General features: G+C 62.8%; 60 protein-coding genes (2 of these 60 cut by a window edge). 27 read left to right on the top strand and 33 right to left on the bottom strand.

Going from position 1 to position 54,807, the window contains the following annotated elements; translation table 11 throughout:
• Nucleotides 1-690 carry the beginning of a long-chain-fatty-acid--CoA ligase FadD2 gene (fadD2, locus tag PM2_RS06980; protein WP_028700268.1) on the bottom strand. 999 nt of this gene lie to the left of the window's left edge, so only the first 690 of its 1,689 coding nucleotides appear in the window; it begins with the start codon at nt 688-690; its stop codon lies beyond the left edge, outside the window.
• Nucleotides 691-908: 218 nt separating this feature from the next.
• Between fadD2 and PM2_RS06975 the strand changes: the two genes are divergently transcribed.
• Both PM2_RS06975 and PM2_RS06970 read left to right on the top strand, forming a co-directional pair.
• Nucleotides 909-1,853, top strand: a complete 945-nt coding sequence (locus PM2_RS06975; RefSeq protein ID WP_016711908.1) for an alpha/beta hydrolase — start codon at nt 909-911, stop codon at nt 1,851-1,853.
• A 34-nt stretch (nt 1,854-1,887) separates the two neighbouring features.
• Complete coding sequence (locus PM2_RS06970; protein ID WP_016711909.1) at nt 1,888-2,358, top strand: MaoC family dehydratase; 471 nt, start codon at nt 1,888-1,890, stop codon at nt 2,356-2,358.
• Between the two features lie 65 nt (nt 2,359-2,423).
• Here PM2_RS06970 and PM2_RS06965 read toward each other — a convergent pair whose 3' ends face one another.
• The 5 genes from PM2_RS06965 to PM2_RS06945 all read right to left on the bottom strand — a co-directional run bounded on the left by PM2_RS06965 (nt 2,424) and on the right by PM2_RS06945 (nt 5,458).
• Entirely contained in the window at nt 2,424-3,662 is a 1,239-nt protein-coding gene (locus PM2_RS06965; RefSeq protein WP_016711910.1) for an RNA polymerase sigma factor, read from the bottom strand.
• Nucleotides 3,662-4,147 (bottom strand): SRPBCC family protein, encoded by a 486-nt coding sequence (locus PM2_RS06960; RefSeq protein ID WP_016711911.1) that lies wholly within the window; start codon nt 4,145-4,147, stop codon nt 3,662-3,664. The genes PM2_RS06965 and PM2_RS06960 overlap by 1 nt, the downstream gene beginning before the upstream one ends.
• A gap of 21 nt (nt 4,148-4,168) precedes the next feature.
• The gene (locus tag PM2_RS06955; protein WP_016711912.1) at nt 4,169-4,513 is read right to left on the bottom strand and encodes a YciI family protein; all 345 of its coding nucleotides are present in this window, start codon (nt 4,511-4,513) and stop codon (nt 4,169-4,171) included.
• Nucleotides 4,514-4,557: 44 nt separating this feature from the next.
• A complete protein-coding gene (locus tag PM2_RS06950) occupies nt 4,558-4,983 on the bottom strand; it encodes a YybH family protein (protein ID WP_028700267.1) in 426 nt (141 codons plus the stop codon).
• Between the two features lie 217 nt (nt 4,984-5,200).
• Complete coding sequence (locus tag PM2_RS06945; RefSeq protein WP_016711914.1) at nt 5,201-5,458, bottom strand: DUF2790 domain-containing protein; 258 nt, start codon at nt 5,456-5,458, stop codon at nt 5,201-5,203.
• Between the two features lie 357 nt (nt 5,459-5,815).
• Between PM2_RS06945 and PM2_RS06940 the strand changes: the two genes are divergently transcribed.
• Nucleotides 5,816-6,142, top strand: coding sequence for a GNAT family N-acetyltransferase (locus tag PM2_RS06940; protein ID WP_016711915.1), 327 nt, complete (start codon nt 5,816-5,818; stop codon nt 6,140-6,142).
• On the opposite strand, the gene def is transcribed toward PM2_RS06940, so the two are convergent.
• The 3 genes from def to PM2_RS06925 form a co-directional block, all read right to left on the bottom strand.
• Nucleotides 6,139-6,675 (bottom strand): peptide deformylase, encoded by a 537-nt coding sequence (gene def, locus PM2_RS06935; protein WP_016711916.1) that lies wholly within the window; start codon nt 6,673-6,675, stop codon nt 6,139-6,141. The genes PM2_RS06940 and def overlap by 4 nt on opposite strands.
• Nucleotides 6,672-7,631 (bottom strand): YihY/virulence factor BrkB family protein, encoded by a 960-nt coding sequence (locus PM2_RS06930; RefSeq protein ID WP_016711917.1) that lies wholly within the window; start codon nt 7,629-7,631, stop codon nt 6,672-6,674. Before PM2_RS06930 ends, def begins: the two co-directional genes overlap by 4 nt.
• A gap of 159 nt (nt 7,632-7,790) precedes the next feature.
• Entirely contained in the window at nt 7,791-7,970 is a 180-nt protein-coding gene (locus PM2_RS06925; RefSeq protein WP_019099157.1) for a CsbD family protein, read from the bottom strand.
• 244 nt (nt 7,971-8,214) lie between these two features.
• On the opposite strand from PM2_RS06925, the gene PM2_RS06920 reads away from it, so the two are divergent.
• Both PM2_RS06920 and PM2_RS06915 read left to right on the top strand, forming a co-directional pair.
• Nucleotides 8,215-9,687, top strand: coding sequence for a right-handed parallel beta-helix repeat-containing protein (locus PM2_RS06920; RefSeq protein ID WP_028700266.1), 1,473 nt, complete (start codon nt 8,215-8,217; stop codon nt 9,685-9,687).
• Nucleotides 9,688-9,816: 129 nt separating this feature from the next.
• Nucleotides 9,817-10,197 carry a hypothetical protein gene (locus PM2_RS06915; RefSeq protein ID WP_003254641.1) on the top strand — a complete coding sequence of 127 codons (381 nt, stop codon included), beginning with the start codon at nt 9,817-9,819 and terminating at the stop codon, nt 10,195-10,197.
• 6 nt (nt 10,198-10,203) lie between these two features.
• Here the strand turns inward: PM2_RS06915 and PM2_RS06910 are convergent, their stop codons facing one another.
• Nucleotides 10,204-11,040: a CvfB family protein gene (locus tag PM2_RS06910; RefSeq protein ID WP_016711920.1), complete on the bottom strand. Its 837-nt coding sequence runs from the start codon at nt 11,038-11,040 to the stop codon at nt 10,204-10,206.
• 129 nt (nt 11,041-11,169) lie between these two features.
• Here PM2_RS06910 and PM2_RS06905 point away from each other — a divergent pair, with 129 nt between their 5' ends.
• Nucleotides 11,170-12,030: a DUF6279 family lipoprotein gene (locus PM2_RS06905; protein ID WP_028700265.1), complete on the top strand. Its 861-nt coding sequence runs from the start codon at nt 11,170-11,172 to the stop codon at nt 12,028-12,030.
• A gap of 46 nt (nt 12,031-12,076) precedes the next feature.
• Here the strand turns inward: PM2_RS06905 and aceK are convergent, their stop codons facing one another.
• Nucleotides 12,077-13,786 carry a bifunctional isocitrate dehydrogenase kinase/phosphatase gene (gene aceK, locus PM2_RS06900; RefSeq protein WP_016711922.1) on the bottom strand — a complete coding sequence of 570 codons (1,710 nt, stop codon included), beginning with the start codon at nt 13,784-13,786 and terminating at the stop codon, nt 12,077-12,079.
• Between the two features lie 126 nt (nt 13,787-13,912).
• Between aceK and PM2_RS06895 the strand changes: the two genes are divergently transcribed.
• A complete protein-coding gene (locus PM2_RS06895; RefSeq protein WP_019098513.1) occupies nt 13,913-14,788 on the top strand; it encodes a DMT family transporter in 876 nt (291 codons plus the stop codon).
• A gap of 13 nt (nt 14,789-14,801) precedes the next feature.
• Nucleotides 14,802-15,260 (top strand): DUF4265 domain-containing protein, encoded by a 459-nt coding sequence (locus PM2_RS06890; RefSeq protein WP_016711924.1) that lies wholly within the window; start codon nt 14,802-14,804, stop codon nt 15,258-15,260.
• 3 nt (nt 15,261-15,263) lie between these two features.
• On the opposite strand, the gene PM2_RS06885 is transcribed toward PM2_RS06890, so the two are convergent.
• The 4 genes from PM2_RS06885 to cysK form a co-directional block, all read right to left on the bottom strand.
• Nucleotides 15,264-16,145 (bottom strand): DMT family transporter, encoded by an 882-nt coding sequence (locus PM2_RS06885; protein WP_028700264.1) that lies wholly within the window; start codon nt 16,143-16,145, stop codon nt 15,264-15,266.
• 114 nt (nt 16,146-16,259) lie between these two features.
• Nucleotides 16,260-16,421, bottom strand: a complete 162-nt coding sequence (locus PM2_RS31140; RefSeq protein WP_169739415.1) for a hypothetical protein — start codon at nt 16,419-16,421, stop codon at nt 16,260-16,262.
• 115 nt (nt 16,422-16,536) lie between these two features.
• The gene (locus tag PM2_RS06880) at nt 16,537-17,472 is read right to left on the bottom strand and encodes an aspartyl/asparaginyl beta-hydroxylase domain-containing protein (protein ID WP_016711927.1); all 936 of its coding nucleotides are present in this window, start codon (nt 17,470-17,472) and stop codon (nt 16,537-16,539) included.
• A 173-nt stretch (nt 17,473-17,645) separates the two neighbouring features.
• Complete coding sequence (cysK, locus tag PM2_RS06875) at nt 17,646-18,620, bottom strand: cysteine synthase A (RefSeq protein ID WP_028700263.1); 975 nt, start codon at nt 18,618-18,620, stop codon at nt 17,646-17,648.
• A gap of 222 nt (nt 18,621-18,842) precedes the next feature.
• On the opposite strand from cysK, the gene PM2_RS06870 reads away from it, so the two are divergent.
• Both PM2_RS06870 and PM2_RS06865 read left to right on the top strand, forming a co-directional pair.
• On the top strand, nt 18,843-19,688 hold the full coding sequence (locus tag PM2_RS06870; RefSeq protein ID WP_012273667.1) for an AAA family ATPase: 846 nt from the start codon (nt 18,843-18,845) through the stop codon (nt 19,686-19,688).
• A 13-nt stretch (nt 19,689-19,701) separates the two neighbouring features.
• The gene (locus PM2_RS06865) at nt 19,702-20,880 is read left to right on the top strand and encodes a vWA domain-containing protein (protein WP_016711929.1); all 1,179 of its coding nucleotides are present in this window, start codon (nt 19,702-19,704) and stop codon (nt 20,878-20,880) included.
• 30 nt (nt 20,881-20,910) lie between these two features.
• On the opposite strand, the gene PM2_RS06860 is transcribed toward PM2_RS06865, so the two are convergent.
• From PM2_RS06860 to PM2_RS06845, 4 genes are read right to left on the bottom strand one after another with little or no spacing between them, the layout of a single operon-like run.
• Nucleotides 20,911-21,828 carry a 5-oxoprolinase subunit C family protein gene (locus PM2_RS06860; protein WP_028700262.1) on the bottom strand — a complete coding sequence of 306 codons (918 nt, stop codon included), beginning with the start codon at nt 21,826-21,828 and terminating at the stop codon, nt 20,911-20,913.
• A complete protein-coding gene (pxpB, locus tag PM2_RS06855; RefSeq protein ID WP_028700261.1) occupies nt 21,825-22,511 on the bottom strand; it encodes a 5-oxoprolinase subunit PxpB in 687 nt (228 codons plus the stop codon). Before pxpB ends, PM2_RS06860 begins: the two co-directional genes overlap by 4 nt.
• On the bottom strand, nt 22,508-23,287 hold the full coding sequence (locus PM2_RS06850; protein ID WP_028700260.1) for a 5-oxoprolinase subunit PxpA: 780 nt from the start codon (nt 23,285-23,287) through the stop codon (nt 22,508-22,510). Before PM2_RS06850 ends, pxpB begins: the two co-directional genes overlap by 4 nt.
• A 9-nt stretch (nt 23,288-23,296) precedes the next feature.
• Entirely contained in the window at nt 23,297-24,583 is a 1,287-nt protein-coding gene (locus PM2_RS06845; RefSeq protein WP_028700259.1) for an MFS transporter, read from the bottom strand.
• Nucleotides 24,584-24,713: 130 nt separating this feature from the next.
• Between PM2_RS06845 and PM2_RS06840 the strand changes: the two genes are divergently transcribed.
• The gene (locus PM2_RS06840) at nt 24,714-25,628 is read left to right on the top strand and encodes a LysR family transcriptional regulator (protein WP_016711934.1); all 915 of its coding nucleotides are present in this window, start codon (nt 24,714-24,716) and stop codon (nt 25,626-25,628) included.
• Between the two features lie 45 nt (nt 25,629-25,673).
• Here PM2_RS06840 and PM2_RS06835 read toward each other — a convergent pair whose 3' ends face one another.
• From PM2_RS06835 to PM2_RS06825, 3 genes are read right to left on the bottom strand one after another with little or no spacing between them, the layout of a single operon-like run.
• A complete protein-coding gene (locus PM2_RS06835; RefSeq protein ID WP_025753894.1) occupies nt 25,674-26,195 on the bottom strand; it encodes a DUF2937 family protein in 522 nt (173 codons plus the stop codon).
• Between the two features lie 9 nt (nt 26,196-26,204).
• A complete protein-coding gene (locus PM2_RS06830) occupies nt 26,205-26,978 on the bottom strand; it encodes a class II glutamine amidotransferase (protein ID WP_016711936.1) in 774 nt (257 codons plus the stop codon).
• 17 nt (nt 26,979-26,995) lie between these two features.
• A complete protein-coding gene (locus tag PM2_RS06825) occupies nt 26,996-27,493 on the bottom strand; it encodes a hypothetical protein (protein ID WP_028700258.1) in 498 nt (165 codons plus the stop codon).
• 92 nt (nt 27,494-27,585) lie between these two features.
• Here PM2_RS06825 and PM2_RS06820 point away from each other — a divergent pair, with 92 nt between their 5' ends.
• Nucleotides 27,586-29,628 carry a S9 family peptidase gene (locus PM2_RS06820; protein ID WP_016711938.1) on the top strand — a complete coding sequence of 681 codons (2,043 nt, stop codon included), beginning with the start codon at nt 27,586-27,588 and terminating at the stop codon, nt 29,626-29,628.
• A 102-nt stretch (nt 29,629-29,730) separates the two neighbouring features.
• Here the strand turns inward: PM2_RS06820 and PM2_RS06815 are convergent, their stop codons facing one another.
• Nucleotides 29,731-30,009 (bottom strand): hypothetical protein, encoded by a 279-nt coding sequence (locus PM2_RS06815; RefSeq protein WP_016711939.1) that lies wholly within the window; start codon nt 30,007-30,009, stop codon nt 29,731-29,733.
• A 132-nt stretch (nt 30,010-30,141) separates the two neighbouring features.
• Here PM2_RS06815 and PM2_RS06810 point away from each other — a divergent pair, with 132 nt between their 5' ends.
• From PM2_RS06810 to PM2_RS06800, 3 genes are all read left to right on the top strand, one after another.
• Nucleotides 30,142-30,513 carry a YajD family HNH nuclease gene (locus PM2_RS06810; protein ID WP_016711940.1) on the top strand — a complete coding sequence of 124 codons (372 nt, stop codon included), beginning with the start codon at nt 30,142-30,144 and terminating at the stop codon, nt 30,511-30,513.
• A gap of 71 nt (nt 30,514-30,584) precedes the next feature.
• Nucleotides 30,585-31,055: an RNA methyltransferase gene (locus tag PM2_RS06805; RefSeq protein WP_016711941.1), complete on the top strand. Its 471-nt coding sequence runs from the start codon at nt 30,585-30,587 to the stop codon at nt 31,053-31,055.
• Between the two features lie 194 nt (nt 31,056-31,249).
• Nucleotides 31,250-31,579, top strand: coding sequence for a YgaP family membrane protein (locus PM2_RS06800; protein WP_016711942.1), 330 nt, complete (start codon nt 31,250-31,252; stop codon nt 31,577-31,579).
• Nucleotides 31,580-31,630: 51 nt separating this feature from the next.
• Here PM2_RS06800 and PM2_RS06795 read toward each other — a convergent pair whose 3' ends face one another.
• Complete coding sequence (locus PM2_RS06795; protein ID WP_016711943.1) at nt 31,631-32,839, bottom strand: hypothetical protein; 1,209 nt, start codon at nt 32,837-32,839, stop codon at nt 31,631-31,633.
• Between the two features lie 41 nt (nt 32,840-32,880).
• Nucleotides 32,881-33,330, bottom strand: a complete 450-nt coding sequence (locus PM2_RS06790) for a YcgN family cysteine cluster protein (RefSeq protein ID WP_028700257.1) — start codon at nt 33,328-33,330, stop codon at nt 32,881-32,883.
• A 143-nt stretch (nt 33,331-33,473) separates the two neighbouring features.
• On the opposite strand from PM2_RS06790, the gene PM2_RS06785 reads away from it, so the two are divergent.
• Nucleotides 33,474-34,067: a nitroreductase family protein gene (locus tag PM2_RS06785; RefSeq protein ID WP_016711945.1), complete on the top strand. Its 594-nt coding sequence runs from the start codon at nt 33,474-33,476 to the stop codon at nt 34,065-34,067.
• A 68-nt stretch (nt 34,068-34,135) separates the two neighbouring features.
• Here the strand turns inward: PM2_RS06785 and PM2_RS06780 are convergent, their stop codons facing one another.
• From PM2_RS06780 to PM2_RS06765, 4 genes are all read right to left on the bottom strand, one after another.
• Nucleotides 34,136-35,068, bottom strand: a complete 933-nt coding sequence (locus PM2_RS06780) for a D-2-hydroxyacid dehydrogenase (RefSeq protein WP_028700256.1) — start codon at nt 35,066-35,068, stop codon at nt 34,136-34,138.
• Between the two features lie 2 nt (nt 35,069-35,070).
• Nucleotides 35,071-35,364 carry a YcgL domain-containing protein gene (locus PM2_RS06775; protein ID WP_016711947.1) on the bottom strand — a complete coding sequence of 98 codons (294 nt, stop codon included), beginning with the start codon at nt 35,362-35,364 and terminating at the stop codon, nt 35,071-35,073.
• Complete coding sequence (gene rnd, locus PM2_RS06770; RefSeq protein ID WP_016711948.1) at nt 35,361-36,494, bottom strand: ribonuclease D; 1,134 nt, start codon at nt 36,492-36,494, stop codon at nt 35,361-35,363. Before rnd ends, PM2_RS06775 begins: the two co-directional genes overlap by 4 nt.
• A 101-nt stretch (nt 36,495-36,595) precedes the next feature.
• Nucleotides 36,596-38,233 carry a phosphoethanolamine transferase gene (locus tag PM2_RS06765; protein WP_016711949.1) on the bottom strand — a complete coding sequence of 546 codons (1,638 nt, stop codon included), beginning with the start codon at nt 38,231-38,233 and terminating at the stop codon, nt 36,596-36,598.
• A gap of 252 nt (nt 38,234-38,485) precedes the next feature.
• On the opposite strand from PM2_RS06765, the gene PM2_RS06760 reads away from it, so the two are divergent.
• Nucleotides 38,486-38,722 (top strand): HP1242/YdcH family protein, encoded by a 237-nt coding sequence (locus tag PM2_RS06760; protein WP_016711950.1) that lies wholly within the window; start codon nt 38,486-38,488, stop codon nt 38,720-38,722.
• A 61-nt stretch (nt 38,723-38,783) separates the two neighbouring features.
• Here PM2_RS06760 and PM2_RS06755 read toward each other — a convergent pair whose 3' ends face one another.
• The gene (locus tag PM2_RS06755) at nt 38,784-39,965 is read right to left on the bottom strand and encodes a trans-sulfuration enzyme family protein (RefSeq protein WP_028700255.1); all 1,182 of its coding nucleotides are present in this window, start codon (nt 39,963-39,965) and stop codon (nt 38,784-38,786) included.
• A 91-nt stretch (nt 39,966-40,056) separates the two neighbouring features.
• On the opposite strand from PM2_RS06755, the gene PM2_RS06750 reads away from it, so the two are divergent.
• Nucleotides 40,057-40,518 carry an Lrp/AsnC family transcriptional regulator gene (locus tag PM2_RS06750; protein ID WP_016498365.1) on the top strand — a complete coding sequence of 154 codons (462 nt, stop codon included), beginning with the start codon at nt 40,057-40,059 and terminating at the stop codon, nt 40,516-40,518.
• A gap of 56 nt (nt 40,519-40,574) precedes the next feature.
• On the opposite strand, the gene PM2_RS06745 is transcribed toward PM2_RS06750, so the two are convergent.
• Nucleotides 40,575-42,905: an FdhF/YdeP family oxidoreductase gene (locus PM2_RS06745; protein ID WP_016711952.1), complete on the bottom strand. Its 2,331-nt coding sequence runs from the start codon at nt 42,903-42,905 to the stop codon at nt 40,575-40,577.
• Nucleotides 42,906-43,139: 234 nt separating this feature from the next.
• Between PM2_RS06745 and moaA the strand changes: the two genes are divergently transcribed.
• Together moaA and PM2_RS06735 are read left to right on the top strand one after the other, a co-directional pair.
• Nucleotides 43,140-44,144: a GTP 3',8-cyclase MoaA gene (moaA, locus tag PM2_RS06740; protein WP_016711953.1), complete on the top strand. Its 1,005-nt coding sequence runs from the start codon at nt 43,140-43,142 to the stop codon at nt 44,142-44,144.
• A gap of 20 nt (nt 44,145-44,164) precedes the next feature.
• A complete protein-coding gene (locus tag PM2_RS06735; RefSeq protein WP_016711954.1) occupies nt 44,165-45,064 on the top strand; it encodes a bestrophin family protein in 900 nt (299 codons plus the stop codon).
• A 20-nt stretch (nt 45,065-45,084) separates the two neighbouring features.
• Here the strand turns inward: PM2_RS06735 and moaB are convergent, their stop codons facing one another.
• The gene (gene moaB / locus PM2_RS06730; RefSeq protein WP_012273701.1) at nt 45,085-45,624 is read right to left on the bottom strand and encodes a molybdenum cofactor biosynthesis protein B; all 540 of its coding nucleotides are present in this window, start codon (nt 45,622-45,624) and stop codon (nt 45,085-45,087) included.
• Nucleotides 45,625-45,765: 141 nt separating this feature from the next.
• Between moaB and PM2_RS06725 the strand changes: the two genes are divergently transcribed.
• On the top strand, nt 45,766-46,653 hold the full coding sequence (locus PM2_RS06725; RefSeq protein WP_016711955.1) for a LysR family transcriptional regulator: 888 nt from the start codon (nt 45,766-45,768) through the stop codon (nt 46,651-46,653).
• Nucleotides 46,654-46,811: 158 nt separating this feature from the next.
• The gene (locus tag PM2_RS06720) at nt 46,812-47,708 is read left to right on the top strand and encodes a DUF6216 family protein (RefSeq protein WP_016711956.1); all 897 of its coding nucleotides are present in this window, start codon (nt 46,812-46,814) and stop codon (nt 47,706-47,708) included.
• Here the strand turns inward: PM2_RS06720 and PM2_RS06715 are convergent.
• The gene (locus tag PM2_RS06715) at nt 47,671-48,444 is read right to left on the bottom strand and encodes an AraC family transcriptional regulator (RefSeq protein ID WP_016711957.1); all 774 of its coding nucleotides are present in this window, start codon (nt 48,442-48,444) and stop codon (nt 47,671-47,673) included. The two genes, PM2_RS06720 and PM2_RS06715, sit on opposite strands and share 38 nt — an antisense overlap.
• Nucleotides 48,445-48,738: 294 nt before the next feature.
• Between PM2_RS06715 and PM2_RS06710 the strand changes: the two genes are divergently transcribed.
• From PM2_RS06710 to PM2_RS06690, 5 genes are all read left to right on the top strand, one after another.
• Nucleotides 48,739-50,352, top strand: coding sequence for an APC family permease (locus PM2_RS06710; RefSeq protein ID WP_028700254.1), 1,614 nt, complete (start codon nt 48,739-48,741; stop codon nt 50,350-50,352).
• 23 nt (nt 50,353-50,375) lie between these two features.
• Nucleotides 50,376-51,302 carry a 4-hydroxyproline epimerase gene (locus PM2_RS06705; RefSeq protein ID WP_016711959.1) on the top strand — a complete coding sequence of 309 codons (927 nt, stop codon included), beginning with the start codon at nt 50,376-50,378 and terminating at the stop codon, nt 51,300-51,302.
• Between the two features lie 41 nt (nt 51,303-51,343).
• Entirely contained in the window at nt 51,344-52,291 is a 948-nt protein-coding gene (locus tag PM2_RS06700) for a dihydrodipicolinate synthase family protein (protein WP_016711960.1), read from the top strand.
• Nucleotides 52,292-52,399: 108 nt separating this feature from the next.
• A complete protein-coding gene (locus PM2_RS06695) occupies nt 52,400-53,977 on the top strand; it encodes an aldehyde dehydrogenase (NADP(+)) (RefSeq protein WP_016711961.1) in 1,578 nt (525 codons plus the stop codon).
• A gap of 2 nt (nt 53,978-53,979) precedes the next feature.
• Nucleotides 53,980-54,807, top strand: partial view of an NAD(P)/FAD-dependent oxidoreductase gene (locus PM2_RS06690; protein ID WP_016711962.1) — the 5' portion only. It continues 420 nt past the right edge of the window; the window shows 828 of its 1,248 coding nt (coding positions 1-828); it begins with the start codon at nt 53,980-53,982; the stop codon falls past the right edge of the window.

Below are 54,807 nucleotides of genomic sequence, written 5' to 3'. Positions count from 1 at the left end.
GCCGTGGGTGAGCATCGCGCCTTTGGCAAGGCCAGTGGTACCGCCGGTGTATTGCAGCACGGCGATGTCGTCCAGGCTCAGCGGCACCGGTTTGTGCGACAGCTCGCGCCCTTGGCGCAGCGCCTGTTTGAACGATACCGCCTGGGGCAAGTGATAGGCCGGCACCATCTTCTTCACTTTGTCGACCACCGTGTTGATCAGCCAGCCTTTGGCGGTGGGCAGCAGGTCGCCCATCTTCGCCTCGATCAGGTATTCGATGCCGGTATCGGGCAACACCTCCTGCACACGCTTGCCGAACATGTTCAGGTACACCAGTGCGCGCGCGCCGCTGTCCTTGAACTGGTGGCGCATTTCGCGCTCGGTGTACAGCGGGTTGGTGTTGACCACGATCAGGCCGGCGCGCATGGCGCCGAAGACGGCGATGGGGTATTGCAGCACGTTGGGCATCTGCACCGCGATGCGGTCGCCCGGTTTGAGGTCGGTGTGCTGCTGCAACCAGCCGGCGAAGGCGGCTGAATGGCGCTCCAGCTCGGCGTAGGTCAGGGTCACGCCCAGGTTGCTGAACGCCGGGCGGTCGGCAAAGCGCTTGCAGGAGCGCTCGAACACCTCGACGACCGAGGCGTAGGCATTGATGTCGATGGTGGAAGGCACGCCCGCCGGGCGCTTGTCATTCCAGAAGTCGGCTTGCATTTATTATTGTTCCTCTGCCTGGACCTGCACTGCGTCCTTTAGTCCATTACCTGATCGCCAGCCGGCGAAAAGGCGTTGATCCGACGTTAACAGGTAAGTCCAAGGTGGCATATACGCCAAGTGCCGCCATTAACATTGTGAATCTTATTTGTGCCCTTCCTGCAATCCGGCCGGTTGTGCATACACTGTTCGGGTACCTGTGCGCACAAGGACCCGCCATGCCTAACGACGCCTTCTGGCTACCCGCCAGCGAGCACTGCAGCCTGTACGTGCACCAATGGCTGCCGGCCAAACCGGTGAAAGCCGTGGTGCTGCTGGCCCATGGCATGGCCGAGCATGCCGGGCGCTACCAACGCCTTGGGCAGGCCCTGAGCGAGGCGGGCTTTGCCCTGTTCGCGGCCGACCAGCGCGGCCACGGGCGCACTGCCGAGCAGGGCAGCCTCGGCCTGTTCGCCCGCCATCATGGCTGGAATGCCGTGGTCAACGACCTCGGCCGGGTGGCCCAGCACATCGGTCAGCAATACCCGTGCACGCCGCTGTTCCTGTTCGGCCACAGCATGGGCAGCTACATCGCCCAGGCCTACCTGCTGCACCACAGTGCCAGCCTGCACGGGGCTATCCTGAGTGGCTCCAACTACCAGCCGGCAACGCTTTACCGGGTGGCCCGGCAGATTGCCCGGCTGGAAGCCTGGCGTCAGGGGCCGTTGGGCAAAAGTGCATTGATCGAGTGGTTGTCGTTCGGCTCGTTCAACAAGGCTTTCAAGCCCAACCGCACCGCATTCGACTGGCTCAGCCGCGACCCGGCCGAAGTCGACCTGTACGTCAACGACCCGTTGTGCGGCTTTCGTTGCAGCAACCAGCTGTGGCTCGACCTGTTACAAGGCTTGGCGCAGATCAGCCAGCCGAGTAACCTCGCGCAGATCGATCCGAACCTACCCATGCTGGTGATCGGTGGTGAATGTGATCCGGTCAGTGCCGGCAAGCGTCTCACCCATCTGGCCGACGCCCTGCGCGCGACCGGCAATCGACATGTACAGCTGCGCGTCTATCCTCAAGCGCGGCATGAAGTACTCAACGAAACCAACCGTGACGAGGTCACCGCCGATATCCTCGGCTGGCTTGAACAGGCGCTGGCCCTTGGCCGCCCCGTGCGCAGTGAATGATAGCCACCCTCGCCTAACGCTTAAGGAAGCACCGATGTCCCAGGTCACCAACACGCCTTACGAAGCCCTCGAAGTCGGCCAGAAGGCCGAGTACAAGAAGTCCGTTGAAGAACGCGACATCCAGCTGTTCGCCGCGATGTCCGGTGACCACAACCCGGTTCACCTGGATGCCGAGTTCGCCGCCAAGAGCATGTTCCGCGAACGTATTGCACACGGCATGTTCAGCGGCGCGCTGATCAGTGCAGCAGTGGCCTGCACCCTGCCAGGCCCTGGCACCATCTACCTGGGCCAGCAAATGAGCTTCCAGAAGCCGGTGAAAATTGGCGATACCCTGACCGTGCGCCTGGAAATCCTCGAGAAGCTGCCGAAGTTCAAGGTGCGTATCGCCACCAATGTGTACAACCAAAACGATGAGCTGGTGGTCGAGGGTGAGGCCGAGATCCTGGCACCGCGCAAGCAGCAGACCGTCGAGCTGGTGTCGCCGCCGAATTTTGTGGCTAGCTGAAGATCGATATAGCCAGTACCGGCCTCTTCGCGGGCGTGCCCACGAAGAGGCCGGCACAGAAAACATCATTCAATGGCCTGAAGCCGCCGCTCAATGTGCCTGCGCTCCGGCTCCTGCCGGGTCAGCGCCAGCGCCTGCCGCCAAGCCGCACGGGCCTCCTCGACCTGCCCCAGTTGATAGTGCAACTCCGCCCGAGCCACATGCGCCAGGTGATAGTCCAGCAGCTCCCCTCGCGCCATAATCCCCTCGACCACCTGCAAGCCAACCTCCGGTCCATCCCTCTTGGCCACTGCCACCGCCCGGTTCAGCTCCACCACGGCTGAAGGCCAATGCCGCTGCAACACGTCATAAAGCCCGACAATCTCCGCCCAGTCCGTCTCCGCTGCCGTCGATGCTTCGGCATGCACCGCGGCAATCGCCGCCTGCACCGTATAGGCGCCGAACGCCCGGCTTTGCAGCGCCTGGCGCACCAGCTCGCAGCCTTCCTCAATGCGTTGCCGGTCCCACAGGCTGCGGTCTTGCTGCTCCAACACCACCAGGTTGCCCTGGGCATCGGTTCGCGCCTGCTGCCGGGACGCCTGCAGCAGCATCAAGGCCAGCAGGCCAACCGCCTCCGGGTCGGGCAGTAACTGCACCAGCAACCGCGCCAGGCGGATCGCTTCATCGCTTAGGTCCTGCTGCAGCAGCGCCTCGCCCGATGACGCCGAATAGCCTTCGTTGAACACCAGGTAGATAACCCGCAAAACGCTCTCCAGCCGTTCGGGCAGTTCGTTCAGTTCCGGTACCTGGTACGGGATGCCTGCATCGCGAATCTTGGCCTTGGCGCGGACAATGCGCTGGGCGATGGTGGCCGGGCTTTGCAGGAAGGCGTGGGCAATCTGTTCAGTGGTCAGGTCGCAGACTTCGCGCAGGGTCAGCGGTACCTGGGCATCGGCGGACAATGCCGGGTGGCAGCAGGTGAAGATCAGGCGCAGGCGGTCATCGGCCAGCAACTCTTCTTCGCTGGGGTCCTGTGCCTGGGCGTCGAGCAGCATGCTCAGGTCGGCCTGGGAGCGGTCGAAACGGGCGCGTCGGCGCAGCGCATCAATGGCCTTGAAGCGCCCGGTGGAAACCAGCCACGCCCTTGGGTTTTCGGGTATGCCGTCGCGCTGCCAACGCTCGACAGCGATGAAGAAGGCATCATGCATGGCCTCCTCGGCCAGGTCGAAATCACCCAGCAAGCGGATCAACGTTGCCAAAATGCGCCGCGACTCCCGCCGGTACACCGCCTCGACTTCGGTGCGCACTTGCGCCAGTGCCGCCATCAGTCGGGCATCCGCTGGGTCACCACCTCCACCAGGCGGTCCAGGCTTTCTCCCCAGCCCTGGTGAAAGCCCATTTCCTCATGGGCCCGGCAGTCGGCGGCATTCCAGTGCCAGGCGCGGGCGGTGTAGCGGGTTTTGCCTTGCTCCTCGTCAAAGCTGATCACGGCGGTCATGAAGGCCTTGTTCGAGGGCACCCAGCCGGGGCCGAAGGCATCGGTGAACACCAGCCGCCGTGGTGCGGCAATTTCCAGAAACACACCCTGGTTCGGGTACTCGCTGCCATCCGGCGCGCGCATCAGGGTGCGGAACAGGCCGCCGGCCCACAACTGCATCTCGCACTCCGGTGTGGTCATGCCGTGCGGCCCCCACCACTGCATCAGCCACTGGGGTTCGGTCCAGGCGCGGAACACCTTGGCCGGGGGTGCGTCGATCAAGCGGCTGATGGACAACTCATGTTGGGCAGGTGCAGGTTGGGCAAGGCTCATTGTTGTTGTGCTCCTTGGCTGTCAGGGTTGCAGTTGGCGCACGGGCCTTACCTCGACGCTACCGACCCGTGCGGCAGGAATACCCTTGGCGATGTTCAGCGCCTCGTTCAAGTCGCGGGCCTCCACCAGGTAAAAACCCGCCAGTTGCTCTTTGGTTTCGGCGAACGGGCCGTCGGTCAGGCTCATGTGCCCGTTGCGCACCCGTACCGTGGTGGCGGTCTGCACAGGCTTCAGCGCCTCGGCCGCCAGCATTCGCCCGGAGCCCTGGATGGCTTCGGCATACGCCATGCATTCGGCGTCTTCCGGGCTGTCGGGCAGGCTGTGCAGCAGCCCCTCGTCACAATAGACCAGGCACAGGTATTTCATGGTCGCCTCCAGGGCATTGGCAAAGTGCGTTTGGCGATAACGGCTCAGGGCTTGAGATCGAACAGGGCTTTCTGGGTTTCCATGTCGAACGGCGCCGACCAGTGCTCATGGATCACCTGCCACTGGCCATTCTGACGACGATAGCCCACGGTGGCACGCATAAAGCCGCACTGGCTTTCGTCATCGCCCGGGCCGCAGCGGTTCAGCCAGTGGGCCAGGGCCAGGTCGCCAGCGGCGTGTACGGTGAGTTCGGCCAGTTCGAAGACCATGGGGCCGGTGCACATGCCCATGCACATTTCCCAGTGCGCGGTGTAGGCAGCCTTGCCCTTGAATTGCAGCGCCTGGATGGCATCGAAGGCGACGATGTCATCGGCATAGGGGGCGGTGATGTTGGGGATGTCGCGATCGCGCACGGCCTGCATCCAGCGCTCGATCAGTTGGCGGATCTCGGTTTCGGCTGCGGTGCTCATCGGGGGTTCCTCCGACAGGTCATGGGGGCACGGTGGTGCCTTCACCTATGGTCGAATGGAGAACGGAGGAATCGACAGGCCTTGGAAATTATTCTCTCGAGCAGTGGCTTTATAGCCTGTAGGAGCGGGCTTCCCCGCGATCCATCTACCGATGGTGGATGGCACCGGCTGCGCCGGTGTTCGCGGCTAAAGCCGCTCCTAAAGGATCGCTTCAGCTTCAACCTTGCTGACAACCCTCACCCATGGCCCGGTACTGAATGGTATGCACCTGGCCTTGGTGGTCTTCATAGGTCATGGTGGCAGGTACCACTTCGCAGACATTGGGGATGGTCGACAAGTTGATCACCCGTTTGATGTCCAGGTTCATGGAATAGTCATACTGCTGGGCCACAGGCTGGCTGGAGACGGGGGTGGCCTCATCGGCGAGGGCGAACGAGGACATACCGACCAATGCAAGAATCAGTAATGGTTTCATGTGGGTTTGCCTTTTAAGCATTCAAGCTGATCGATTGACTTCTATTGCCGTGAACGGCACGGAGAAGTTGCCATCTACGGTGAAGATGGCACGAAGTACCGATCCCGCTTCGTACTGCCAGGGGGGATGTGTAAAAGTCTACTCCCGCATGGCAATAGTTGAACCCCGTAGTCGGATATTCACCCTTGCCGGATTTGCAACAATCTGCGTCAAATTAGCCGCAAAACATCCAGCCAGAGCCTCTGGCCAGCTTTCAGGGCAGGACTCGCCATTTCATTAACATATCTTCACTGCTCGACGCTTTCGGACACTAAACGCCGGCTACTGGACCATTTTTACCGTCAGCACGGCTCGCGCATGCGTGCTGCAAGCGATGCGCAACTGTGGGTGGCGAGGGCGCCGGGCATCATTGCAGGCTTGAGCCTGAGCCCCGTAGGCGATGGTTATTGGCTGACCGGGTTGTTCGTCGACCCGCAACAGCGCAACAAGGGGGTGGCCGGACGCTTGATCGATGCGGCGCTGGAGCAGGCCAATGGCCCAACCTGGCTGTTCTGCCACCCGGACCTGGCGCCCTTCTATCAGCGCCTGGGTTTCCACATGGCCGGGCAACTGCCCGAAAGCCTGGCAAGCCGCCTGCTGCGCTACCAGCGCAGCAAACGCCTGGTAGCGCTGGAGCGGGCTTAGTCGTCGCTGACGTCGAGCCCCGGGAACAGCACCTCGGTGTAACCGAACTTGGCGAAGTCCTGAATGCGCGATGGGTACAAACGGCCGATCAGGTGATCGCACTCGTGCTGCACCACCCGTGCATGGAAGCCGTCGGCAAAGCGGTTGATCGGGTTGCCCTGGGGGTCGACCCCTTCGTAGCAGATGTGCTTGAAGCGCGGCACCACGCCACGCAGGCCAGGCACCGACAGGCAGCCTTCCCAGCCGTCCTCGACCTCGGTGGAGGTCGGTGTGATGACCGGGTTGAGCAAAATGGTCTGCGGCACCGCTTCGGCATCGGGGTAACGTTCGCTGCGCTCGAAGCCGAAGATCACCAACTGCAGGTCGACGCCAATCTGCGGCGCGGCCAGGCCGACCCCGCCCACATGGCGCATGGTTTCGAACATGTCGTCGATCAGTTGCTGCAGTTCGGCCGTGCCGAACAGGTGCTCGGGCACGGGCGGGGCGATGCGTAGCAGGCGTTCATCACCCATTTTAAGAATGTCGCGAATCATCTGGTGTTCGGCTCGACAGTATTGGACGCATTCGGGTTGGGGTGCTCGTGGCCCAGCACCGTCAAGGTTTCCTTGGGCTTTTCGCCGTTGAAATCTTTTTCGCCCGGGTTCTTGCCTTCGGCTGACATGTGCTCGATCACCGCATTCATTTCGGCGCCCAGCAGCAATACGGCAGCCGAGATATAGAAATACAGCAACAGCACGATGATTGCACCAATGCTGCCGTACATGGCGTTGTAGTCGGCAAAGGTTTTCACGTAGTAGGCAAAGCCCAGCGAGGCCACGATCCACACCACCACCGCCAGCACCGAGCCGGGTGTGATGAAGCGAAACTTCTGCTTAACGTCGGGCATCACGTAGTAGATCACCGCAACGGCCACCATCATCAGGATGATGATCGCCGGCCAGCGCAGGATGGTCCACAGCGTTACGATGAACTCCTGCATGCCTACCTGTGAGGCAATCCACTCCATCACTTGCGGCCCCAGCACCATCAGCGCCGCCGCTACCAGTAGCATGCCGGCCAAGCCTACGGTGTAGATGATGGAAAGGGGTATGCGCTTCCATACCGGTCGCCCTTCGGGCACGTCGTAGGCGGCGTTCATGGCGCTCATCATCAGGCGCACGCCCGCCGACGCGGTCCACAGGGCAATCACGATACCCACCGACAGCAGCCCGCCCTTGGACTGCTGGAGTTGGTCGATTACCGGGTTTACCTGCTCCAGTGCCTGGGGCGGCAGCACCAGCTCGGTTTGCAGGCGCAGCCAGGAGAAGAAGTCTGGCAGGTGCAGGAAACCAATCAGGGCAATCAGGAACAGCAAGAAGGGGAACAGCGAAAACAACGCCTGGTAAGCCAGCGCGGAGGCATAGGTGGACATCTCATCGTCGAGGAATTCCTTGACGGTGCGTACCAGCACGCGGTGCAGGGGCAGACCGCGCAGGTCGGGGAAAATCATAGCGTCTCCTTTCGCCGCTTGATTCATCAATACAACGGGTAAGTCTAATAGACCCTGCGGTTGCTGTGCTGCTCCCCGCCATGCTTGAAGAATTTGCTTACACAGGTCCGGCCTCTTCGGGGGCTTGCCCGCGAAGAGGCCGGGTCAGACTGCCTCGAATCAAGGCTTCTTCACCGCATCCTTCACATTGCCCTTGACCTGCTGCGCCTCGCCCTTCAGTTCCTGCGCCTTGCCCTCGGCCCGCAGCTTGTCGTTGTCGGTCACCTTGCCGACGCCCTGTTTGATGTTGCCAACCGCTTCGTTGGCTAGGCCTTTCGCTTTGTCTTTAGTACCGCTCATGGCAAAACTCCTGCAATGGGAGACACGTAAACCGTGCCGACAGTTGGTGGACCCAACGCCCTCGCCAGGAGTTTCAACGGATTTGTACCCCTTGGGCCGAGCGGTAAAACTGCGGGCGAATACCGCACCGAATCGCCCCAGCGCCCGCGCGATGCCATCAGCCCTGCCCTAGAATCCCCCGCAAACGTCCGCCCAAAGCAGGCTGGCACTTCATAAAAACAATGTTTTCCGGATACCCGCACCCATGCGTCTGATGCCTGCGCTGGTGGCCTTGCTGCCACTGCTCCCCTTGCCCCCACTGGCCGCCGCACCGGCTAACCCTGAAACCCTGCGTGTCGAGCATTACGCCGACGATGGCCAACCCGGCTCGCTGCGCTGGGCCATCGAAACCAGCAACCAGAACCCTGGCCATTACCGCATCGACATTGCGGCAGTGGGCAAGCCGCCCTACGTCATCCGCCCCAATAGCCCACTGCCAGAAATCAAAGGCCCGGTGCGCATCACTGGCCTGCCCTGGGCACGCGATGGCCAATACATCGCCATCGACGGTTCGGCTTACATCAAGGACCAAGGCGTGCGCACCTGCCCCGGCGCCCTGCCCGGCCAGTTCGGCACCAACGTGCGCACCACCACCCACCCCGGGCTGGTGCTGCGCGATACCCAAGGCGTGCATTTGAGCGGCCTGGAAGTGCGCAACTTCTGCATCGGCATCCTGGTCAACCGCGCCAGCGGCAACGTGATCGAAGACAACCGCATCGTCGCCAACAAGGGCGGCGCGGGCATCATGCTGACCGGTGATGACGGTGCCGGTAACCCCACCGCCACCACCACGAACAACAACAAGGTGCTGCGCAACCAGCTGATCGACAATGGCGACGGCCTGGAGCTGACCCGTGGCGCGGCGTTCAACCTGGTGGCCGACAACCTGTTCCGCTCCACCGCTGCCAACCCGGAGCCCTCGCAAGGCATCGAGATTCTGCTGGGCAACGACAACAGCGTGGTGCGCAACCGCTTCGAGAATTACTCCGACGGCCTGCAGATCAACTGGGGCAAGCGCAATTACCTGGCAGCCAATACCTTCAGCGGCAACTCGATCGGGGTCAGCGTGACCGGCGAGGGCAACATCCTCGACGGCAACCTGATCCACGGTAACCGCATCGGCGTGGCCCTGCGCCCGGAGCCGGACACGACCGCCACGCGCCTGAGCGCCAACCGCATCTGGGGTAACAGCCAGGATATCCGCCGCTGCGAGGCGGGCGGCTCCTGCGTGCCTGACCAACGCACGGGCGCCATCGTGTTTGGCGTCCCGGCGCAGGCGCATGCGCTGTATGTGGGTTCGCGCGGGGTGGGGGCCGATTTGCCCAAGCAGGACCAGGCGATCATCTGTGATGCCAAGGGCGAGCCCAAGCCTTGCCAGCCGCTGCCTAACCACAACCAACAGGCCCCACGGCTGATGGCGCTGGAAGGCAATGTATTGCGCGGCGAGGTGCAGGGACCGGTGTCGAGCCTGTTGCGTGTGGAGTTCTTTGGTAATGCCCAAGCCGATGGCACCGAGGCAGAGCAGTACCTTGGGGACGCGCTGGTGAACAGTGACGAGCAGGGGCAGGCGCGGTTTGCCCAGGTGCTGGAGAACATCGGCGGGTTGCGCAGCTTTACTGCAACCTTGACCACTGCTGATGGGGCTACTTCCGAGTTGAGCGTGCCGGTTCGGCGGTAATGCTACTGGCCTCTTCGCGGGTAAACCCGCGAAGAGACCGGCACAGGCACCGCAAATCACAAACCTTGCCCCGCCCCGTGCCACCCCTCACAATGCAGGCCTTCATAGCGTCAACCCGCAGGAACCTGCATGAAACTCGACAAACCCGCCGCCATCGCCCGGCGCAACGAAGCATTGGCCCGGCCGGTGCTGACCAGCAGCAATACCCTGTTCGCCATCCTGGACAACAAACGCAACCTGTGGTGGTTCGAAGTGCCCGTGGCGCTCCTGGGCAAGGGCCAGGCCGACTGGGTCAACCTGCTGTTGCACACGCCAGAAAGCGATGAGCTGCAGCACCTGAAGGTGCCCACCAACTTCCTCAAGGCTCACCTGGAGCAGATGGAAGTGCGCAAGCCCGGCAAGCGCCGCTCGACCATCAGCCTGGCCCTCAGCGCTGACCGCGACTCGCTGCTGCGCGACACCCGTCCGGGTGGCGAGCAACTGGACTTCCGCAACTTCGTACAGGCGTAAGGGCAGTCAGACCTTTTCGATACGGTCGTCATGGATGACGATCAGGCCCTGCTTGAACAACCCGCCAATGGCCTTCTTGAAGTTGCCTTTGCTGACGTTGAACAGCTTGCTGATCAGCGCCGGGTCGCTCTTGTCGCACACGCCCAACACCCCACCTTCAGCCTCCAGGCGTGCCATGATCTGTTCTTGCAGGCTGTCGGACAGGGCCGCGCCCACTGGCTGCAGGCTGAGGGCGATCTTGCCGTCGTGGCGCACTTCCTTGATGAAGCCCTTCTCGTGCATACCCGAACGCAGGAACTTGAACACCTCGTTCTTGTGAATCAGGCCCCAGTGACGGTTGTTGATGATGGCCTTGAAGCCCATCGGCGTTTCACCGGCTACCAGCAGCTCGACCGGTTGCCCGACCTTGTAGTCAGCCGGGGTGACGTCGAGGTAGCGGTCCAGGCGTGAAGTAGCGGTGATGCGGCGGGTGCGCTTGTCGAGGTAGACGTGCACCACGCAGTAGTCGCCGATCTTCAGCGGCCGTGCCTCTTCCGAGTACGGCATCAGCAGGTCCTTGGACAGGCCCCAATCCAGGAAAATGCCGGCACCGTTGATGTCCTTGACCTTGAGGCTGGCGAATTCGCCGACCTGCACCTTGGGCTTTTCGGTGGTGGCGATCAGCTGGTCTTCGCTGTCCAGGTAGATGAACACGTTCAGCCAGTCATCCACCTCGGTTTCGGCGTTTTTCGGGATGTAGCGCCCGGGCAGCAGGATCTCGCCGTCGGCACCGCCGTCCAGGTACAGGCCGAAGTCCACGTGCTTCACGATTTGCAAACTGTTGTAACGCCCAAGCAGAGCCATTTCTGATGATCCTCAAGACAAGGGGGCTATTCTACACCTGAAGCCATCACACCGTCCGACCGCTGATGCAGTGATCCGTCCGTGCTCCTTGGCGTCTAAGGTCTGGCCCGATTCGGGAAGGAACAGCACATGCCTGCACGCCTGTCCAAAGCCCTGCTTGTCGCTATCGGCTTCGCCCTGGCCCTGGCCGCCTGCAGCCGTATCGACCTGGCTTACCGCAACCTTGATCGCCTGGTGCCGTGGTCGTTGGGCGATTACCTGGACATGAACCGCGAGCAGAAGGCCATGCTCGACGACCGCTTGCGCGAGCACCTGGCCTGGCATTGCAAGACCCAACTGCCCGGTTACCTCGACTGGCTGGACCGGGTACGCGGCATGGTCGCTGACGACCAGGTGACCGACCAGGCCCTGCAGCAACGTACCCAGGAGGCCCGCGAGGCGATTGGCCGGGTGGCAGAAGAAATCACCCCGTCGGCCACTGAACTGTTGCGTGGCATGAGCGACACCCAAGTGGCGGAAATGCGTGATGCCTTTCGCGACGACATCAGCGAACGGCAAAAGCAGTATGTGGATACACCGCTGGCCAAACAGATCGCCCGCCGTACCGAGCGCATGGAAAAACGCCTGACGCCATGGCTGGGGGAACTGACGCCAGTGCAGAAACAGCGGGTGCAAGCCTGGTCGCAGGCGCTGGGTGACCAGAACCGCGAATGGATCGCCAACCGCGCCCACTGGCAGCAGCAATTGCTGCTGGCGATGAACCAGCGCAATGACGCGAGTTTCGAGCCGCGGCTGGCGACGTTGCTGCAGCGCAAGGAGAGTTTGTGGACGCCGGCGTATCGTGCGGCGTTTCAGAATACCGAACGACAGGCCCGGAGTTTACTGGTGGACCTGGTGCAGCAAAGCACGCCGCAACAGCGGCGGTTTTTGCAGGATAGGTTGGCCAAGGTGCGAACGGATTTCAGTGAGTTGAAGTGTTTGAGGGGATAATTGTGCTCAGCAGGCCTGGCCTCTTCGCGGGCCTGCAAAAACAGGTTTACCGAGCCTTGCGCCGATAAGGAAACACATCAATCACCTTCCCTTCCCTGATCGCCGCCTGCAACCCCTTCCAGTAATCCGCGTCATACAACTCCCCATGCAAGCGGCTGAACAACCGCCGCTGGCCGATGTCGGCAAACAGGAACGGCGGAAACTCTTCGGGAAACACATCATGCGGGCCGATCGAGTACCACGGTTCGCCCGACATTTCGTCTTCCGGGTAACGCGGCGGCGGGATATGGCGGAAATTCACTTCGGTCAAAAAGCTGATTTCGTCATAGTCGTAGAACACCACCCGGCCATGACGCGTCACCCCAAAGTTCTTCAGCAACATGTCACCCGGGAAGATGTTCGCCGCCGCCAACTGCTTGATGGCCAAGCCATAGTCTTCCAGCGCCTCATGCACCTGGCCTTCGCTGGCATGCTCAAGGTACAGGTTCAGCGGCGTCATGCGCCGCTCGGTCCAGCAGTGGCGGATCAGCACCGTGTCACCCTCCAGCGCCACGGTCGATGGCGCCACCTCCAGCAGCTCGGCCAGGCACTCTGGCTCGAACTTGTCACGCGGGAAGCGAAAGTCTGCAAACTCCTGGGTATCGGCCAAACGCCCGACACGGTCGACACTTTTCACCAGCCGGTACTTGTCGATTACCGTGGCGCGGTCAACTGTTTTCGAGGGCGAAAAACGGTCCTTGATGATCTTGAACACCGTATTGAAGCCCGGCAGGGTAAACACGCTCATGACCATGCCACGCACACCGGGTGCCATGACGAAGCGGTCCTCGCTGCTGGCCAGGTGGTTGATCAACGCCCGGTAGAACTCCGACTTGCCGTGTTTATAGAAACCGATTGAGGTGTACAGCTCGGCAATGTGCTTGCCGGGCAAGATGCGCTTGAGGAAGTTGACGAACTCGGCCGGCACAGGCACATCGACCATGAAGTACGAGCGGGTGAAGGAAAAGATGATCGACACCTCGGCCTCGTCGGTAATCAGCGCATCGGCCTCTACGCCATGCCCTTCGCGGTGCAACAGCGGGATCACCAGTGGCCACTGCTCGTCGCTGTTGTAAAGCCGACCGACCAAGTAGGCCCCCTTGTTGCGGTACAACACCGGTGAAAACAGCTCCACCGCCAGCGTCGGGTCCTTGCAGACCCAGTCCGGCAGGCATTCGCGCAGTTGCTCCTCAAGGCGTGACAGGTCGCTTTCAAGGTCGCCATAGACGAATGCGTAGTCGGCGAAGATCGCCCGCAACAGGCCCTTGAGGCTGCCATCGGGGCAATAGGTACGGGTTTGCGCAGCGCGCTGATGGCTGCGGATCGACGGCCGGGTGGTGTGGATGAACATGCAGCCGTCGCTGATCTGGTCATGGCTGAACAGGCTGCAGAACAGCGAGTTGTACCAGGTTTCCGACAGTTCATCGTCAAGGCGCGGGTCGATCAGGCCTATGTAGGCACTTTTCACCAAGGGCCACTGGCCGACCTCCAGCAGCACCTCGTCATCGAACGCATCCCGCAACCAGCCGTTGACCTCGCCGACCTTCTGCTCATACAAGTTGATCCGTGCGGCGGCGGCGCGCTGGCACGCTTGCCAGCGCGCCTGTTCGAAACGCTCACGGGCACCGAGGGTGATGCGGCGAAAATGCTCGCGATAGTCGTCAAAGCCATCGAGGATCATCCGGGCGATCTCGCCGGCAGGCCAGTGCTGGGTCATGCGGGACACCTCGGTGCGGGGTGAGATAGACAGCTTAGCCGCACAGGATTACACCGCAAGAAAGCACAAGAATCTCCCCGCCCCCTCGCGTAAACTCGCGCCCCTGCCCTGCCTCCGGAGACCGTTGTGAGCCCCATCGCCCTAGCCCGCCTGCTAACCCTTGCCGCCGTCTGGGGAGCGAGTTTCCTGTTCATGCGCATCATCGCCCCCGAGTTGGGCACGGTGCCGACCGCGTTCTTCCGTGTGTCCATCGCTTGCCTGGGCCTGGTCGCCATCGTCGCCGCCGCCCGCGTACGCTGGGATTTCCAGGGCAAGCTCGGCGCCTGCCTGGTGCTGGGCATGATCAACTCCGGCATCCCCGCCACCTTCTATTCCGTAGCGGCCCAGGTATTGCCGGCTGGCTATTCGGCCATTTTCAACGCTACCACGCCGCTGATGGGCGTACTGATCGGCGTGCTGTTCTTCCGCGAACCCATGACCCTGCCCAAGCTCTGCGGCATTTTCCTGGGCCTGTTCGGGGTCGGCATCCTCAGCGGCGCTGGCCCGGTGGCACTGGACATGGCCTTGGTGCAAGGCGCCCTCGCCTGCCTGGCGGCCACCACCTGCTACGGCTTTGCCGGGTTCCTCGCCCGCCGCTGGGTCAGTGGTCTGGACAGCCGCCTGTCAGCACTGGGCAGCATGCTCGGTGCCACCCTCATGTTGAGCCCGCTGTTCGGCTGGAGCGCACTCACCCAACCGCCCGCCAGCTGGGGGGGCTGGCAGGTTTGGCTGTCGCTGCTGGGCCTGGGCCTGCTGTGCACTGCATTCGCCTACATCCTGTACTTCCGCCTGCTGGAAGAAATCGGCCCGGTAAAAGCCAGCACCGTAACCTTCCTGATCCCGGCATTCGGCGTATTGTGGGGGGCGTGGTTGCTGGACGAGCCGCTGTCGATGGCACACCTGTACGGCGGCTTGCTGATTGGCGTGGCACTGTGGCTGGTGCTGCGCCCGGCGCGCAGTTGAAGCGGGGTACACGATGAACAGCGCGTACAAGAAAGTCCTGTTCCGCCTGGAACAGGACGAGACCGGCTACCCACCGGCCTCGGTCGAGGGCCTGTGGGCAAAAGCCGTGGAAGGTGGCTATGCCGTCGACAATATTCCCTTCCACGTTTACGGCATCGCCCCGGGCGACGTGATCGGCACCCGTGAAGACGCCGGCGAGACCTGGTTCGCCGAACTGCGCCAGCGCAGCGGCAGCTCGGTGTTTCGGGTGGTGGTCAAACCGCCGGAAACCCTGGACCAGGTACGCGCAGCCTTGCAGGACTTCGGCTGCAACTGCGAAACCGAGCAGGCCGTGAAGATGCTGGCTGTCGAGGTGCCATCGCAGCGGTCGCTCGATACCCTGCTCTACTACCTGCTCACCCAGCGCGAAGCCGGCCTGCTGGACTTCGAGGAAGGCGTGCTGCGCCACACCATCCCCGAAGAGTTCCGCTAAGGCTTACGCCTCGGCCAACCGGGCAGCGGGTTTGCGAAACACGAACAGCAGGCCCACCACGATCAGCCCCATGCCCAGCAGGCTGAGCGGTGCCAGGCGGTTACCGAAGATCAGGAAGTCCATCACCGCAGTGACTGCCGGCACCAGGTAGAACAGGCTGGTGACATTGACCAGGTTGCCTTTGGCGATCAGCCGGTACAGCAGCAAGGTTGCCAGCAGCGAGACGACCAGGCCCATCCACAGCAGCGCGCCGACAAAGCCGCCCGTCCACTGCACATGCAGCGGCTGCAACGGCGCGAACAGCGCGCACATGGCAAAGCCGGCCAGGTACTGCAGCGGCAGCGTGCCCATGGGGTTGTCGGTGATGCGCTTCTGCAGGATCGAGCCCAAGGTCATGCTGGCCAGCGCCAGCAGGGCGAACAGCATCCCCGCCAGCGAAACGCCGCCCAGGTTGATGCCCTGGTAAACCACCATGATCAAGCCACCCAGCCCCAACCCAAGGCCGAACAGACGGCTCCAGGAACGCTGGCGCTCCATCAGCACCACGGTCAGGATAGGTTGAACCCCCATCACCGTGGCCATCACGCCGGGGGTGACATGGGTGTTGAGCGCCAGTAAGTAGAAGATCTGGTACGCGCCCAGCAGCACACACCCGGTACCCAGTGCCCGCAGGATAGCCCCCCGGCTGCGCGGCCAGCGCAGCCCCAACAGCGGGCCGATCAGCAGCAGGCCGGCCAGGGCCAGCGCCGAGCGCAACAGCAGGAAGGCAAACGGGCTGGCATGCGCCAGGCCCAGCTTGGAGACGATCGCCCCGCTGCTCCACAGCAGGACGAACAGGCTGGTAGTGGCCGCCGAGGCCACGGAAGTTTTGGAAAAGACAGACATGTATGCACCTGTATTCGGGCAAATAAGCCGAACGGTGGGCGTAGACTTCAGCAGGGGAAGTAGCCGACCGTGTTCAGTAGGTTGCGTGTGCGAAAGGGTTCGGCCAGAAGCCGATCAGCCCAGCACGACCACGCAAGGAGGCGGTGCTACGCCGCCTACAACGCCACTGACAGGTGGTGGGTAGTGACTGATCATGGCCGGCTGCTGGCTGCCACGCACGACCATGCCCGCGACTGGCGCGATGGCAAAGCTTGCGGTGGAAGGGCTGGCTGGCATGTTCAGGTCTTCAGGGAAGATATGTGTTTCGGAATATAACGGTGAATGCTGGATTGGGCAACAACCTGAGCCGGCCAATTCGCGGCTAAACCCGCAAAAAGGCCGGCCCTGCCGGTCAGAACAACCAACGATAAAGCAAATAGGCCACCAACACCGCCAGCACCGGCCGCAGCACGCGGTAGGCCTTGGGGTTGGCACGCTTGAACTGCTTCACATGGCCACTGATCTTGTTGCTGAAGCGCTTGCTCCAGGCATACGCCTGGTTGATCCCGCCCACCCGCTCGTCATCGGTATTCTGCGGCGCGGTGGCGCGACCGAGGAAGGCGCTGACCTGGCGGTTGATGCGGGTCATCAGCGGGCTGCTCAACGGGCGTTCAATGTCGCAGAACAGAATGACGCGGGTCACGTCGGTCTCGTTCTTGACCCAGTGCACGTAGGTTTCGTCGAACATCACGTCCTCGCCATCACGCCAGGCATACGCTTGGCCATCGACGTAAATACGGCAGGCATCGGAGTTGGGCGTGGACAGGCCCAGGTGGTAGCGCAGGGACCCTGCGAACGGGTCACGGTGCGGGTTCAGGTGGCTGCCGCCAGGCAGCAGGGCAAACATCGCACCCTTGACGTTGGGGATGCTGCTGACCAGCTCGACGGTGCGCGGGCACAGCGTTTCGGCCGAAGGCAGAGGTTTGTCGTACCACTTCAGGTAAAAACGCTTCCAGCCTTTCTTGAAGAACGAGCCGAAACCGGCGTCATTGTCCTTCTCGGCAGCGCGGATGTAGCCCTCGTCGAACAGGCGCATGGCCTCTTCGCGGATTTCCTGCCAGTTGTCTTTCAACACGTCCAGTTCAGGGAAGCGCTGACGTTCCAGGTAGGGCTTGGACGGCACGCCGGAGAACAGGTACATCAAGGCGTTGTACGGGGCGAACAGCGCCGAATGGTTGACGAACTGGCGCAACACCGGCAGGCGGGCCTTGCCGCGCAGGTGCACGAACAGCACGCTGCCGAAAAACACCAGCAAGACACCCGCCTTGGCTGCAAAGGAAAAGGTCATGCTTTCACTCCTTGGGGAAGAGCCAGGGCTGCGCGTCCTGCTCTCCTGAAAATCATCCTGCCATCATAAACCGATCCCGCCGAGGTAAAAACAACCCGGGCGGGATCGCATTCATGAAGATTTTGCAATAAACCAGGCCGCCGATTGTTGCGCCGGGTCAGCGGCGAGGCCGATTACTGCTGGTTTTCCTGCTCGCTGAACATGTCGCTGAACAACATGCTCGACAGGTAACGCTCGCCCGAATCCGGCAGTATTACGACGATGGTCTTACCTTGCATTTCCGGTTTTTCGGCCAGGCGCACGGCGGCAGCCATGGCTGCGCCACAGGAAATACCGCAGAGGATGCCCTCTTCCTGCATTAGGCGGATGGCCATGGCCTTGGACTCTTCATCGGTTACCGTTTCCACCTGGTCGACGATGGACAGGTCGAGGTTTTTTGGCACGAAACCGGCGCCGATGCCCTGGATCTTGTGCGGGCTGGGCTTGAGTTCTTCGCCGGCCAGGGTTTGGGTAATCAGCGGCGACGAAGCGGGCTCAACGGCCACCGACAGAATGGCCTTGCCCTGGGTGTGCTTGATGTAGCGCGATACACCGGTAATGGTGCCACCGGTGCCCACACCCGCCACCAGTACGTCGACTGCGCCGTCGGTGTCGTTCCAGATTTCCGGGCCGGTGGTTTTTTCATGGATGGCCGGGTTGGCCGGGTTTTCGAACTGGCCCGGCAGGAAGTACTGGGCCGGGTCGGACGCGACGATTTCGTTGGCCTTCTCGATGGCGCCTTTCATGCCCTTGGCCGGGTCGGTCAGTACCAGTTCGGCGCCCAGTGCCTTGAGTACCTTGCGGCGCTCCAGGCTCATGGAAGCGGGCATGGTCAGCTTCAGTTTGTAACCACGGGCAGCGGCGACGAAGGCCAGGCCGATACCGGTGTTGCCCGAGGTGGGCTCGACGATGGTCATGCCCGGTTTGAGCTTGCCGCTGCTCTCGGCGTCCCAGACCATGTTCGCACCAATGCGGCACTTGACCGAGTAGCCCGGGTTGCGCCCTTCGATCTTGGCCAGGATAGTCACGCCGCGCGGGGCGATGCGGTTGATCTGCACCAGCGGCGTGTTACCGATGGAATGGGCGTTGTCTGCAAAGATACGGCTCATGGCAGGGGTCCTTGGCATGAAAAAGAGCAGGGAAAGACCTCAAGGGTAAGCCTGCCCCCGAGGCCCGTAAAGCCTGCAAATGTGACGGGGCATTCAGAGACTGAATACCCGGTCTGCGTTTGCAGCTGCCTGACCCCGCGTTATAGTCGGTAACAACTTACAAACAGGTGTTGCCTGTACCGGCCAAGAGGCCAATACAGGCTTACAACAGAGGACAACCCCATGAAGTTCGAAGGCACCCGCGACTACGTCGCCACAGACGACCTGAAACTGGCGGTGAACGCGGCCATCACCCTCGAACGCCCGCTGCTGGTCAAGGGCGAGCCCGGCACCGGCAAGACCATGCTCGCCGAGCAGCTGGCTGCCTCGTTCGGCGCGCGCCTGATCACCTGGCACATCAAGTCCACCACCAAGGCCCATCAGGGGTTGTACGAGTACGACGCGGTAAGCCGCCTGCGTGACTCGCAACTGGGTGTGGACAAGGTGCACGATGTGCGCAACTACCTGAAAAAGGGCAAGCTGTGGGAGGCCTTCGAGGCCGAAGAACGGGTCATCCTGCTGATCGACGAAATCGACAAGGCCGACATTGAGTTCCCCAACGACCTGCTGCAAGAGCTGGACAAGATGGAGTTCTACGTCTACGAAATCGACGAGACCATCAAGGCCAAACAGCGCCCGATCATCATCATTACTTCCAACAATGAAAAGGAGCTGCCGGACGCCTTCCTGCGCCGCTGCTTCTTCCACTACATCGCCTTCCCTGACCGCACTACCCTGCAGCAGATCGTCGACGTGCACTATCCGAACATCAGCCAGTCGCTGGTCAGCGAGGCGCTGGATGTGTTCTTCGACGTGCGCAAGGTACCGGGCCTGAAGAAAAAGCCGTCCACCTCCGAGCTGGTCGACTGGCTGAAGCTGCTGATGGCCGACAACATCGGTGAAGCGGTGCTGCGCGAGCGCGACCCGACCAAGGCCATCCCGCCCTTGGCCGGTGCGCTGGTAAAGAACGAGCAGGACGTGCAACTGCTGGAGCGCCTGGCCTTCATGAGCCGGCGCGGCAACCGCTGACAGGAGCCGGGCCATGCTGCTCAACCTGTTCAATGAAATGCGCGCGGCCAAGGTGCCGGTGTCGGTACGCGAGTTGCTGGACCTGCACCAGGCCCTGGAAAAGCGCGTGGTGTTCGCCGACATGGACGAATTCTACTACCTCGCCCGCGCCATTCTGGTGAAAGACGAACGCCATTTCGACAAGTTCGACCGGGCGTTTGCCGCCTATTTCAAGGGCCTTGAAAACCTCGACCGGCACATCGAGGCACTGATCCCCGAAGACTGGCTGCGCAAGGAATTCGAGCGCTCGCTCACTGACGAAGAGCGTGCTCAGATCCAGTCCCTTGGCGGCCTGGACAAGCTGATCGAAGAATTCAAGAAGCGCCTTGAGGAGCAGAAGGAGCGCCACGCCGGTGGCAACAAGTGGATCGGCACTGGCGGTACCAGCCCGTTCGGCTCAGGCGGCTTCAACCCCGAGGGTATCCGCGTGGGCGAAGCCGGCAAGCGCCAGGGCAAGGCAGTGAAAGTGTGGGACCAGCGCGAGTACAAGAACCTGGACGACCAGGTGGAACTGGGCACGCGCAACATCAAGCTGGCCCTGCGCCGGCTGCGCAAGTTCGCCCGTGAGGGGGCTGCCGAAGAGCTGGACATCGACGGCACCATCGACCACACCGCGCGTGATGCCGGGTTGCTGAACATCCAGATGCGCCCTGAGCGGCGCAACACGGTGAAGCTGCTGTTGCTGTTCGACATCGGCGGCTCGATGGACGCGCACATCAAGGTGTGCGAAGAGCTGTTTTCGGCGTGCAAGACCGAGTTCAAGCACCTGGAGTACTACTACTTCCACAATTTCGTGTACGAGTCGGTATGGAAGAACAACCTGCGCCGCACCTCGGAGCGGTATTCCACCTTCGACCTGTTGCACAAGTATGGCGACGACTACAAGGTGGTGTTCGTGGGTGACGCGGCCATGGCGCCCTACGAAATCACCCAGCCGGGGGGTAGCGTGGAGCACTGGAACGAAGAGGCCGGGTATGTGTGGATGCTGCGCTTCATGGAGAAGTTCAGGAAGATCATCTGGATCAACCCGTATCCGAAGCAGGCCTGGGACTACACCGCTTCGACCCATCTGGTGCGGGATTTGATCGAAGACAAGATGTATCCGCTGACCTTGCAGGGGTTGGAGGAAGGGATGCGGTACCTGTCCAAGTGAGTATGGGGCCGCTTTGCGGCCCCATAGATCTCAAAGCCAACGCACTCCAAAAGCCTGCTGCTCTCGCCACGCCTCATCCTGCACCACCGCCCTGAACCGCACCACTGCCCCCGGCATGCACTGCGCCAGTTGCGCCAACGCCAGCGGCGTCAACGCCCCCAGCCTCGGATAACCACCAATGGTCTGCCGGTCATTGAGCAGCACGATCGGCTGCCCATCTGGCGGCACCTGCACGGCCCCCAGCGGTATGCCTTCGGAAATCATCGGCGCGCCCTGATAGACCAGCTGCGGCCCCAGCAGGCGGATGCCCATGCGGTCGGCCCGGCTGTCCAGCGCCCAGTCACTGTTGAACGCCTCGAACAGGCTGATACCACTGAAGTCGCCGATCTGCGCGCCCATGACCAAATCGAGCACAGGCTTTTGTGCGTACTGCGGCCGCAACGCATGCGGCACCTCGCGCAGGGTTGCATCGCTACCGGTGAACGCTAATGCCTGGCCTTTAACCAGCGCAGCCCCTTGGCCATCAATGCCACCCAGCTCTTCACGTACCACCGTGGCACAACTGCCCAGCACATCTTCGCCCAGGAACCCGCCCGGTGCAGCCAGATAAGCCCGAACGCCCTGCTTAGGCTGCTTCAGGGTCAAGCGCTGCCCCTTGGCCAGGGCAAAGCTGCGCCAGGGGGCCAAAGGCTGATCATCAATCCGCGCATCCAGATCGGCACCGGCCAAGGCCAGCACACACGCCTGTTCGGCCACCACGCAGAACCCACCCAGCGCTACCTCGACCACCGGCGCCCCCAACGGGTTGCCGAGCAGCCAGTTGGCCCAGTGCATCGCCACCCAGTCCAGCGCACCGCCCTGGGTTACGCCCAAGTGGCGCACGCCAAAGCGCCCCGCGTCCTGCAACTGGCACAACGGCGTACTGGCCTCGATCTTCAACTGCTTCATCCCTGCGCCTCCACATCACCACCCAAGGCCAGGAATTCGCTGCGCGAAACCGGCACGAAGCGCACCCGGTCACCGGGTTGCAACAGGCTGTAGCCCTCGCGATCCCGGTCGAACAGGCGCACCGGAGTACGGCCAATCAGGTTCCAGCCGCCCGGCGATACCGCCGGATACGCTGCCGTCTGCCGCTCGGCAATGCCCACGCTACCCGCCGCCACGCGCTGGCGCGGGGTGCTCAGGCGCGGGCTGGCCAGGCGCCCGTCCACCAGGCCCATGAAACCGAAACCGGGAGCGAAGCCCAAAGCGAATACCGGATAGTCGCGCTCGCTGTGCAAGCGGATGACATCGGCTTCACTCAAGCCGCTGCGGGCCGCCAGAACGGGCAGTTCAGGACCGACGCTGGCGTCATACCAGACTGGAATCTCATGACGCCGACCGCCGCTGCCAGTGTCTGGCTGCAAACCTTCCAGCGCCTGGGAGATCAGCGCCCTCGCCTCACCCGGCGGCAAGTCGAACTGCACCATCAGCGTTGTGTAGGACGGCACCAAGTCCAGCAAGTGCTTACCGAACGTGGCGCTCAGGCGCTGACTGGCGGCGAGCATCCACGGCATGTTCGCCTCGTCGATACAGTCGAACAGGCGCACCATCAGGCTGTCGATGGCCACCACTTCGATGCGCGGCTTCATCGTGCCTCCAGGGCATCAAGGGCCTGGCGTATCTGCCGCACCGCTGCCACCGAACTGTCGTTGTCGCCATGCACGCAGAGGGTGCTGGCCTGCAGGCGCAGGGCACTGCCATCGTCCGCCACCAGAGTGTCGCCCCGAGCCAGACGCACGGCCTGTTCAACGACCAGTGCCGGGTCGTGATGCACCGCCCCAGGCAGGCGCCGCGACACCAGGTGGCCACTGGCGGTGTAGGCGCGGTCGGCGAACGCTTCGAACCACAGCGGCACGCCGACTTCATCGCCCAGAGCCTGGGCAGCACGGTTGTCGGCAGTGGCCATGAGCATCAGCGGCAGGTTGCTGTCGTAGGCTGCCACGGCCTCCAGCACGGTGCGCAGCTTGAGCGGGTCGGCCATCATGTCGTTGTACAGCGCGCCATGGGGTTTCACATAGGCCACGCGGCCCCCCAGCACTTTGCAGATACCCTCCAACGCACCGATCTGGTAGTGCAGCAGGTCGCGGATTTCTTCCGGGCTGCAAGCCATGGAGCGGCGGCCAAAGCCGACCAGGTCCGGGTAAGCGGGGTGCGCGCCGATGGTCACCCCATGCTCCAGCGCCAGGGCCACGGTGCGGCGCATGATGCTGGGGTCACCCGCGTGGTAGCCACAGGCGATGTTGGCGCAATCGATGTAGGGCATCACCTCGGCGTCCAGGCCCATGCGCCAGCTGCCGAAGCTCTCGCCCATGTCGCAATTGAGTAGCAGGCGTTCCACCACGCGGTCTCCCTTGTTGTTGTCCATAGCCCTACCTTACCGCGCCTTGAGCTGTTTGCCGCGGGTTTCCGGCAGGCTCAAGGCGGCCACGATGACAATCCCGTAGGACACAGCAGAGAACACACCGATACCCAAGCCCAGCGGCACATTTTGGCCAAGCATGCCGATCAGCAACGGGAACAGTGCCGCAACGACCTTGCCGATGTTGTAGCAAAAGCCCTGCCCCGAACCGCGAATGCGCGTAGGGAACAGTTCGGTGAGGAACGCCCCCATACCGCTGAAGATGCCCGAAGCGAAGAAGCCCAGCGGGAAGCCCAGCCACAGCATCACGCCATCGCTGACCGGCATCTGCGTGTACAGCAGCACGATGACGAACGAGCCCACGGCGAACAGGATGAAGTTCTTCTTGCGCCCCAGCAGGTCGGACAGGTAAGCGCTGACCACATAGCCCACGTAGGAACCGACGATCACCATGGCCAGGTAGCCACCCGTGCCCAGCACGCTCAGGCCGCGCTCGTTCTTGAGGAAGGTCGGCAGCCACGAAGTGATGGCGTAGTAGCCGCCCAGTGCGCCGGTGGTCAGCAAGGACGCACGTACAGTGGTCCAGAGCATGCCCGGGGCGAAGATTTCGTAGAAGTGCGAAGGTGCCTCGGCGTTTTCCACCGCCTTGGCCTCGCGGTACACCTCAGGGTCCTTGACCAGGCGACGGACGAAGATCACGAAGACAGCGGGTACCAGCCCCAGCAGGAACAGCGCACGCCAGGCCTGCTCTGGCGGCAGCCAGGAGAACAGCAGCGCGTAGAGAATCGCCGTAAGGCCCCAACCGATGGCCCAGCCGGATTGCACCATGCCCACCGCCTTGCCACGGTCCTGGGCGCGGATGACCTCGCCGATCAATACCGCGCCAGCAGTCCATTCACCGCCGAAGCCAAAGCCCATCAGCGTCCGGGCGATCAGCAACTGTTCGTAGTTCTGGGCAAAACCGCACAGGAAGGTGAAAAAGGCGAACCACAGCACCGTCAGTTGCAGGGTACGCACCCGGCCGATGCGGTCGGAGAGGATGCCGGCGACCCAGCCGCCTACGGCCGAGGCGATCAATGTGCTGGTGTGGATCAACCCGGCTTCGGTGGTGGTGATGCCCCACAGCATGATCAGCGTAGGGATGACGAAGCTGAGCATCTGCGTGTCCATGCCGTCCAGGCCGTAGCCGATCTTGCAGCTCCAGAACGTGCGCCGTTGCTGTTTGTCGATATCGCGGTACCAGGCGAAAGGCCCGGACGAAGGTGGGGAACTGACCTGCTGCTGCACGCCGGTGGGGTTCATGGATGCCTCGGCTTGTTGGTATTGTTTTATGGGCGACATAAAGCGTCGCGGCCTGGGCACCATTGTTCAGAGGCCACGCCGCCTGCGTCCAACGAGAAAAACCGCCGGTCTGGAACAAGAAAAACTGATCATGAACCTTCGCTTCCTCGAAACCTTCGTCTGGGTCGCCCGGCTCAAGAGCTTCCGCCTGACCGCAGAAAAGCTGTTCACCACTCAAGCCTCGGTGTCCAGCCGCATTGCCGCGCTGGAGGCAGACCTTGGCGTGAAGCTGTTGCTGCGCGACTCACGCGGGGTCAGCCTGACGCCGGAAGGCGGCAAAGTGCTGGAATACGCCGAACGCATGCTGGAAACCGCCAAGGCCATGAAACAGTCGCTGGACAGCGACCGGGCCAAGGTTGGGCGCATTCGTATCGGGGTGATGGACACCGTGATCCACACCTGGATGAGCGCACTGGTAGCGGAGCTGACCGAGCGCTACCCACAGGTGGAAATCGAACTGGTGGCCGACACTGCGCTGAACCTGCGCGAGCAGCTGCAGAAGGGTTTTCTCGACGTGATCCTGCAGACCGACCTGCTGCGCGAGCAGTCGATCCGCAGCCTGGACCTGGCGCGTTACCCGATGGGCTGGGTAGTGGCCGCAGGCTCGCACCAGCACCGCGACTACGCATCGCTGGCCGAACTTGGGCGCGAGCGGATCATTACGTTTTCGAAGAATTCACGGCCACACCAAGAGGTGCTGAGCTTGCTGCAAGCTGCGGGGGCTGAGGCACCGCGGCTGAACTGCGTGAACTCGGTGGCGGCGATTACCCGGTTGTTGCGCGATGGTTTTGGTATTGGCGCGTTGCCGCCAGCGTTGGTGGATGCCGAGTTGGGCCGGGGTGAGTTGGTGTTGCTGGAAGGGCTACAGCCCCCGCCCAGCCTGGAGCTGGTGGTGGCCTGGCAGACCGGGGTGGCGCTGGTGGATGAAGTGGTCGGGGTTTGCCGGCAGGTACTGGAGCTGTATGCCCGAGATGTGGGTGGGCAGCGGATTGTGCTAGCTTCGTAGCTGTTCGCCGTTAGGTTTTCCGCGCCTGTGAGATCGAGGCGAACGTCAGCGCCAGCTCTCTTTCACCGCGCCACGCCGCCCGCCCAGGATCACCCAGCCAATCCCCAGCAACAGGCTCTCAACCACAAAGGCCAGCACAAACCCGGCCCCTACCCCCCAGCCGACCGCCTCGGGGACCAACAGAATCTGGTAGCTGTAGCCATTCAGCGTTTCTTCCCGCAACTGCGGATCAGCCTGCACCAGCACATGCCAGGTACGCTGCGCCCACGGCCCTTGCAGCGCTTGCCATTCGTTTTCCAGCAGTTCGTTGCGGATCATCAGGCTTTCGATGCTGTTGGCATCACTGTTGAACACCGGGTCGTCACTGCTGCGGTAATGCTGCAGCAGCGCCTGCAAGTCGCCCTTGAAAAAACGCTCGGCCGTTTGCCGGAAGCCATCCAGCGCCTCGCGCGATTCGAACAGGTGCGCCTCGACCCGCTGGCTGTAGTCCTTGACCAGCCCCGGGACCTGAATACCGGCCAGCAGGCCGAAGGTGAACAGCAGCAACCGCAGGTAACTTCTGAACATGCAGCGTCCTTAGCTCTGGCCGTGCGCCACGCACTCGCCGTGCCGCCACAGGGCCCACTGACCCGGCTCGTAGCGCTGCCAGGTCTCATTTTCGGTCAGGGCCTCGGTGGCGATCACTGTGACCACGTCGTTGGGGGTGGTTTCGGTATGGAAATCGACGATCAGGTCGACATCCTTCAACCGCGCGGCACCAAAAGGCGCACGTCGGGTAATGTGTACCAGCTTGGTCGAGCAGAAGCAGAACAGCCAGTCGCCATCACTGAGCATGCAGTTGAACACGCCCTGGCCACGGTAGCCGGCACAGGCTTCGACCAGCACCGGCAGCAGCTGTTCCACCGGCACCGGCTCGGGGAACGCACTGCGGATGCGGTTGAGCAGGTCGCAGAAGGCCGCTTCGCTGTCGGTGTCGCCGACCGGCCGGTAGAAACTGGCCAGGCCTTTGAAGTCGCCCAGCTGGCCGTTGTGCGCGAAGCACCAGTTGCGGCCCCACATTTCCCGCACGAACGGGTGGGTGTTGGACAAGCACACCCGGCCGACGTTGGCCTGGCGGATATGGCCGATCACCACCTCGCTCTTGATCGGGTAGCGCTGCACCAGGTTGGCCACCTCCGATTCGCTGCTAGCTGCCGGGTCCTGGAACAGGCGCAGACCACGGCCTTCGTAAAAGCCGATGCCCCAGCCGTCACGGTGCGGGCCAGTACGCCCGCCGCGCTGCATCAGACCGGTGAAGCTGAAAACGATATCGGTAGGGACGTTGGCACTCATGCCCAGCAGTTCGCACATAGGCGTGTCTCCTGCGCTTACAGACGGGGCTCGACCCGGCCATTGCCGCGCGGTGCGGCAGGGCGTGGGTCGTCGCGGTAACGGTCACCGCGATCGGCAGCCAAGGGCGCTTGGGCGGAGAGCTGGTCATCTTCGGTCGCCTGGCGCTGGGCAGCAGCCTCGGCTTGCGCACGGCGCTCGCGGGCGCGCTTTTCCAGTGGCCAGCGCAGCAACATGAAGAGGAAATACAGGCCGAAGGCGATCATGCCGTACATGGCGAAGTCGGACACCGCACGCCAGGCGTTGTTGCCGACCTTGAACGCGACATCCAGGGCCGTGATGGCGATGGCCGGGGCGAAGCTGTCCTTGACCGGGTCGACCACGGTCGGGGTCAGCAACAGCACCGCCAGCACCACCCGCAGCGGTTCGCGCAGCCAGCGCCACATCCAGCCGGTGAGCTTGAAGCCCACCAGCAGGCAGCCCAAAGCGGCCACAGCGTACAGGCCCCAGGCGAAGGTGTAGTCGTTCTCGGTCATGGTGTTCGTGCAAGCCAGGCAAAGAGACGCCTATGATAAACACTTTTCCGGGCGCAGACAGTGTTTGCCTGTCCCTAGCCAAGAGATCACCAATGCCCAACAAGCCCCAGCCGCCCATCGCCCACGCCGACAACACCAGCGACCCGTACGCCTGGCTGCAACAGCGCGACACCCCCGAGGTGCTCGCCTACCTGCAAGCCGAAAACGCCTACCAGGAAGCCTGCCTGGCTGACCAGGCCCCCTTGCGCGAGCAACTGTTCGAAGAAATCAAGGGCCGCATCCAGGAAACCGACCTGTCGCTGCCGTCTCCCTGGGGCCCTTACCTCTATTACACCCGCACCACCGCTGGCGACGAATACCCACGCCATTACCGCTGCCCTCGTCCGGCCGACGACGCCAATACGGTCGATGAAAGCCAGGAGCAACTGCTGCTCGACCCCAACGCCCTGGCCAAGGGTGGTTTCCTGTCGCTGGGCGCCTTCAACGTCAGCCCCGACCACCGCCTGCTGGCCTACAGCCTCGACACCAGCGGCGACGAAATCTACACCCTGTACGTCAAAGACCTGGCCAACGGCAACGTCACTGCCCTGCCCTTCGACGACTGCGACGGCAGCCTGACCTGGGCCAACGACAGCCAGACGCTGTTCTTCGCCGAACTGGATGACACCCACCGGCCATGGCGCCTGCGCCGCCACACCCTGGGCAACGACGGTGCCCAGACCGTGTTCGAAGAGCCCGACGGGCGCTTTTTCCTGCACTGCTACCGCACCAGCTCCGAGCGCCAGTTGGTGCTGCTGCTGAACAGCAAAACCACCAGCGAAGCCTGGGTACTGGACGCCGAAACTCCACAGGCGCCGTTTACCTGCCTGGCCCCGCGTGTCGAAGGCCACGAGTACTTCCCCGACCACGGTCAGCTCGATGGCGAATGGCGCTGGTTTATCCGCACCAACCAGGACGGCATCAACTTTGCCCTGTACCACGCACCGGCCAAACCCGTACCAAGCCGTCAGCAATGGCAGGTGCTGGTGGCACACCGCGACACGATCATGCTCGAAGGCCTCAGCCTGAACGCCAGCGCCCTGACCCTGAGCCTGCGCGAAGGCGGCCTGCCGATCATCGAAGTACGCCCGCAGGCTCTGCCGGCCTATCGCGTCGAACTCCCAGACGCGGCCTACAGCCTGTACGTGCAGGACAGCCTGGAGTTCGCCAGCACCCGCGTACGCCTGCGCTACGAGGCACTCAACCGCCCAGCCCAGGTGCGCCAGCTGGAGCTGGCCACAGGCGCCCAGGCCGTGCTCAAGCAAACCCCTGTACTGGGTGCGTTCAATGCCGATGACTATGTGAGTGAGCGCCTGTGGGCAAGCGCAGCAGACGGCACCCGGGTGCCGATCAGCCTGGTGCGTCGCCGCCAGGACCTGGGCAAGACCGTGCCACTCTACTTGTACGGTTACGGTGCCTACGGCGAAAGCCTCGACCCGTGGTTCTCCCATGCGCGTCTGAGCCTGCTGGAGCGCGGCGTGGCCTTTGCGATCGCCCATGTGCGTGGCGGCGGTGAACTGGGTGAGGCCTGGTACCGCGCCGGCAAGCAGGAGCACAAACACAACACCTTCAGCGACTTCATCGCCTGTGCGGAGCATCTGATCGCCGAGGGCGTGACCACTTCTGACCGCCTGGCCATCAGTGGCGGCAGTGCCGGTGGCCTGCTGATGGGCGCGGTGCTCAACCTGCGCCCCGAGCTGTTCCGCTGTGCAATTGCCGAAGTGCCGTTCGTCGACGTGCTCAATACCATGCTCGACCCCGAGCTGCCGCTGACCGTGACCGAGTACGACGAATGGGGCAACCCTGAAGAGCCCGAGGTGTATGAGCGGATCAAGGCGTATGCGCCGTATGAGAACGTGAAAGCCCAGGCCTACCCGGCGATGCTGGTGGTGGCGGGTTACAACGACAGCCGCGTGCAGTACTGGGAAGCGGCCAAATGGGTGGCGCGGTTGCGTACCCGCAAGACCGACAGCAACCTGCTGCTGCTCAAGACCGAGATGGGTGCTGGCCATGGGGGCATGAGCGGCCGGTACCAGGGGCTCAAGGATGTGGCGCTGGAATATGCGTTCGTGTTTGGCGAGCTGGGTATGGTGTGAGGTTTGGAGGGTTCGCCGATAGGTTTTCTGCGCCTGTGAAACCGAGCGCCGCCCGCGCGGCGCTCGATCTCACAGGCGCCAAAAAACTAAAGCCGTATAGCCCTAATCATCCTGCACAGCCGGCTTCGGCGGCTCCTGCCGTAGCCCCGGCAATGGCTGGTCCTTCGGTGGCCCCGGCACCGGCATGGGCGGCAACAGCGGCGCCCCCGGCTGGCTGTCATAGGCCTTGGGCGGCGTACTCGGGGTTATCTGCGGATATGGCGTGGGCGTCGGCGTACCCGGTGCACCAGGCACAGGCGTCGTCAACCGGGGTGGCGTGCTTGCCGCTTCGGCCAGCGGCAAGCCAGCCAACAACAACACGGTGAGGATCGCGTGAACCATCAGCAACCTCCTGTCGGGAACCTTCCTACAGGCTACGCCTAAATCAAAGCTTTCGCCTGTCCGCCCGCCCTGCAAGCGCGCTAGACTCAATGACATAACCGTCATTTGCCTGATCAGAACAAAGGAAACACCATGAGCTCCACCTCTTCCGCCGCCGCCACCGCGCGCCTCGACCGCATCCTGGCCGATGCCAAGCGTGACAAGGAAATGGGCTACCGCGACAAGGCCCTGAGAATGTACCCGCACGTGTGCGGCCGCTGCGCCCGCGAGTTCTCTGGCAAGCGCCTGAGCGAGCTGACCGTGCACCACCGCGACCACAATCATGACAACAACCCGCAGGACGGCTCCAACTGGGAACTGCTGTGCCTGTACTGCCACGACAACGAGCACTCGCGCTACACCGACCAGCAGTACTTCAGCGAAGGCTCCACCAGCACCCCGAGCATCGCCAAGGCCACCCACAACCCGTTCGCCGGGCTGGCGGGCATGTTGAAGAAAGACTGACCATCGATTCGCCCCCCGCTGCTACCGGGCAGCCCGTATAATCGCGCTTTTTTCGCGAAGGGCCCCGGTACGTGGCAAACAAACGATACAGCTGCATCGGCCTGTTCAACCCTAAGTCGCCAGAAAACGTCGGCTCGGTGATGCGCGCGGCGGGCTGCTACGGCGTCAATTCGGTGTTCTACACCGGCAAACGCTACGAACGCGCGCGTGACTTCGTCACCGACACCAAGCGCGTGCATTACGACATTCCCCTGATCGGCATCGACGACCTGCAACGCATCATCCCGCTGGGCTGCACACCGGTGGCGGTGGAGCTGGTGGAGGGTGCGCGGCCATTGCCCGAATACACCCACCCGGACCGCGCCATCTACATCTTCGGGCCAGAGGACGGCTCGTTGAGCGAGGATGTGCGGGGCTGGTGTGAAGAGACCATCTACATACCGACCGAAGGTTGCATGAACCTTGCGGCGACGGTGAATGTGGTGTTGTACGACCGCATGGCCAAGGGGCTGAATACCCGCTCGGGGCCGAAGTTCAAGTAATAAAAAGGCCGCCACTGCAATAGCAGGGCGGCCAGGTGCCGAACTCCGTCAGAACAGCACCGGTCTTGCTCTTCTGGATCGAAACCCAGCGTGGATGAGCCTTCTGCACGACACGGGATGTCGCCGGGCGCACCGACTGAACCCTGGCGAGGGTAAAAGGGTCAGCTGCTTACACTTCACAAGGAGGCATTGCCATGCTCGATATCCATAACGCGAAGCACAATGTCCATGGCCTGGAACGGGTCGGCTCGCTGGCCGGTGGCGCGTTGATGTTCAGCAAGGGGCTGCGCCATGGCGGCCTGATTGGCTTGCTGCAAATGGTGGTGGGAGGCGTTGCGGTGGCACGCGGGGTCAGCGGGCATTGCTCCACCAAGGCGTGGTGGCAGCGGCATCGCCAGGAATATCACCGGTTGCGTTCGGACATAGAACGCAGCGCGGCGGAGCTGGAAGCGTTGAAGGCCAGTGCCAAGGCGGCGACCAGAGGGGTGTCGGTGACTGGGCAGGATCCGTTGGCTGGACGTTGATTTCTGTACTGCCTGTACCCGCGAAGCGGCCGGTACAGGCGATAGAGATATCTAGCGCAACGACTTGCTCTGCAACACCTCGGACTCGCGCCCCAGCACGTTCTCGCTGATTTGCACGAAGTCTTCGGTACTCACGCTGGGCAGACGCATCAACCCGCGTACTACATCGTCCAGCGAACGCTTGGCCTGGGTATGGATACGGATTTCCTTGTCCAGTGCCTGCAACAGCATCACCCCACGTGCCACCTGGGCAGGGCTGGCGCGTTCACCCTTGAGCCGGGTTACCTTGGCGCCCTGTTTGCTCAGGCGTGCCTGCCAGGCCTGGTAACGGTCATCGCTCACCCCGCCCGAACGGCGCAGCAACTCGCTGGCGTAGTAGTCGGTCAGGCTTTCCACCAGCCAGTCACTGCCGTCACGCCCATGGATCTGCGCAAACAACTGAACCACTTCGCGCAGCAACGGGCTGCTGCCGTTCTCGCTTACCATCGGCCGGGCGCTGTGCAGGTACAGCGAACCCTGTGCCGCCATTGCACCACGCCACATGCCGTCACGGGCACCGACCAGCAGCAGCTTCGGCGGATTGCGCGGGAACACCGCCTGCAACTGCGGCCATACGAACGTCAGCAGGGTCAGGCTGTCCATACGCCGCATACCCTGCCCCACCGGTGCGGCCACGGTGACCTCGGTATCGCCCAGGCGAGCACGGCGGCTGCCCAGGTCGCCGGCCAGCATCCAGCCAGTGGGGCGGTCGAACAGGCGCGAAACGTTGTCGATGCGGAACTTGTCCTTGCCGATGCGCGGCCAGGAGGTCTCGATACTCTTCCAGCCCTCGGGCAGGTCGAACGCCAGGCGTGCCACCAGCTCGGTGCCATCCTGCTGATCAAGGCGCGCGGGCGGCACCAGCTGGTCACCGAGGAACAACGCCCAGTGCGGGGTAACACGCGAAGAATAGGCACCGCTGGCGAGCTTCTGGTCCAACTGCACGCGGTAGCTGAGACTGGTCTTGCCGGCCGCCGGCTGCCACACACCGCGCTGCCCCTGCAGTTGCCATTGGCCATCGGCCTGGAAGCCGCTGTAGGCCCCGGCCTTGCCCAGGTCGAAGTCCAGGCTGCGCACGGCGCTGCCTTCGGCCAATGTGAGGCGGACTTCAGCCTGGCCACTGGCAGGCAACAAACGCACCTGGTAGTCGAGGTCGACCTTTTTCGCCCAGGCCGGCGAACTGGCCATCAGGCCCAACAACAGCAACAGCTGGCAACGCATACAGAAACTCCTTGTTTCCCCGTGGCAGCGGGCCGCTCCGGTCAGCTGGCGCGGAAGATCAGGTGGTCTTCCCAGTCGTCTTCGTGCACATCGTGTTCACTGAGCATACGCCCCGACTGGGAAATGCGCTGTTCATGGACTTGCTGGCGGTCGCCGCAGACCAGGTGGTGCCAGGCGGGCAAGTCCTTGCCCTCGCTGACCAAGCGGTAACCGCAGGTACTTGGCAGCCACTTGAATTGGTCGGCCTTGCCCGGAGTGAGCTGGATGCAGTCCGGCACGTGGGCGAAGCGGTTGGGATAGTCGCTGCACTGGCAGGTGTGCAGGTCCAGCAGCTTGCAGGCGATGCGCGTGTAATAGACGCTGTTGTCGTCCTCGTCCTCAAGCTTTTGCAGGCAGCACAGGCCGCAGCCGTCGCACAGCGACTCCCACTCTGGCGGGCTGAGTTGTTCGAGGGTCTTGCGCCGCCAGAACGGCGCGTTTTCAGCGATCATCACACGGTTTCCTGCATTCATCGTTGGGCCACGGCGCGCGGCGGCGCCAGTCTAGAGCCTGACCTTGCGCAAAGCCAGACCGCTTGTCAGTCGCGACGGGACTCAGTAGCGTGCGGGTTTCCCGTCCTTTTGCAGGAGCTGTCATGAGCGCCAACCCTCGCATTGCCGATTACGCCATCAACGAGCAGTTCATCAACCGCTGGTCGCCGCGTGCTTTCACCGCCGAGCCGATCAGCGAAGAGACCCTGCTGAGCTTCCTGGAAGCCGCCCGTTGGGCTCCGTCGGCGTACAACTCGCAGCCTTGGCGCTTCCTGTATGCCCGCCGCGACACGCCAAACTGGGAGCGTTACCTGAACCTGCTGGTGCCGTTCAACCGCAGCTGGGCACAACAGGCCTCGGCACTGGTGCTGATCATTTCCAAGACCACCTTCGCCGCCCCGGGCGCCACGGAGGAAAAGCCGGCCCTGTGGCATACCTTCGACACCGGTTCCGCCTGGGGACACCTGGCCCTGCAGGCCAGCATCAGCGGCTGGCACACCCATGGCATGGCCGGCTTCGACCAGGACCTGGCGCGTCAGGAGCTGAAGGTTCCTGAAGGTTATGTGCTGCATGCCATGGTGGCGATCGGCAAACTGGGTGACAAGGCCAGCCTGGATGAGGCGTTGCAGGCACGTGAAGTGCCTAGCCCACGCAAACCATTGAGCGAGCTGGCTGCCGAGGGTGATTTCAGCCTTTAAGCCTTGTGCTGGCTGTACTGGCCTCTTCGCGGGCAAGCCCGCGAAGAGGCCGGCACAGGCACTACAAATCAGTAGCCCTTCGCAAAATCCACTTCACCCCGCAACCCCTGCCCCGCTTCATACGCCTGCATATTCTCGACAAACAGCCGCACCATCGCCGCCGGCGAGGTGGGTGCCGAGCTGTGTCCGGTCAGCAGCAAGCCCCAGGCGGTCCAGAACGGGTGCTGTTTAGGCAGTGGTTCCTGGCGGCACACATCGATCACCGCACCGGCCAGATGCCCTTCCTTCAGCGCCTCGACCAGGTCCGCATCCACCACCGCCGCGCCTCGCCCGGCATTGATGAACAGCGTGCTCGGCTGGAAGCGCTTGAACAGCGCCGCGTCATACAGGTCATGGGTCGCCGGGGTATCCGGCAACAGGTTGAGCACGTAGTCGACCTGGCCAACCATGCGCGGCAAGTCGGCCAGTGCCGCCACCTCGACGAACGGTGCCTGCTCCCGGGCACTGCTGGCAACCCCATACAACACCACACCAAACGGCTGCAGGAACTCGGCTACGCGCTGGCCAATATCGCCGGTGCCCACGATCAGCACCTTGCGCCCTTCCAGCGTACGTCCTGGGCGAGCGTCCCAGCGCCGCTCCACCTGGCTGACCAGGCGCGACAGCACCTCGCGTTCGTGGCCGAGCATGTAGGTAAGCATGTACTCGGCCATCACCTGGCCGAAGATGCCTACTGCGCGGGTCAGCCGATAGTCACGCGGCAAGCCATCGGCCAGCAACGGCGTGATACCCGCCCAGGTCGACTGCATCCAGTCCGGCTTGTGGCCTTGGCGCAGCAAGCTCGCCAGCAGGTCCGGCTGGCCCAGCCACACCTTGCACTGTGGTGCCTGGCGGGCCAGTTCGGCGGAATCACCGCTGGTCAGTACTTCCACATCAGGCGCGCCTTCACGCAAAAGCGCGGCGTAACGAGCATGATCATGCTCAGCAATCAGTACGCGCATGGTCAGACCGGGTCGTTTCGGCGCAGCAGCTCTTCAGGCAGGTGCTCGATGTACTCGTCTTCCGCTGGCGGCATCTGCAGGTGGTAGCCCTGGTTGTCGAGGTTCTCCAGCACCTTGGCGATGTCCTCGCGGGCCAGCTTGCGCTCCGGGGTGAGCACCAGGTCGAAGGCATGCACAGGGGTGCCGAAGAATGGCAGCAGGCCTTCCGGCACGCGCTCCAGGCCCTCGGCCTTGAGCACATACAGGTACATTTCGTTCTTGCGGGGGCTCTTGTAGATCGAGCAAATGCGTTTCATCGGGTCTCTCCGGCACCTGCAAGGCTGTCCAGCAGGGCCTGGCCCATACGCTCACGGCGCCAGCCGCGCAGCGAATCGGGCAGTTGATAAGGGCCATTGGGGTAGCCACTCTTGAGCAGCGCTTCCAGGGCTTTTTTGCGCAGCATCAGCTCGGGGGCGATCCCCAGGCGCTCGCCTTCGGCCTGGCCGATGGCACGCAGCTGCTTGAGGATGCCGGCGGCCTCAATCGGCAGCGGCTCGGGCAAAGGCGCGGGCCACTGCTCGGCAGGCAGGCTGGCGGCGCGCTGGATCAGCTTGATCAGGCACTCACCGTCCTGACGAATGGTGCGCGGGTGCATCTCGTCGATCTTGGCCAGCGCCGACAGGTTGTTCGGCTGGCTCTTGGCCATGGGCCACAGCGAGTGCTCCTTGAGGATGCGGTTGCGCGGCACATCGCGGCTACGGGCTTCACGCTCGCGCCAGGCGCACAGCTCTCGCAACACCGCCAGTTGCTGGGGGGCCAGCTTCCAGGCGAGCTTGACGTCGCGGTACAGGGTCTCGGGCTCGACCTCACGGCGCAACGCAGCCACCAGCTCGGCGCCGTCTTCCAGCACCCAGGCGTACTTGTCGTCGCTCAGGCGCGGGCGCAAGACGGTGAACAGCTCGGCCAGGTGCACGGCATCTTCGGCGGCATAGCTGACCTGAGTGTCGGAGAGCGGGCGCTGCAGCCAGTCGGAGCGGGTTTCGCCCTTGGGCAGCTCGATACCCAGCACCTCCTGCACCAGGCGCGAATAGCCCATGGAGAAGCCCAGGTTCAGGTAGCCAGCTGCCAACTGGGTGTCGAACAGCGGCTGCGGCAGCTTGCCGGTCAGGCGCAACAGCACTTCGAGGTCTTCGCTGCAGGCGTGCAGCACCTTGACCACACCGCTGTCTTCGAGCAAATCGGCCAAGGGTTGCCAGTTACCGATCAGCAACGGGTCGATCAGGTAGGCCCGCTGGCCGTCGCCGATCTGGATCAGCCCGGCTTTCGGGTAGAAAGTGTCAACCCGCATGAATTCGGTGTCGACAGCGACAAAAGGCAGTTGGTGCCAGTCGCGGCAGTGTTCGGCCAGGCTCAGGTCGTCACGGATCCAGTGAATTTCGATGGCCACAAGGCTCTCCCACTAACATTGGCGCGCAGTATATACGGCGCGGGCACTGCTGGTGAAACCCGGGCCATCCTTGATATCGATAAGTGGTGGTATTGCGTGGGTCAGCGTTTAGCCGCCAACCACGGACGGCAGCTGGCAAACATGTCCAGCGACTGCTGATACACCTCGGTGCGCACCTGCAACAGGCCGAGCATGGAGTGGAACAGGTTGTCCTGCGACAGCGGCGCGTCGTTGAGCTTGGCCAGGCAGTCGGTGTCGATGCCGAAATCCTCTTTGTAGCTGTCGGAGAACCAGGTCAGCAATGGCACGTGCTTCTGCTGTTCCGGGGCGATGGCGTAAGGCGTGCCGTGCAGGAACAGGTTGTACTCACCCAGCGACTCGCCATGGTCGGACAGGTAAATCATCGCGGTGTCGACCTTGTCCTGTTTGCTGCGCAGGGTGTCGATCAGCGACGCCAGCACTTTGTCGGTGTAAGCCAGGGTGTTGTCGTAACCGTTGATGATGTCCTGCTCGCTGCACTGGTTCAGCGCGTTGCTCTGGCACACCGGCGTGAAGCGCTCACTGTCACTTGGGTAGCGCTTGAAATATTCCGGGCCGTGGCTGCCCATCTGGTGCAGCACCAGCACGGTGTCCTTGTCGAGGTTGTCGATCAGCGCGTCCAGCCCTTGCAGCAGGATCTGGTCATGGCATTCGCCATTGGCGCACAGCTGCGGGTCGTTGAGGTTGCTGACATCGATGAACTGCACACGGTCGCAGGTACCTTTGCAGCCCGACTGGTTGTCGCGCCACTGCACGGCCAGGCCGGCCCGCTGGAGGATATCCAGCAGCCCTTCGCGGTTCTTGGCCACGCGGGCATCGTATTCCTTGCGGGTCATACCCGAGAACATGCACGGCACCGAGACAGCCGTTTCCGTACCGCACGAATGCACATCGGAAAACGCCACCAGGCCCTGCTCCTTGGCTAGGTTCGGGGTGGTATTGCGGTCGTAGCCCAACACGCCAAAGTGGTCGGCCCGCGCACTTTCACCCACCACCAGCACGGTCAACGACTTGCGCTCATGCTTCTGCCAGGCGACATCACGCTTGGCATCTTCGCCATAGTGCTGGAAAGGACGCGATGCCGTACCGACGCGTTCGCTGACGTAGCCAATGGAAGCACCGACGATATTGCTGGGGGTCAACATCAGGCGCAATTCGTGGTGGTTGCGAAACAGCGAGGACAACCCTTGATAGTTGACCAGCGCCACCGAGCCCAGGGCTACCACGCAGGCGCCACTGACTACCAGCTTGCCCAGCAGCTCGCGGTGCCAGGGACGGTAGGCAATGGGCGCCTTCCACAACAGCACCGAAGGCACCACGCCCAAGCCCAGAATATACAAGCCAAACTTCAGCGAAAGCAGGTCGCGTACTTCGGTTACGTTGGTTTCTGCAATGTTGCGGAACATACCCGCATCTATAAGTACGCCGTATTGATTCATGAAGTAAGCCACACCCGCGCCACTCATGAACAACACGATAAGTATCGGCTTCAATACATACCGGAAGGCAAACAACGTGAGGATGAGATTGAAAGCGAACAACATCAGCACGGCAAACGCCAGGCTCAACCACAGCCCGGACAGGCCGGCAGGCACCACCTCTTGCAGGTGCTCCCAGAGGAACATGTTCAAGCCAATCAGCAGGTAAAGGCTGGCCAGCAGCGTGACCCATTCAGTCCGCAGGGATTTGAAGTTGAGCATTAGCGTTCGCAATCAAGAGTGATTATCAACCCCCAGGCCGGCTGGCACCGTGGGAAAGTTGGGCGAACTCTAGAAAGCGTGTCATCAATTTTTTGTGAAAAAGTTGGTAACAATTTCGTGAGGGCGCGCCTTTCGGTGATTAACGGCGCTTCATTCAGCTGCCATTCAGGCTGGCCGACATCACCGGCCTGCGCAAAGGCGGCTATCCTCAAAGGTCAGGACCTTATTGACAACCCTGACAGAGGTGAAGAAATGCCAGTTCCGCATGATCTGCTCGCTGACCTGCACGTTACCGCTGATGCATTCCAGGCGCTCATTGACAAGGACCAGACGCTGCACTCACTGCACAAGGAATACAACGCCAAGGACAAGGAGGTGGTCGCCGCCGAAGGCAACGGCACCAACGACGACACCGTCAACCGCCTGCGCAAGGAACGGTTGCTGATCAAGGACAAGATCGAACGGATCATTCATCCGCCGAAATCCTGATGGAAATGTATTGAATTCACTGGCCCCTTCGCGGGTTAACCCGCGAAGAGGCCAGCAACCCTTACACAGCTGCCGAAGCTTTCAAGGCGCCATCCAGATCCTCGATCAGATCACGGTAATCCTCGATCCCCATCGAAAGCCGCAGCAGGTTTTCGCTGATCCCCATCACCCCTTTCTGCTCCGGGCTCAGCGAGCAGTGCGACATGGTCCACGAGTGGTTGATCATGCTCTCCACCCCACCCAGCGAGTCGGCCAGCACAAAGATCTGCAACGCTTCCACCAAGCGGTTGAGCGCGGCGCGGTCGCCCTTGACCTTCATGGCCACCACCGCCCCGCCACTGCGCATCTGGCGTTTGCACAATTCGTGTTGCGGGTGGCTTTCCAGCCCCGGGTAATACACCTGCTCGATCTGCGGATGGTTTTCGAGGAAGCGCGCCACCTGCAGGGCATTGGCACACTGGCGCTCCATGCGCACATCCAGGGTTTTCAGGCCACGCAGGGCCAGGTAGCAGTCGAACGGCCCCTGCACCGCGCCAATTGCCATGCTGATGCGGCGAAGGCGCGCCAGCAGTGCATCGTTGGCCGCCACCACCACACCACCGGTGAGGTCGGAGTGGCCACCGATGTACTTGCTGGCCGAGTGCATCACCAGGTCTACGCCCAAGGTGATCGGGCGCTGGTTCCACGGCGAGCAGAAGGTATTGTCGATGCAGGTGAGGATGCCCCGGGCCTTGGCCAGGTCGCACACGGCCTTGATGTCGACCAGGTGCAGCAGCGGGTTGGTCGGCGATTCGATCCAGATCAGCTGGGTTTCCGGCTTGATGGCGGCAGCCACGGCCTCCAGGTCGTTGAGGTCGACATAGGTGGTGGTCAGGCCCGAGGTGCGGCTGCGGTAGTCTTCCAGAATACGGAAAGTGCCGCCGTACACGCCGTTCATCACCACGACATGGGCATCCTTGGGTAGCAGCTCCAGCACCGTCGCTGTAGCGTTCACGCCCGAGGCACAGGCAACCGCGCCCACGCCCTCTTCCAGCGCGGCGACACAGGTTTCGTAGGCATGTCGGGTGGGGTTGCCAACGCGGCTGTAGGAGTATTCCGGTTTGTCGTCCAGGCTACGTTTGGTGAACGAGCTGGCGGTGACGATGGCTGGGAAAATGGCGTTTTCAGCGACGCTGAACTGCTCGCCGGCGTGAATGGTACGGGTGGCGAAATTGCGCGGCTTGTCGGACATGGTCAGGCCCATTGGCAGAGTTAAGGCTGCAACTATCGCACAACCCAAATGTTCTGGCCTTGGGGTAATCTGTGAAAAATTTTCTTCACGGCCCGCGCGCGATATGGACAGTTTCGACCAGCACATTCTTACCCTGCTTCAGCGCGATGCCTCGATATCGCTCAAGGACCTGGCCGAGGCCGTCAACCTGTCCACCACGCCCTGCTGGAAGCGGGTCAAGCGCCTGGAAGAAGAAGGCTACATTCTTGGCCGCGTCGCCCTGCTCGACCCCGAACGGCTTGGCCTGGGGCTGACGGTGTTCGTCCAGCTCAAGACCCAGCGCCACGACAGCGCCTGGCTTGAGCAGTTTGCCGCGACCGTGACCGGGTTCGAAGAAGTGATGGAGTTCTATCGCATGTCCGGCGACTGGGATTACATGCTGCGGGTAGTGGTGGGGGATATTGCGGCGTATGACCGGTTCTACAAAAAGCTGATTACCCGTACCGATGGGCTGTCGAACATTACGTCCAGTTTTGCCATGGAGCAGATGAAGTACACCACAGCGTACCCGGTGCATCGATCCTGAATCGGTGCTGGATTCTTCGCGGGCAAGCCCGCGAAGAGGCCGGTACAGGTAACCAATCAGTCTACAGCCAACACCGCCGCAATCCGGTTCCCCGCCTTGGCTTTCTCAACCTTGATCGCCACAAACTTCGATGTCGGCGTATAAGTCCCCACGCCATAACTCTCCAGCGGCACCAGCGGATTGGTCTCTGGGTAATACGCCGCCGCCTGCCCTTCAGGCACGTCATACGCCACCAGGCGGAACCCCGACACCCGCCGCTCGACGCCATCCTCCCACAGCGACACCAGGTCCACATGCTCACCCGGCTCGAAGCCCAGGCGGCGAATATCGGCCTCGTTCACGAACACCACTTCCCGCAGGCCGAACACGCCGCGGTAGCGGTCGTCCAGGCCATACAGCGTGGTGTTGTACTGGTCGTGCGAACGCAGGGTCTGCAGGATCAGGTCGGGCTTGTCACCCCGCGCCAGCACCTTGGCGTTGATCAACTCCTCCGGCAGCGCGTGGGGCATGAACCGTGCCTTGCCCGTGGCCGTGCGGAAGCTGCGATCGGCGGCATTGTTACCCAGGTGGAAACCGCCCGGGCTATGCAGGCGTTCGTTGAAGCCAGTGAAACCAGGGATCACGTCGGCAATCATGTCACGAATGCGGTTGTAATCAGCCACCGCATACTCCCAGTCGATCGGCTGATTGCCCAGCGTGGCCTTGGCCATGCCGGCGATGATCCACGGCTCCGAGCGCATGTGCGGTGAACGCGGGCGCAACTGGCCGTTAGAGATGTGCACCATGCTGAAGGTGTCTTCCACGGTCACGCCTTGCGGCCCTTCGGCCTGCAGGTCGATTTCGGTCCGGCCCAGGCAGGGCAGGATCAACGCATCGCGGCCAGTCACCAGGTGCGAGCGGTTGAGCTTGGTGGAAATCTGCACGGTCAACGCGCAGTTCTGCAGCGCCGCGTGGGTGCGCGGGGTGTCCGGGGTGGCTTGGGCAAAGTTGCCGCCCAGGGCGACGAACACCTTGGCCCGCCCCTCTTCCATGGCCTTGATCGCCAGCACCGCGTTGTGCCCATGGGCACGCGGCACACGGAACTGGAAGCGTTTTTCGATGGCATCGAGCAGCGCCGGTTTGGGCTTTTCGTCGATGCCCATGGTGCGGTCGCCCTGCACGTTACTGTGGCCACGTACCGGCGACAGGCCAGCGCCGGGTTTGCCGACGTTGCCGCGCAGCAACTGCAGGTTGACGATTTCCTGCACGGTAGGCACCGAATGGCGGTGCTGGGTGACGCCCATGGCCCAGCACATGATCACCCGCTCTGCCTTGCGGTACATGCGGGCCGCCAGCTCGATCTCGGCCAAGGTCAAGCCCGACTGCTTGACGATATGCGCCCAGGAGGTGGCGTCCACTGCCGCCAGGTAGTCATCGACGCCACTGGTGTGCTCGGCGATGAAGGCATGGTCGAACACCGCCGGCTCACCGTTGGCCTGGGCTTCGCGCTCCCACTGCAACAGGAATTTGGCAATGCCACGCATGGCCGCCATGTCACCGCCCAAGGCCGGGCGGAAGTAGGCGCTGGAAGTCGGTTCGGAGCCGTTGCTGAGCATTTCGAACGGGTGCTGCGGGTGCTGGAAGCGCTCCAGGCCACGCTCTTTCAGCGGGTTGAAGCACACCACCTGAGCCCCGCGCTTGACCGCCTCACGCAGCGGTTCGAGCATGCGCGGGTGGTTGGTGCCTGGGTTCTGACCGATGACGAAGATCGCATCGGCCAGCTCCAGGTCGTGAAACACGACAGTGCCTTTGCCCACCCCGAGGGTTTCCGACATGCCTGCACCGCTGGCTTCGTGGCACATGTTCGAGCAATCGGGGAAGTTGTTGGTGCCGTAGGCGCGCACGAACAGCTGGTAGAGGAACGCCGCCTCGTTGCTGGCCCGGCCCGACGTGTAGAACTCGGCCTCGTCTGGCGACTGCAGCGCACGCAGGTGTCTGGCGACCAGCTCGAAGGCCTCCTGCCAGGTGGTTTCGACATAGTGGTCGGTGGCAGCGTCGTAGCGCATCGGGTGCGTGAGGCGGCCCTGGTATTCGAGCCAGTAGTCAGTCTGGTCCTTCAGCGCGCTGACGCTGTATTTGGCGAAGAAAGCCGGGTCAACCGAGCGGCCGGTGGCTTCCCAGTTGACCGCCTTGGCGCCGTTTTCGCAGAACTTGACCATGTCGCTTTCCGGCGACTCCCCCCAGGCACAGCCGGGGCAGTCGAAGCCGCCGTTCTGGTTGGTCTTGAGCATGGCCCGCAGGTTCTTGAAGGCATTTTCGCTGCCCAGCCAGCTTTTGGTCACGCTCTTGAGCGCTCCCCAGCCGGCGGCTGCGCCTTTGTAGTCCCTGATGTGTTCGTCCTGGCTCATGCGATGAATCCTCACGCTTCGATGCTTTTATTCAGCCTATTGAGCGTGGGGGTGGGGCGTCCAATCGAAAGATCTTACGGCGTGATAAGCGGTTTCGATCATGGGGTGGAAGCTTTGAAGCATCGGGCCTGCAGCCGTGATAGAAACCATCGATCAACCAGTCGGGCAAAGCAATTTGACGGCCCTGCGGCCAGGCTATAGCTTGGTGTGAACCCACCCCATTCGAGCGCGAACGTGGAACAGAACAGCCGGGCCCTGATCGACGGCTTCAACCGGAAAATCGACTACCTGCGGATGTCGGTCACCGACCGCTGTGACTTCCGTTGCGTGTACTGCATGGCCGAAGACATGCAGTTTTTGCCGCGCCAGCAGATCCTCAGCCTCGAAGAATTGTTCCAGGTGGCCGAGCGCTTCGTCGCCCTGGGCACCCGCAAAATCCGCCTGACCGGCGGCGAGCCGCTGGTACGTCAGGGCATCGTCGAGCTGTGCGGGCGGATTGCCGCCCTGCCCGGCTTGCGCGAACTGTGCATGACCAGCAACGGCTCGCAACTCGGGCGCCTGGCACAGCCACTGTTCGACGCCGGGCTGTCGCGCCTGAACATCAGCCTTGACAGCCTGGATACCGAACGCTTCAAGCAGCTGACCCGTACCGGCGACCTGCACCAGGTCATCGCCGGTATCGACGCCGCACGCCAGGCCGGCTTCAAACGCATCAAACTCAACTGTGTAGTACTCAAAGGCCGCAACGACCACGAACTGGTCGACCTGGTACGCTTTGCCATCGATCGCGAGCTGGACATCACCTTCATCGAAGAAATGCCGCTGGGGGTAATCAGCGAACACGAGCGCGGCGAGTCGTTCTGCTCCAGCGACGAAGTACGCGAGCGCCTGGCAGAACAGTTCACCCTGGTGGAGTCCACCGAATCATCACAGGGCCCTGCCCGCTACTGGCGCCTGGCCGAAGCCGCCAACACCCGGGTCGGTTTCATCTCGCCGCACAGCCACAACTTTTGCGCCACCTGCAACCGCGTGCGCCTGACAGTCGAAGGCCGCCTGTTGTTGTGCCTGGGCAACGAACACTCGGTAGACCTGAAGCACGTGCTGCGTGCTCACCCCGGCAACCGCGAGCGCCTGGAAAAGGCCATCCGCGACTCGCTGCACCTCAAGCCCTACCGCCATCACTTCGAAGTGGGTGGCGATGTGCAGATCCTGCGCTTCATGAACATGACCGGCGGCTGAACCGCCGTCTCTGGATTTCCATGATTGTCCACCCAACCCCCGATGTACTGCGTGTGCTGTTCACCCTCAAGGGGTCGATCGTCAAGCGCATCGCCCTGCGCTGCCTGATGGTGACCCTGCTGGCCGCGCTGATCGTGCTGGTCGAGCGCCATTTCCCCGCGTTTTTCTACCCGGTCAGTGCCACGCCGTTTACGTTGCTGGGCCTGTCGCTGTCGATCTTCATGAGCTTTCGCAACAACGCCTGCTACGACCGCTGGTGGGAGGGCCGTAAGGCCTGGGGCAAGCTGATTATCGAAACCCGCTCGTTCGTGCGCGAAAGCGTGGTGATTGCTGACGAGGCACTGCGCGCAGAGCTGCTGCGCAGCCTGTGTGGCTATGCCCATGCGCTGAATGCCCGCCTGCGTAATGAGGACGACCTGGCGGCCGCCCGGCCCTGGCTGGCCCGGCCAGAGGCGATCAGCTCGCATAACGTGTGCGACGGCATCCTGCGCGACATCGGCCAGCATTGCTCGCAGCTGGCGGAACAACAGCACATCAGCGATTGGCGCTACAGCCTGCTGGAACAGCGGCTGGTAGGCCTGACCGAGGTGCAGGCCACCTGTGAGCGGATCAAGTTCACACCGTTGCCGTTCCCCTACACGCTGTTGCTGCACCGCACCATCTACATCTTCTGCCTGCTGCTGCCGTTTGCCCTGGCCGAGCCGCTGGGCTGGCTGGCACCGCTGTTCACCACCATCGTGGGATACACGTTCTTCGGGCTGGATGCGATTGGCAACGAACTGGAGGACCCGTTCGGACGGGATGAGAACGACCTGCCAACCGATGCCATGGTGCGGACGGTGGAGCGGGATGTGCTGGCGGGTTTGGGCGAGACGCAGTTGCCACCGGCGTTGTTGCCGGTGGGGCATGTGTTGAGCTGATAGCCGTCACAGGAGAAAACTCACCCCCGGCTGGCACAGGCCTCGATCGGCAGCAGGTGTTTGACGAAATTGCACGGCCGGTGCCGGGCATCCAGCTGCTCCGCCAGAATTCCTTCCCACGCCGTACGGCAGGCGCCGGTGGAACCCGGCAAGCAGCACACCAACGTGCGGTTGGACAACCCGGCCAACGCTCGGCTCTGCACGGTAGAACTGCCGATATCCAGAATCGACAGCGCCCGGAACAGCTCGCCAAAGCCATCAATGCGCTTGTCCAGCAGGCACTCGACCGCCTCCGGTGTGCTGTCACGCCCGGTAAAGCCGGTACCGCCGGTAATCAGCACCACCTGCACCTGCTCGTCGGCAATCCAGGTGGCGACCTGGGCGCGGATCTTGTACAGGTCGTCCTTGAGCAACGCTCGCGCCACCAGCCGGTGGCCGATCTCGACCGACCGGCTGGCCAGCAGCTCGCCGGAGGTATCGTTGTCGTAGGTACGGGTGTCGCTGACGGTCAGCACGGCGATGTTGAGCGGTACGAAGACCGCATCGGGTTGGACGCGCACAGTAAAAGCTCCTTGAATGGCCTTGTCGCCACGCTAGAGGCGTGGCTCGGGGGCGTCCAATCGTTATGGCTTACCGGCCGATCAATGACATCTATCGCAGACGTGGGTTATGGTCTGCACAACCATACGCCAGGCACTTTCATGGACATCAAGCAGCTCAAGTTCCTCATCGCCCTCGACCAGACCCGCCACTTCGGCCAGGCGGCGGCGCTGTGCCATATCACTCAGCCGACGCTGTCCATGCGCCTGCGCAACCTGGAGGACGAGCTGGACCTGGTGCTAGTCAAACGCGGCCAGCGCTTCGAAGGCTTCACCGAGGCCGGCGAGCGTATTCTGGCCTGGGCCCGCACCCTGCTCGCCGCCCACGACGGCCTGCAGGCCGAGGCCGCCAGTTGCCGGGGCCAGGTGGTCGGCAGCCTGCGACTGGGCACAGTGCCGCTGGCCAGCTTCAACCCCATGCACCTGCTGCTGCCGCTGCGCGAAAAATACCCCGAACTGCACTTCCAGCTCAGTTCGCTGAGCTCGGAGCAAGTCATCGACGGACTGAGCCGCAACCAGCTCGACCTGGGTATCTGCTACCTGGACCAGGTCAACACCAGCTTCTTCGAAGTACTGGAACTGGGCACCACCACCATGGGCCTGCTGCACGACACCCGGCACTTCCAGTTTGACAGCGACACCCTGCGCTGGGACGCGCTCAGCGACATACCGCTGGGCCTGTTGAGCAAGGGTATGCACTACCGACAGTCGCTGGACCTGAGCTTGCGCAGCCGTGGTCTGGAACCGCATGCGGTACTGGAAAGCGACTCGACTTTCCAGCTGATACAGGCCATCAACACCGGCATGTGCTGCGCGATCATGCCGTTGGACTGCGGCCTCGAAGACCTCAGCGAGCACCTGCGCATTCTGCCGGTGGCCGACGCTGCCATCCACAGCCCGGTCGGCCTGTTGCTGCGCCGTAGCGAGCCGCGCTCGGCGATTGCCGAGCAGTGCTTTGCCGAGGCACGTGGACTATTTGCCAACGGCTGAATATGAGGCCACGCAGTCAATCAAGAAATTCCCTACAACCAACTCGGAAGTTTCACTAGCGACATGTCAGCTTAAGCGCTTTTATTATTGCCGCCTTATCGGACGCGCTGGCCTGAAGCATAAGCACAAGGCCCGCTTAAATCGTTAAAGGAGCTGACATGACGAATTCCACCAATCTGGCCTCATCGTTCTGGAGCGTAGAAACGCTCGCCCCCCTCGGCGGGGTCGGCACGCTTATATTGATTGGGTTGCTGCTGTGGTTCATCTACAGGCGAGCCGGTTCGCTCTACTTTCTTCGCGACCTTATCTGGCGCAGTTTCGGTGGCACCACCGAATTCGACAGTCACTCGCAGTTGAATACCCTGCGCAGGGAATTACGAGAAATTGAGTTCTTCCGCTATGAATTCAATATCCCGGCCAACAACCTGCATGAGGCCTGCCTTGCCCACCGGTGGATCGTAGATAACGGCTTTGCACCCGGCGACCTGAGCCGCAACCGCGCCTATATCGACTGGAGTGATTTCGACGAGCCCAAGTTTGCTACAGCGCGATTCTCCCGAGGTCGCTTCAAAGGGTTCCTTGCCCTGTTGATTGTACTTTTCGCGCTAATTACCCCGCTGCCGGTGGCAAACCAGTCGGAGTATTTGATGGTATCGCTGAAAAATGACCCGGCGTCACCTGCCTTCTACCTGTCGCAACAGGACATCAAGTTTGAAATGTGGTTTCCGGATGAAAAGCTCACGCTGGACCAGTGCCGGTCTTCGGAAAGCCTGGCGCCTTTTACACGCTACATGCCGGAAGAAAAACTCGACACCATCTGCTCGTTCTTCATGGCCCCCGACTACGCAGCGCAAGTTGAAAAAGGTGTGAAGGGCCAGCGTGCTCTGCTGACAGGTTTAGCCGCAATACTGTTCCTCGGCCTACTGCTGACCGTACTGAAGCTGTCGCGGATGGAACGTGCACAAAAGCTCTATAAGGTCTGGCAAGCAAGAGTCGCTTCACCTGAGGCCACTACGGCTACGGCACCGTCGCCTGCCGATACTGCCTCGGCGTGAAACCCGTCAGTTGCTTGAACTGGCGGCTGAAGGCGCTGTGGTCGGTGTAGCCACAGCGCATCGCCACGTCGGTGATCGGCAGGTCCGAATGCAGCAGGCGGTGGGCGTGCTCCAGGCGCGCCTTGTGGATCATCTGTCGGGGCGTGAGGTGAAATACCCGCTTGCAGTAGCGCTCCAGCTGAGCCACGGAAATGCCGGCGATGCGGGTCAGCTCGCCCATACTGATCGGCTGGTGAAAGTGCTGGCGGATATGCTCGTCCACCGCGGCCAGGCGCTGGTATGCAGGGTGAGTGTCGGCGGCTGATTGCAGGTCGACCGAAATGCCCACCAAGCCGATGATCTCGCCCGCCTGGTTGTACAGCGGGCGCTTGTGGGTCAGGCACCAGCCGGGCTCGCGGCTGCCGTACAGGTGCAGCTCCAGCTGGTCGTCCAGCACCAGGCCTTCCTTGAGTACGCGGCGGTCCTGCTCGGTGTAGCCGGGGCCAAGCTGTGCCGGGAAGACTTCAGCGCTGGTCTTGCCGAGCAACGGCTGCAAGCGCTTGAGGCCGCAACGCTGGACCAGGGTGTTGTTGGCCAGCACGTAGCGGGCGGCCGGGTCTTTGATGAAGATGGCGGCGTTGGGGATGACGTCGAGGATCGGCAATAGCAGGGAAACGCTGGCCAGCAGGGCCTCAAGGCTCGCGGGGCGGTGCAAGTCGAGAGACTGGTACAGGGTTGCCAAGGGATTGTCGGTCATCTTCGGTTCTCTGCTGGCTGTGCCCGCGAAGAGGCCAGCACTACCAACACATCTCTACAGCCCTTATTCGCTAAGGCCTACAGCCTATCCAGCACCCCACCCTCGCCGCCAGCATTTTTTGCAACTGTGCCGATTTCGTCATCCCCCTTGCAGAAAACCATCAAGAACCGCCGCCCCGACCGGTTCACTCTATGCCCCACGCAAGCCGCCCAAGTCCTACAAGAGCGCGGCCCAAAAAGCCGCATCTCGTGACATCAGACCTGCCTATCCAATAACCAACAAAAAGGCGAACCCATGTCAGGCAAATTCAAGAAACAGTTATCACTGCTGGACCTCACCTTCATCGGCCTGGGGGCCATTTTCGGCTCTGGCTGGCTGTTCGCCGCCAGCCATGTCTCGGCCATCGCCGGCCCGGCTGGCATCCTGTCCTGGTTCCTCGGCGGGTTCGCCGTGCTGCTGCTGGGCATCGTCTACTGCGAACTGGGCGCCGCCCTGCCCCGCGCCGGTGGCGTGGTGCGCTACCCGGTTTACTCGCACGGCCCGCTGCTGGGCTACCTGATGGGTTTCATCACCCTGATCGCCTTTTCCAGCCTGATCGCCATCGAAGTGGTCGCCTCGCGCCAGTACGCCGCCGCCTGGTTTCCCGGGCTGACCAAAACCGGTTCAAGCGACCCGACCGTGCTTGGCTGGCTCGTGCAGTTCGCGCTGCTGGGGCTGTTCTTCTTCCTCAATTACCGCAGCGTGAAAACCTTCGCCAAGGCCAACAACCTGGTCAGCGTATTCAAGTTCATCGTGCCGCTGCTGGTGATTGGCGTACTGTTCACCTTCTTCAAGCCAGAAAACTTCGAGGTCCACGGTTTTGCCCCGTTCGGCCTGTCCGGGGTGGAAATGGCCGTGTCGGCGGGCGGCATCATCTTCGCCTACCTGGGCCTGACGCCGATCATTTCGGTAGCCAGCGAGGTGAAGAACCCGCAGCGCACTATCCCGATTGCGCTGATGCTTTCGGTGCTGCTGTCCACCGCCATCTACGCCCTGCTGCAACTGGCCTTCCTCGGCAGCGTACCGACCGAAATGCTCACCAACGGCTGGGCTGCGGTCACCAAGGAACTGGCCCTGCCCTACCGTGACATCGCCCTTGCCCTGGGTGTGGGCTGGCTGGCCTACCTGGTGGTGGCCGACGCGGTGATCTCGCCCAGCGGCTGCGGCAACATCTACATGAACGCCACCCCGCGCGTGATCTATGGCTGGGCGCAGACCGGCACCTTCTTCAAGTACTTCACCCGCATCGATGCAGAGTCCGGCATCCCGCGTCCGGCGCTATGGCTGACGTTTGCCCTGTCGGTGTTCTGGACCCTGCCGTTCCCGTCGTGGGAAGCGCTGATCAACGTGGTATCCGCTGCCCTGGTACTGAGCTACGCCGTGGCCCCGGTCACCGTCGCCGCCCTGCGCCGCAATGCGCCAGACATGCCGCGCCCGTTCCGGGTCAAGGGTATGGGCGTGCTCGGCCCGCTGTCGTTCATCATCGCCGCGCTGATCGTGTACTGGTCCGGCTGGAATACCGTGTCGTGGCTACTGGCCCTGCAAATCGTGATGTTCGTGCTGTACCTGCTGTGCGGTCGCTTCGTGCCCACCCAGCACCTGTCGCTGGCCCAGCAAGTGCGCTCGTCGGCATGGCTGATCGGCTTCTACGCAGTAACCATCCTGCTGTCGTGGCTGGGCAGCTTCGGCGGCCTGGGGGTCATCGGCCACCCGCTCGACACCGCAGTCGTGGCGGCTTGTGCCCTGGGCATCTACTACTGGGGAGCGGCCACTGGCGTGCCTGCACACCTGGTGCGCCTGGAAGGCGAGGACGAAAGCGAAACCACCGCTGACACCTATGCCGGCCGCCCTGCCGCCGTCGCCTCCTGATCTTTTACGCAAGGGACAAGCCCATGAAACAGATTCACGTCATCGACTCCCACACTGGCGGCGAACCGACCCGCCTGGTGATGAAGGGCTTCCCGCAACTGCATGGCCGCAGCATGGCCGAACAGCGCGACGAACTGCGCGAGCTGCACGACCACTGGCGCCGTGCCTGCCTGCTGGAGCCTCGCGGCAACGATGTGCTGGTGGGCGCGCTGTACTGCCCACCGGTGTCTGCCGACGCCACGTGCGGGGTGATCTTCTTCAACAATGCCGGCTACCTGAACATGTGCGGTCACGGCACCATCGGCCTAGTCGCCTCGTTGCAGCACCTGGGCCTGATCGCGCCCGGCGTGCACAAGATAGACACCCCGGTCGGCCAAGTCAGCGCCACCCTGCATGAAGATGGCGCCATCACCGTCGCCAATGTGCCCTCTTACCGCTATCGCCAGCAGGTGGCGGTGGATGTGCCCGGGCACGGCGTCGTGCATGGCGACATTGCCTGGGGCGGCAACTGGTTCTTCCTGGTTTCCGAACACGGCCAGCGCATAGAGCTGGGCAACCGGGAAGCGCTCACCGAGTACACCTGGGCCATGCTCAAGGCCCTCGAAGCCCAGGGCATCACGGGTGAAAACGGCGCCCCCATCGACCACGTTGAGTTGTTCGCCAACGACGCCAACGCCGACAGCCGCAACTTCGTGATGTGCCCTGGCAAGGCCTACGACCGCTCGCCCTGCGGCACCGGCACCAGCGCCAAGCTGGCCTGCCTGGCCGCCGACGGCAAGCTTGCCGAAGGCCAGACCTGGGTGCAGGCCAGCATCACCGGCAGCCAGTTCCACGGCCGCTACGAGCGCGACGGCGAACACATTCGCCCGTTCATCACCGGCCGCGCCTACATGACCGCCGACAGCACCCTGCTGATCGACGAACAAGACCCGTTCGCCTGGGGTATCTGACCCCGGCTTTTTCCGACTGAACATTGCGAGGAGTGACAACAATGACTGACAACATCTTCACCGGCACCATGCCCGCCTTGATGACCCCATGCACCGCAGACCGCAAGCCGGACTTCGACGCTCTGGTGCGCAAGGGCCGCGAACTGATCGAGGCCGGCATGAGCGCCGTGGTGTACTGCGGCTCGATGGGTGACTGGCCGCTGCTGACCGAAGCCGAGCGCCAGGAAGGTGTGGCGCGCCTGGTGGCCGCAGGCATTCCCACCATCGTCGGCACGGGTGCGGTGAACACCCGCGAAGCGGTTTCCCACGCGGCCCATGCTGCCAAGGTCGGTGCCGCCGGCCTTATGGTCATCCCCCGCGTGCTTAGCCGGGGTGCCTCGTTGATCGCCCAGAAGCACCACTTCTCGGCCATTCTCGCCGCCGCGCCCAAGCTGCCAGCAGTGATCTACAACAGCCCCTACTACGGCTTCGCCACCCGCGCCGACCTGTTCTTCGAACTGCGCCGCGAATTCTCCAACCTGATCGGCTTCAAGGAGTTCGGCGGTGGCGCCGACCTGCGCTACGCCGCCGAGCACATCACCTCCAAGGATGACGATGTGACCCTGATGGTCGGCGTGGATACCCAGGTGGTGCATGGTTTCGTCAACTGCAACGCCACCGGTGCCATCACCGGCATCGGCAACGCCCTGCCGCGTGAAGTGCTGCACTTGGTGAGCCTGAGCAAGCAGGCGGCCAAGGGCGATGCGAAGGCCCGTCGCCTGGCGCGTGAGCTGGAAGCGGCACTGGCGGTGCTGTCGTCGTTCGATGAGGGTTGCGACCTGGTGCTGTACTACAAGCACCTGATGGTGCTGAACGGTGACCGCGAATACAGCCTGCACTTCAACGAGACCGACGTGCTGACCGATGCGCAGCGCAACTATGCCGAGCAGCAGTACGCGCTGTTCCGCAGCTGGTATGCCAGCTGGTCGGCTGAGCAAAACGTCGCCTGACTTTGGACTTGCGCGGACTCTTGTAAGAGCGGCCTTGTGTCGCGAAAGGGCGCTCCTACAGGGGCTGCGGTTTCCCTTGATACCCGTATTTGACTCCAAGGAGGCTACATGCCCCTCACAGGCAACCTGCTGATCGGCCAGACGCCGGTAACTGGCAGCCGCGAAGCCATCCACGCCATCAACCCGGCTACCGGGCAAACGCTGGAACCGGCCTACCTCGGCGGCACCGGCGAACACGTGGCCCAGGCCTGCGCCCTGGCCTGGGCGGCGTTCGATGCCTACCGCGAAACCTCGCTCGAACAACGGGCACAATTTCTCGAAACCATCGCCGCGCAGATCGAAGCCCTCGGCGATGCCCTGATCGACCGCGCCGTGGCCGAAACCGGCCTGCCCAAAGCGCGCATCCAGGGGGAACGGGGCCGCACCTGCACCCAGTTGCGCACTTTTGCCCGGGTGGTGCGGGCTGGTGAATGGCTGGATGTACGGGTCGACAATGCCCAGCCCGAACGCCAGCCCCTGCCCCGCGCCGACCTGCGTCAGCGCCAGGTGGCCCTGGGGCCGGTGGCCGTGTTCGGCGCCAGCAATTTTCCGCTGGCATTTTCGGTAGCCGGTGGCGACACCGCGTCGGCATTGGCCGCTGGCTGCCCGGTGGTGGTCAAGGCCCACAGCGCCCACCCTGGCACCAGCGAACTGGTCGGCCAGGCCGTGGCGCAAGCGGTGAAGCTGTGCGGTTTGCCGGCCGGCGTGTTCTCGCTGTTGTACGGCTCTGGCCGAGAAGTGGGCATCGCCTTGGTCAGCGACCCGCGTATCAAGGCAGTAGGTTTTACCGGCTCGCGTAGCGGTGGTGTCGCACTGTGCCAAGCCGCTCAGGCACGCCCGGAGCCGATCCCGGTGTACGCCGAAATGAGCTCGATCAACCCGGTATTCCTCTTCGAGGCCGCTTTGCAGGCCCGCGCCGAAGCGCTGGCGCAAGGCTTCGTCGCCTCGTTGACCCAAGGTGCTGGCCAGTTCTGCACCAACCCCGGCCTGGTGATCGCCCGACAAGGGCCCGCGTTGCAGCGCTTCATCGCTGCCGCCAGCGAACACGTACAACAGGCCGCCGCGCAGACCATGCTCACCCCGGTCATCTTCAGTGCTTACCAGGCCGGTGTCGGTGCCCTGGCGGAAAACGCCAATGCCAAGGCGGCAGCCAGTGGTCAGGCCGGGCAAGGCCCCAACCAATGCCAGGCACAGTTGTTCGTGACCCAGGCCGAAGCCTTCCTGGCAGACCCGGCGTTACAGGCCGAAGTGTTCGGTGCTGCGTCGTTGGTCGTGGCCTGCGTGAGCGATGAACAGGTACGCCAGGTGGCCGAGCAACTGGAAGGCCAGCTGACCGCTACGTTGCAACTGGACGATGCCGACATCACCAGCGCCCGCGCCCTGCTGCCGACCCTTGAACGCAAGGCCGGGCGCATTCTGGTCAATGGCTGGCCGACCGGCGTTGAGGTGTGCGATGCGATGGTCCACGGCGGACCGTTCCCGGCCACCTCCGATGCCCGCACCACCTCGGTGGGCACGGCGGCGATCCTGCGCTTCCTGCGTCCGGTGTGCTACCAGGACTTCCCCGAGGCCTTGCTGCCGTCGGCGTTGCAGCACGGCAACCCGCTGCAACTGCGGCGCCTGCTTGACGGTAAACGGGAAGGCTGAACATGCTCGAAACCGCTGAAACTGATATCGCGGTGGTTGGCGCCGGCATTGTCGGCGTCGCTTGCGCCCTGCAACTGGCCCGTCAGGGCCGCCGAGTGCTGCTGGTCGACCGTCAGGCGCCCGGCCAGGGGGCATCCTATGGCAATGCCGGGCACCTGGCGACCGAGCAGGTGTTCCCGATCGCCGACCTGTCGATCCTCAAGCGCTTGCCGCGCATGCTGCTGGACCCGATGGGCCCGTTGCGCCTGGACTGGAAGTACCTGCCCAAGGCCATGCCGTGGTTCACTCGCCTGCTGCTCAACCTGCGCCCAGCGCCGTTCCAGCGCAGCGTGGCCGGCATCCGCACACTGAACGAAGGCAGCCTGGGTGCCTGGCGGCGATTACTGGGCTCGATCGGGCGCAGCGAGCTGTTCCAGGAAGATGGCTCACTGCTGGTGTTCGAGAAGCCTGAATCACGCCAGGCCCTGGAGGCCTTGCGCGCACGCATGCAACAGCAGGCGGTGCCGGTGGACTTCTGGTCGGCTGAGGCCGTACGCGAAGCGGCACCGCAGTTGAACCCGTCATTGCTGGGCGGTCTGTTCTTTCCCAAGACCGGCCATTTCATCGATCCGTACAGGGTGGTGTGCGAGCTGTTCGAAGCGGCCAAAGCCAGTGGCGTACGGTTTGCCCAGGCGCAGGTCGAGGGTGGCCGGTTGCACAGCGGCGGGGCCACCCTGGTCAGCGACCATGGCACGTTCAATACCCGTCAGGTGCTGATCAGCTGTGGTGCGCACTCCGCGAAACTGACCGCCGTACTGACGGGCAAGCGGGTGCCGCTGGACACGGAGCGC

This window comes from Pseudomonas monteilii NBRC 103158 = DSM 14164, from assembly GCF_000730605.1.
GTDB lineage: Bacteria > Pseudomonadota > Gammaproteobacteria > Pseudomonadales > Pseudomonadaceae > Aquipseudomonas > Aquipseudomonas monteilii.
This window is presented reverse-complemented; position numbering and strand designations above follow the sequence as displayed.

Coding starts and splice junctions, on each gene's coding strand:
- PM2_RS06975 (WP_016711908.1), top strand. CDS start 909: ATGCCTAACGACGCCTTCTGGCTACCCGCCAGCGAGCACTGCAGCCTG.
- PM2_RS06970 (WP_016711909.1), top strand. CDS start 1,888: ATGTCCCAGGTCACCAACACGCCTTACGAAGCCCTCGAAGTCGGCCAG.
- PM2_RS06965 (WP_016711910.1), bottom strand. CDS start 3,662: ATGGCGGCACTGGCGCAAGTGCGCACCGAAGTCGAGGCGGTGTACCGG.
- PM2_RS06960 (WP_016711911.1), bottom strand. CDS start 4,147: ATGAGCCTTGCCCAACCTGCACCTGCCCAACATGAGTTGTCCATCAGC.
- PM2_RS06955 (WP_016711912.1), bottom strand. CDS start 4,513: ATGAAATACCTGTGCCTGGTCTATTGTGACGAGGGGCTGCTGCACAGC.
- PM2_RS06950 (WP_028700267.1), bottom strand. CDS start 4,983: ATGAGCACCGCAGCCGAAACCGAGATCCGCCAACTGATCGAGCGCTGG.
- PM2_RS06945 (WP_016711914.1), bottom strand. CDS start 5,458: ATGAAACCATTACTGATTCTTGCATTGGTCGGTATGTCCTCGTTCGCC.
- PM2_RS06940 (WP_016711915.1), top strand. CDS start 5,816: ATGCGTGCTGCAAGCGATGCGCAACTGTGGGTGGCGAGGGCGCCGGGC.
- def (WP_016711916.1), bottom strand. CDS start 6,675: ATGATTCGCGACATTCTTAAAATGGGTGATGAACGCCTGCTACGCATC.
- PM2_RS06930 (WP_016711917.1), bottom strand. CDS start 7,631: ATGATTTTCCCCGACCTGCGCGGTCTGCCCCTGCACCGCGTGCTGGTA.
- PM2_RS06925 (WP_019099157.1), bottom strand. CDS start 7,970: ATGAGCGGTACTAAAGACAAAGCGAAAGGCCTAGCCAACGAAGCGGTT.
- PM2_RS06920 (WP_028700266.1), top strand. CDS start 8,215: ATGCGTCTGATGCCTGCGCTGGTGGCCTTGCTGCCACTGCTCCCCTTG.
- PM2_RS06915 (WP_003254641.1), top strand. CDS start 9,817: ATGAAACTCGACAAACCCGCCGCCATCGCCCGGCGCAACGAAGCATTG.
- PM2_RS06910 (WP_016711920.1), bottom strand. CDS start 11,040: ATGGCTCTGCTTGGGCGTTACAACAGTTTGCAAATCGTGAAGCACGTG.
- PM2_RS06905 (WP_028700265.1), top strand. CDS start 11,170: ATGCCTGCACGCCTGTCCAAAGCCCTGCTTGTCGCTATCGGCTTCGCC.
- aceK (WP_016711922.1), bottom strand. CDS start 13,786: ATGACCCAGCACTGGCCTGCCGGCGAGATCGCCCGGATGATCCTCGAT.
- PM2_RS06890 (WP_016711924.1), top strand. CDS start 14,802: ATGAACAGCGCGTACAAGAAAGTCCTGTTCCGCCTGGAACAGGACGAG.
- PM2_RS06885 (WP_028700264.1), bottom strand. CDS start 16,145: ATGTCTGTCTTTTCCAAAACTTCCGTGGCCTCGGCGGCCACTACCAGC.
- PM2_RS31140 (WP_169739415.1), bottom strand. CDS start 16,421: ATGCCAGCCAGCCCTTCCACCGCAAGCTTTGCCATCGCGCCAGTCGCG.
- PM2_RS06880 (WP_016711927.1), bottom strand. CDS start 17,472: ATGACCTTTTCCTTTGCAGCCAAGGCGGGTGTCTTGCTGGTGTTTTTC.
- cysK (WP_028700263.1), bottom strand. CDS start 18,620: ATGAGCCGTATCTTTGCAGACAACGCCCATTCCATCGGTAACACGCCG.
- PM2_RS06870 (WP_012273667.1), top strand. CDS start 18,843: ATGAAGTTCGAAGGCACCCGCGACTACGTCGCCACAGACGACCTGAAA.
- PM2_RS06865 (WP_016711929.1), top strand. CDS start 19,702: ATGCTGCTCAACCTGTTCAATGAAATGCGCGCGGCCAAGGTGCCGGTG.
- PM2_RS06860 (WP_028700262.1), bottom strand. CDS start 21,828: ATGAAGCAGTTGAAGATCGAGGCCAGTACGCCGTTGTGCCAGTTGCAG.
- pxpB (WP_028700261.1), bottom strand. CDS start 22,511: ATGAAGCCGCGCATCGAAGTGGTGGCCATCGACAGCCTGATGGTGCGC.
- PM2_RS06850 (WP_028700260.1), bottom strand. CDS start 23,287: ATGGACAACAACAAGGGAGACCGCGTGGTGGAACGCCTGCTACTCAAT.
- PM2_RS06845 (WP_028700259.1), bottom strand. CDS start 24,583: ATGAACCCCACCGGCGTGCAGCAGCAGGTCAGTTCCCCACCTTCGTCC.
- PM2_RS06840 (WP_016711934.1), top strand. CDS start 24,714: ATGAACCTTCGCTTCCTCGAAACCTTCGTCTGGGTCGCCCGGCTCAAG.
- PM2_RS06835 (WP_025753894.1), bottom strand. CDS start 26,195: ATGTTCAGAAGTTACCTGCGGTTGCTGCTGTTCACCTTCGGCCTGCTG.
- PM2_RS06830 (WP_016711936.1), bottom strand. CDS start 26,978: ATGTGCGAACTGCTGGGCATGAGTGCCAACGTCCCTACCGATATCGTT.
- PM2_RS06825 (WP_028700258.1), bottom strand. CDS start 27,493: ATGACCGAGAACGACTACACCTTCGCCTGGGGCCTGTACGCTGTGGCC.
- PM2_RS06820 (WP_016711938.1), top strand. CDS start 27,586: ATGCCCAACAAGCCCCAGCCGCCCATCGCCCACGCCGACAACACCAGC.
- PM2_RS06815 (WP_016711939.1), bottom strand. CDS start 30,009: ATGGTTCACGCGATCCTCACCGTGTTGTTGTTGGCTGGCTTGCCGCTG.
- PM2_RS06810 (WP_016711940.1), top strand. CDS start 30,142: ATGAGCTCCACCTCTTCCGCCGCCGCCACCGCGCGCCTCGACCGCATC.
- PM2_RS06800 (WP_016711942.1), top strand. CDS start 31,250: ATGCTCGATATCCATAACGCGAAGCACAATGTCCATGGCCTGGAACGG.
- PM2_RS06795 (WP_016711943.1), bottom strand. CDS start 32,839: ATGCGTTGCCAGCTGTTGCTGTTGTTGGGCCTGATGGCCAGTTCGCCG.
- PM2_RS06790 (WP_028700257.1), bottom strand. CDS start 33,330: ATGATCGCTGAAAACGCGCCGTTCTGGCGGCGCAAGACCCTCGAACAA.
- PM2_RS06785 (WP_016711945.1), top strand. CDS start 33,474: ATGAGCGCCAACCCTCGCATTGCCGATTACGCCATCAACGAGCAGTTC.
- PM2_RS06780 (WP_028700256.1), bottom strand. CDS start 35,068: ATGCGCGTACTGATTGCTGAGCATGATCATGCTCGTTACGCCGCGCTT.
- PM2_RS06775 (WP_016711947.1), bottom strand. CDS start 35,364: ATGAAACGCATTTGCTCGATCTACAAGAGCCCCCGCAAGAACGAAATG.
- PM2_RS06765 (WP_016711949.1), bottom strand. CDS start 38,233: ATGCTCAACTTCAAATCCCTGCGGACTGAATGGGTCACGCTGCTGGCC.
- PM2_RS06760 (WP_016711950.1), top strand. CDS start 38,486: ATGCCAGTTCCGCATGATCTGCTCGCTGACCTGCACGTTACCGCTGAT.
- PM2_RS06755 (WP_028700255.1), bottom strand. CDS start 39,965: ATGGGCCTGACCATGTCCGACAAGCCGCGCAATTTCGCCACCCGTACC.
- PM2_RS06750 (WP_016498365.1), top strand. CDS start 40,057: ATGGACAGTTTCGACCAGCACATTCTTACCCTGCTTCAGCGCGATGCC.
- PM2_RS06745 (WP_016711952.1), bottom strand. CDS start 42,905: ATGAGCCAGGACGAACACATCAGGGACTACAAAGGCGCAGCCGCCGGC.
- PM2_RS06735 (WP_016711954.1), top strand. CDS start 44,165: ATGATTGTCCACCCAACCCCCGATGTACTGCGTGTGCTGTTCACCCTC.
- PM2_RS06725 (WP_016711955.1), top strand. CDS start 45,766: ATGGACATCAAGCAGCTCAAGTTCCTCATCGCCCTCGACCAGACCCGC.
- PM2_RS06720 (WP_016711956.1), top strand. CDS start 46,812: ATGACGAATTCCACCAATCTGGCCTCATCGTTCTGGAGCGTAGAAACG.
- PM2_RS06715 (WP_016711957.1), bottom strand. CDS start 48,444: ATGACCGACAATCCCTTGGCAACCCTGTACCAGTCTCTCGACTTGCAC.
- PM2_RS06710 (WP_028700254.1), top strand. CDS start 48,739: ATGTCAGGCAAATTCAAGAAACAGTTATCACTGCTGGACCTCACCTTC.
- PM2_RS06705 (WP_016711959.1), top strand. CDS start 50,376: ATGAAACAGATTCACGTCATCGACTCCCACACTGGCGGCGAACCGACC.
- PM2_RS06700 (WP_016711960.1), top strand. CDS start 51,344: ATGACTGACAACATCTTCACCGGCACCATGCCCGCCTTGATGACCCCA.
- PM2_RS06695 (WP_016711961.1), top strand. CDS start 52,400: ATGCCCCTCACAGGCAACCTGCTGATCGGCCAGACGCCGGTAACTGGC.